The following is a 49943-nucleotide window of genomic DNA, read 5'->3' as shown; positions in this document are numbered from 1 at the left end:
CGCCGCCATCTGGCACAACCGCGCCACCGGCCAACCCGTCACCCGATCACTAACCGCCTACGACCACTGACCGAGTTACGCATTACTCGTCTAGCTGTTCTGTCCGGGGAGGTTGCGATCGTGATGACACATAAGCGGATGATCTTGCCGTAGGGAAGGGCCTCCGGGTTCGGTGTGGATTGCGACGTCTACACCGATCAAACGGAGGCCCTTCGTGACCCACGCTAACGCACCCCTGACCCCGACCGGCAGACTGCGCCTGGCCCGCTGTGTCGTGGACGATGGCTGGCCGTTGCGGCGAGCTGCGGAACGGTTCCAGGTCTCGGTCTCGACCGCTGCGCGGTGGGCCTGCCGTTACCGCGACCTCGGCGAAGCCGGCATGGCCGACCGGTCCAGCCGGCCCCGGACCAGCCCGAACCGCACCCCCTCCCGGACGGAGCGGCGGATCATCAAAGTCCGCGTCCTGCGCCGCTGGGGACCGGCCCGCATCGCCTGCCTGCTCGGGTTGAATCCCTCCACGGCGCATCGGGTCCTGACCCGCTACCGGATCGCCCAGCTGGCCCACCTCGACCAGGCCACCTCCCGCCCGGTCTGCCGCTACGAACACCCCGCACCCGGTGATCTGGTGCACGTCGACATCAAGAAGCTCGGCAATATCCCCGACGGCGGCGGTCACAAGGTCCATGGCCGCGCTGCCGGTGGCCGCCACAGTTCAGCCCACCGCGACCCCGCCCGGCCCCGCAAGGTCCACGGACGCCCGAACCTCGGTTACAGCTACCTGCACAACGCCGTCGACGACCACTCCCGCCTGGCCTACACCGAAATCCTGCCGGATGAAACCAAGGAGACCGCGGCCGCGTTCTGGGGCCGGGCACAAGCCTTCTTCACCAGCTGCGGGATCACCGTGACTCGGGTCTTGACCGACAACGGTTCTTGCTACCGGTCCCGCATCTGGCGCGACACGCTGCGCGACGCGCAGGTCACCCACAAACGGACCCGGCCCTACCGGCCCCAGACCAACGGCAAGGTCGAGCGGTTCAACCGCACCCTGCTCGACGAATGGGCCTACGACCAGCCCTACCGCACCGAAACCGAACGCCGCCAGGCCCTGCCAGGCTGGTTGCACACCTACAATCACCATCGCGGCCACACCGCACTCGCTGGCAAACCACCCGCCAGCCGCGTCCTCAACCTCACGGGGCAATACGGCTAGCCGAGCACCGAGCGCATGAAGTCCACCAGCCAGTGCTGGGCCGGGCTGCGGGCGTGCGTGTGTCGCGTGTAGACCGACACCTGGGCCGGCTCGACCTCCAGGGGCAGCTCGAACAGGCGGACGCGGTGCTCGGCCGCGAACATCTCCGCCACCAGCCGCGGGACCATCGCCACCAGCTCGCCGTCCTGGACCAGGTACGGCAGGGCCGCGAAGCGCGTCACCTCCAGGACCACCCTTTCCAGCAGGCCGCACGCCTCCAGCGCGCGGCGGGGGCCGTCGTGGCCGGTCGGGCCGAACACCGTCACGTGGCGCTCCGCCGCCAGCTCTTCGAACGAGACCGCCGATGCCAGCCGCGGGTGGTCCGCCGCCACCATTCCCAGGTAGCCCTCGGAAAACAGCGGGATGCGGGCCACGCGCTGCGAGCTGATCAGCGACGACGCGATGAACGCGTCGATCTCGCCGCGGCCGAGCTGGTCGGCCGCTCGGTCGACGTCCAGGGGCCGGACGGTCAACGTCACGCCGGGTGCCGCCGAAGGCAGCGCCGCCATCAGGCGCGGCAGCAGCGAGATCTCCCCCAGGTCCGACAGGCACAGCGTGAACGCCGCCCGGGCCGTCGCCGGCGAGAACGACCACGCGCCGCTCACCGCCGACTCGATCTCCGACAGCGCGCTGTGCAGCGGTTCGTACAGCGCGCGGGCCGTCGTCGTGGGCTCCAGGCCGCCGCCGGTGCGGCGGAACAGCTCGTCCGAAAACCGGCGCCGCAGCTTCTGCAGGCTGTAGCTGATCGTCGGCTGCGTGACGTGCAGGGACTCGGCCGTCGCCGTCACGCTGCGGGTCTCGTAGAGCAGCACGAACGTGCGCACCAGGTTCAGGTCGAAGTCCTGCATTATCGATCCCATCGATGAAGCCGCGAGCCAACATTTATTGGAACACAGGCGCGCAGCTCCATAGGGTCGGTCCGACTTCGAGGAGGACCCACCGATGCCCACCGCCCGCCGGCTCGCCCACGAGTTCCTGGACCGCCGTGGCCTGACCACCATCTTCGGGAACCCCGGCTCGAACGAGCTGCCGTTCCTCGCCGGGCTGCCCGAGCACTTCCGGTACGTCCTCGGCCTGCACGAAGGCGTCGTCGTCGGGATGGCCGACGGGTACGCCCAGGCGACCGGCCGCCCGGTGCTGGTCAACCTGCACGCCGCCGCCGGCTCCGGCAACGCCATGGGCGCGCTGACCAACGCCGTCCACTCGCGCACTCCCCTGGTGCTCACCGCCGGCCAGCAGGTCCGGACGGCGATCGGGCTGGAGGCGATGCTCGCCAACACCGACGCCACCCAGCTGATGCGTCCCCTGGTCGCCTGGGCCGGCGAGCCGAGCTGCGCCGCGGACGTCCCGCGGTCGCTCGCGCAGGCGGTGTTCGAGGCCGAATTGCACCGGCGCCCCACCTACCTTTCGGTGCCCTACGACGACTGGGCCGCCGAGCTGCCCGAGAACCCCGTGCTCGACCGGCAGGTCCGGGCCGGTCTCAACCCGGCCGCCGCCCAGCTCGACTATCTCGTCGCGAGCATCGCCGCCGCCCAGAACCCCGCCCTCGTCCTGGGCGGCGACATCGACGCCGGCGGCCTGTTCGACCGGGCCGTCGCCCTGGCCGAGCACCTGGACCTGCCGACGTGGGTGGCGCCCTCGCCGCACCGGCTGCCGTTCCCGAACCGGCACCGGCTCTTCCGCGGTGTGCTGCCGGCCGGCATCGCGCCGGTTTCGGCCGCGCTGACCGGGCACGACGTCGTCCTCGTGCTCGGCGCGCCGGTGTTCCGCTACCACCAGCACGTCCCCGGACGGTTCCTGCCCGCGGGCACCCGGCTGATCCAGGTGACCGACGACTTCGGCGCCGCGGCCCGCGCGCCGATGGGCGAAGCGCTGGTCGCCGACCCCGCGCCGGTGATCGAAGCGCTGCTGAAGAAGCTTCCCGCCAGAGGAACACAACGCGGCTACGAGGAAAACCCGGAGCCCAAAACCGGTGAGAACGCGCTGCACCCGGAGCAGGTGTTCGCCGCCCTGCGCGACACCCAGGACGACGGCACGCGCTACGTCGTCGAGTCGACGTCGACGAACTCGGCCTGGTGGCGGCAGATGGACCTGCGCCGCGAGGGCTCCTACTTCTTCCCGGCCGCCGGCGGGCTCGGCTTCGGCCTGCCCGCCGCGGTGGGCGTCGCGATGGGCAGCCCGGACCGCCCGGTCGTCGGCGTCATCGGCGACGGCTCGGCGAACTACGGCATCACGGCGTTGTGGTCCGCGGCGCACTACCGCGTCCCGGTCACCTTCGTGATCCTGCGCAACGGCGTCTACGGCGCGCTGCGGTGGTTCGGCGAGCTGCTCGGGACGCCGGACGTGCCCGGCACGGAGATCCCCGGGCTCGACTTCACGGCCATCGCCGCCGGGTACGGCGTCGAAGCCACCACGGTCACCGACGAAGACCACCTGCGCACCCAGCTCAAGACGATCCCGGACGGCCCGCGGCTGATCCAGGTCGACACCGAACCGACCTCCCCGGAGTGATCATGATCCTGTTCGAGCGAGAATTCACCCGTGGTTCCGGCGGGACGCACGCCGTCGTCGAGCCGGCCACCGGCGCAACGCTGGGCAACGTGGGCATCGCGACCCCCGCCGACGTCGCCGAAGCCGCCGCGGAAGCGGCGAAGGCGCAACGAGACTGGGCCCGGCGCAAGCCCGCCGAACGCGCCGCCGTGCTGCGCCGCGCCGGTGAGCTGTGGGAGGCGCACGCGGCCGAGGTCCAGGACTGGATCGTCCGCGAAGCCGGTTCGACGCGGCCCAAGGCCGGGATCGAGACGGAAATGGCAGCCGGGATCTGCTTCGAGGCCGCCGCCCTGCCCACGCACCCCCTCGGCGAGGTGCTGAGCACCGGCGAACCGCGCTGGTCACTCGCCCGGCGGACGCCGGCCGGCGTGGTTTCGGTGATCTCGCCGTTCAACTTCCCGCTCATCCTGGCGATCCGCTCGGTCGCACCCGCCCTCGCCCTCGGCAACGCCGTGCTGCTCAAGCCCGACCTGCGCACCGCGGTGTCCGGCGGCGTCAGCATCCTGCGCGTCTTCGAGGCGGCCGGGCTGCCCGACGGCCTGCTACACCTCCTGCCCGGGGACGCCGCCGTCGGCGCCGCGGTGGTCGCCGCGCCGGAGGTGTCGGTGGTGTCGTTCACCGGTTCCACCGTGGCCGGGCGGAAGGTCGGCGAAGCCGCCGCGCGCTCGCTCAAGCGCGTCCACCTGGAGCTGGGCGGCAACAACGCGCTCGTCGTGCTGCCGGGCGCCGACGTCACCAAGGCGGCCTCCGCCGGCGCGTTCGGGTCCTTCCTGCACCAGGGCCAGATCTGCATGACCACCGGCCGCCACCTGGTCCACGAGTCCCAGGTGGACGAATACGTCGCGGCGCTCGCCGAGAAGGCGCGGCGGCTGCCCGTGGGGAACCCGGCCGAGGGCGAGGTCGCGCTCGGCCCGATCATCGACGACCGCCAGCTCGCGCACGTCACCGACGTCGTCGACCGCAGCGTCGCGGCGGGCGCGCAGGTGCTGGCCGGTGGCAAGCCCGACGCGCCGTTCTACCCGCCGACCGTCCTCTTCGGACTCGACGACGCGAGCCCGGCCTGGCGCGAGGAGATCTTCGGCCCGGTCGCGCCGGTGCGCGCCTACCGCGACCTCGACGAGGCCGCCCGGCTGGTCAACGACTCCGAGTACGGCTTGTCGGTCGGCATCCTCGGCGACGTCGGCACCGCGATGAAGCTGGCCGACGAGGTCCGCTCGGGCAAGGTGCACATCAACGAGCAGACCGTCGGCGACGAGCCGACCGCCCCCTTCGGCGGGGTCGGCGACTCCGGCAACGGCTCCCGGTTCGGCGGGGCGAAGGCCAACATCGAGGCGTTCACCGAGACGCAGTGGCTGACCGTCCGCGCGGACATCGCGGGTTACCCCTTCTAGAAGGAGCACGGCAATGACGACGTCTCCCGCCCGTCCCGCGTGGACGGCGGTCCTCTGCTGGCTGACCGTCCTGCTCGAGGGCTACGACCTGGTCGCGCTCGGCGCCACCATCCCGACCCTGCTGAAGAGCGGCTACCTCGGCTTCACCGCGGCCGGCGCGACCCTGGTCGCGACGGTGTCGCTGATCGGCGTGGCCGTCGGCGCGGCCTGCCTCGGGCCGCTCACCGACCGGTTCGGCCGCCGTGTGCTGCTGATCGGCTCGGTGCTCCTGTTCTCGCTGTTCACCCTGCTGACGCCGCTCGCGCCGAACGTCGCGACGTTCGGCGTCTTCCGGTTCGCCGCGGGCCTCGGCCTCGGCGCGTGCATGCCGGTGGCGCTCACGGTGATGTCGGAGAACCTGCCCGCGCGGCGCCGCGCCAGCGCGAGCACGTTCACCATGACCGGCTACCACGTCGGCGCGGTGCTGACGTCGATCCTGGCGCTGTCCGCGAAGGAGGACTGGCACCTGCTGTTCTACGGCGGCGGCATCGTCGGCCTGCTCGCCGTGCCGCTCATGTGGTGGCGGCTGCCGGAATCCGCGGCCTACCTCGAGGCGCGCGAGACGGCGGAGCGCGTGAGCCTGCGGGACCTGCTCGGCCCCCGGTTCCGGCGGATCAGCATCGCCGTGTGGACCGGCTCGTTCATGGGCCTGCTGCTGGTCTACGGGCTCAACACCTGGCTGCCGCAGCTGATGCGCACCGCGGGCTACCCGATCTCGACGTCGATCACGCTGCTGCTGGTGCTCAACATCGGCGCGGTGCTCGGGCTGGTGCTGGCCGGCACGATCGCCGACCGGTTCGGCATCCGGCCGATCGCGCGGATCTGGTTCGGCGCGGGTGCCGTCCTGCTGGCGGCCCTGAGCCTGCGGATCGGGAACGCGTTCCTGCTCAACATGGTCGTCCTGCTGACCGGCGTGTTCGTGTTCTCCGCGCAGGTGCTGATCTACGGCTACGTCGCGCAGGCGTTCCCCGCGCAGGCCCGCGGCACCGCGCTCGGGCTGACGTCGGCGGTCGGGCGGCTGGGCTCGATCCTCGGCCCGTTCGTGACCGGCGCGCTGGTGACCGCGGGGGTCGCCTACCCGTGGGGGTTCTACTTCTTCGCCGTCGTCGCCGTGTTCGGCCTGGGCGCGGTGCTGCTCCTGCGCGGTGAGACGCGGACGGAGGCGCGGCCGGCGCCGGTGTCCGCCGGCTAGACCGTGTCTTCGGGCTTGCGGCGGCCCAGCGTCGGCTCAGGGTGCTCGGTGCGGCGGTCGGAGTCGCGCAGGACCTCGCGGGCCTGGCCTTCGGGGTCCGCGCTGTCGACCGCCTGCTCTTCGGGCAGCAGCTCGGCGCGGGTTTCCGTCCGATCGGGAATGTCGTCCATGCCCGGGTGGTACCCGTTCTCCCGCGATCTCAGACACGCAGCCAGCCGACGGCCAGGGAAAGCACCAGCCCGGCCACCATCAGCACCAGCACGCCGGTGAGGACGAGCCACAGCACCGGCATCGCCTTGGACGGCATCGGCTGCGGGTGCGACAGCCCCGACGTCTGGGCGGAGTCCGGCGGCGTGCTGCCCGGCGGCACGCCGCCCCCGGGTTCCAGGTCCGGCGTCCGGTAGGGGTCCGGGTCCGGGGGTGTGGCGGTCATGGTGCACCGTCCTTCCGTCGCTCCCGCGGCGGGTGCCCGGCCGTGAGCCGGGCAAACCCGGCGTCAGTCGCGCGAGCGGCGGTGGCCGGCGGCGTCGCGGCGGAGCTGGTCGGCGTGGGCCGAGATCTCGCCGAGTTCCTCGGCCAGCCCCGCGTGTTCGCCTCCCAGGTGGGGCCGGGCGGCGGCCAGCGGCGGCAGCAGCGTCGCCGGGTCGTCGTCGCCGAGGGCCGCGCCGATGCGGTCGGCGCTCTCCTGCGCGACCGGTCCGAGCCCGTCGAGCGCGCTGACCCGACCGGCGATCCGGCGCAGGATGGCGGAGTTGCGCCGCGCCCAGTCGGCGACGGCCCGGTCGCCCGCCCGCCGGTCGCGTTCGGCGTCGACCCGCGCCTCACCGGTGGTCTCGCCGGTGTTCGACGGCTGCAGCCGCAGGTAGCGCCGTTCCGCGGCCTGGCGGCTCGCGACGCCCAGCGCGGGCGCCAGCGCGACCCAGCTGGCGCCCGCCGCCCTGGCCGCCGTGATCAGCTCCGGTTCCCAGGTCGCGAGTTCGTCCCGAAGCAGGCGCAGGCCGGCCAGGGCGGTCAGGAGGTCTTCGCGGGCCGCCGTGCCGGACCGGGCGCCCGCGACGACCTCGTGGATTCGCCTGAGTGCGTCGGCGGGATCGGTTCCGTCCATCGTCATCCTTTCGACGACCTGGTTCCGGTCATCGTTTTGACGACATGTTAGGACAGTGGTACGTGGTGATGCCAGAGCTGTCGGCGCCGGTACCTGGTCAATACCGGCGGACGCCTGCCGCGGACCCCTGACTCAGGCCCGTTCGACGCGGAAGACCGCGATGCGCTCGGCGGCCGCCGCGACGGCGTCCGGGGTGGGTGCGTCCGCCAGGCCGGTTGTCACGAACCGCTTCCCCACGCTCGCCGGGCTCGATTCGACCAGCTTGCGCAACACCGGCCGGCGTTCCTCGACGGGCAGCTCGGCCAGCCGCGCGGCCGACGGGCGACGGCCGCGGGTGAGCGTCACCTCGCCCGCGGCCCGCACGTTCGCCACCCAGGCCGCCTTGGGGTATGCCTGCACGATGTAGCGCTCGCCGTCGATCGGGACGACCGCGATGGGGAACGTGCGCGGGATGCCGGTGCGCCGTCCCGGCACGGTGAGCAGCTGCATCGGGCCGAAGGTGACGCCGAGCCGCTGCAGCCCCACGACGATCTTGTTGCCGGCGTTGACCATCCGGCGGTAGCTCTGCGCTGTTGTCATGCCTGCGACAGTACACGATCTCGTACGGAACTCATACGATCTCGAACTCGTATTTACTTGCGCTCGGGTCCGGGCTCGGTTTCCGGCGGAAGCGGATCGGGCACGGGCACGCCGGGCTCCGGCCGGGGCAGGTCCGGCGCGGGCTGCCCCGGTTCCGGCACGGTGGGGTCGGGCTGAACGGGCTCCGGCTGGACGGGTTCAGGTACTACGGGAGGTGCGGTCGACATCGGTCTTCCCTCCACCACGCTGCGCCGTCCGCGAATCGGACGGCGATCACCTACCGGGCTACCCGGGACGGCGGCCGAGGAAAACCCGCTGAACCCAACCGACACTGCGAACCTGGCCGCGCTAGGCGCATCACCTGCTGCTACTCACGGTCCACGTCGCTTTAGGAGTTGATCAGCAGAGCGAGGAGCGGCAGCATGGTCGCCCACCGAGTATTACCCGAACCTTCCACCGAGGCAGCATGAACCGCTTCACGATCGCGCCGCCAGCAGGACGGCCGCCGATCCATCGGCACCGCTTGGCAGCGCCAGCCTCGACAAGAGCAACGTCCTCACGCACGCCTTCAGGCACATTGGACAATGTCGATGGATCCTGCAGTTCCACGCCACGCATCGAGGCTCCGGCTCGCCCCACGGCCTGGCATACCAGGTGCAGATCACCGAGTACGATCGCGGGCACGCCGCGGTCTCCATAGCGCGAACCCATAAGGAGAACGACAGACTCGATCATGACGGATCGGACAATCGTACATGGGTCTTCAGTGTTGCGGATTGTGGCATTCTTGATCATGGATGCCAACCCGTCATGCAACTGATCAGCATACGCAGATAAGCGTTGCGCGCAACTGCCCTCACAAGATCAAAGGGCCGAGGTTTCGGCGATTAAGCGTTTCGTGGCGTGTCGCGCACCGGCGTCGTCGTTCGCGGCAGCACTCCCAGTAAGATGCCGACAGGCATATGCATGGAGGACGGATGCTGCGGTACTCACAGCTACCTGAAGACGTTCGCGCCGCCCTGGCTTTCGGCCGGCCCTTGCGCGACGAGATCGAACTTGCACGCACCAACGGGCGCGGCGCAATCGTGGTACTCGGCTGCGGTGACTGCCACGCGCACTTGATGAGCGAAGGCGACAGAGGCACATGGCCCCTGACCGGACGCACCATATTCACTAATGCGGCGATCGACGGCGCGATAATCTTGGACCCGAGCCTCCAGTCCATTGTCCACAAGTACGCGACCTTGAAGCCGACGATTGCCATGAAGGCGACCGGTCCAGGCACCCGCCACGCCATGGGCTCCGGTTTCGCAGCTCAGACACAACATCCGGTGATCGTCGTCAGCGAGGAAACTCAACACGTCACGCTCTATCTCGGTGACGATCGGCTCTTGCTCCGAGGACAGGCGGAATTGAGGGCATCGGTCGACGCCGAAATGCAGCTCCTGCGGACGACATTGCAAACGCGCCCGCGGATCGGCGGCTCCAGACGCCGGATACCCGCCGATGAACAGGCTGCGGTCGAGGCCGCCATCCGGACGATCCAGGAGAACTTGGCCGAGCTGGGAACTTCAGGTGAAGCGCAGGGAGCGGAGTGCGCGACCATCGCGCGCCAATTGGGATTGGCAGCGATGCTTTCCGTTCCGGCGCCCGGAGTCGAGCGCGACACGGTGCTAGGACCCGTAGACCTCACAGTGCGGCTCCTCGGCGAGGTCTACGTCGACGACAAGCTGGTCACGGGGTTCGCCGCTGACGTCCTCATCATGCTGGCGCTCTCGGAAGAACGGCGCATCCCAAGCCACATATTACAGAGCGCATTGGCTGACGATGGACGAGCACTGGAAAAGGCTGTCGGCGCTCTCCGCGAACTCGGAGTCGACATCGCGGAGCAACGCGGCAACTACATCATGGAACTCGAGCCGATTCTGGACACCGATGAGTTCGTGATCGGTGTCCAGGAACTACCGGAATCACCTCGGCCCGCTCAGGTAGATCGGCTGCTGTCTTTGTGGCGAGGCGATCCGGCGACCCTGCACCCGAACACCACTGGGCATTGGCATGTCGTCAACACAGCTCGGACCGAGCTCCTGCGGCGCATCCGGATGATGACCGTGCACGAGCAGCGCGGACTTCCGGGCCTGAGGACGTTCATCACGCACTTCGCCCCCAACAAGATGCCGCCGTGGGTGTCCGGCATTGCATCCCTCAACGGCCGCCTGGGCAACCGGAAACGGGTGCTGATCGTGGAGGACCGGATGGCCGACACCTTTGTCGACGTGTTGGGGCGGCAGTATGACTGCGTCCCCTTGCGTTCGTTGCCGGATTGGCATCAGTTTTCCGGCGAGGACGAACTCGACTTCGATGCGGCTCTGGTCGATCTTCACCTCACCGCTGCGGGCAACGATGCACAGGGGGTGGAGATACTCGAGTTTCTGCGAGACAACGATGGCCCTCCGGCAATGCTGATCTCCAGTGCACCCGAGGCGGGAGACACCGACGCCCTCAAGGAGAAGTATGGGCTGAGCGGCATCTACTTCAAAGGTCCGCACGATTCGGTGCCCAACCTTGCGGCGTCGATGGACCGGGTGATCCGCGAGGGACGCTCAGCGCACAAGTAGGGCCACGACCAGCCGGCCGTTGCATCGCGTTTGCCGACGGGTGATTCGACTAGGGCCGGCTCCACTATTTCTCAGTCCCACCACGTGAGGGCATCGTTGTTCAAGCTGGGTGCCGCCCCTGTTTTTCGCCGGGCTCATCGAACAGCGGCAACTGGACCTGGAAATGTGCGCCGTTCATCGCGGATGACCGGCCCACCAGGTACAACCTGCCGCCGAACCGCCCGATATGCGCCCTGGTAAAGCCTATCCCCCTCCCCAATCCGTTGGGGCGTTCAGGAAGAACATCACCTGCGTCGATGCTCTTGGCGACCTTCTCGGCGACGCCGGGACCATCGTCTTCGACGTCAATGACGGCACAGTCGACCTGCGTACCGGCCATCGAAATCGATTGTTTGGTCAGAGTCAGCCCGATCGAAGCCACGGCGAAACCGGGTCCGGTCTGCGCCTGCATCGCATTGGTCAGGAGGTTCTCGATCGCCAAACGGACGAGGTACCGGCTCGCAAAAATCACCAGACGCTCCGCTGGCGCCTGGACCGTTACCGTGAGACTCGCCGGGTTCTCGGACTCGTACACCCGACGCAGTTCTTCCAGCAGGTCACGTACATCGACCTGTTCACTGACTAGCATCATCTCCGCGCGCGCGTGAACCAGATCGGCACACCGCTGCTCGATCTTTGCCGCACGTTCCGTGCCGATCGTGAGGGCCAAGCGCATGGCGTCGAGACAATCCGAGCCGACAGCCTGTTCCAATGCGGTCCGCAGTTCATGCAAGTCGGTCTTCATCGTGTGCAACGTGGACGACAACGTCTCATTGCGCATTTGCATGTTGACTTGCTCGAGAACCAACAGATGCCTGCGATGCAGTTCTTTCAGAGTTTCCTCGACATAGCCTTCCACCTCGTCGCCTAGCATGGCAGCCAGTCCAGGACCACAAAACCCGTACTGGTCGCCGTCGTGACGAAGGGTGCCCGCCAAGACGGCACGTCGCAGGGGAGAATCCAGGTCCGGCAACACGGCGGCGAAAGGCTCGGACTGACCGCCGGCAAAGATTCCCAGCCATTCGCGCACTTCGCCCTCGCCGAACCGGCGATCCGGTTCGTTGTCCTGCAACGCAAGGGCCGCGAGACTCACCGCGGCCACATCGGGTTCGGTCATCATGGCTTTAAACACGTGCCGCCGAAAGCTCTCGAGGGCCTCATGGGACCTTCGCCATTCGGTGATGTCGGCCATGGCCAACTGCTGCGGCCGTCTCCCGTCGATCGTCAGCAGACTCCCCAGAGCCGCACTGATCGCCGGTCGATAGCCGGCAGTGTCGTAACAGAGCGCATCCACGACGGCGCCCCGAGCCCGTACTCCGAGCAAGTCGAGCAACCACGCCATGTCATCGCGGAGTTCATGGGCGCTCGTCGGCCGGGCGCCGCCCTGGTCGGGGAACAGCATTTCCAGCGGAAGTTGTCGGCAAAGAGCCCGAATAAGGTTGATCCGGCGTTCCGATGTCGACATGATGCCGGAGTCCGAGCCTTTTGCCAGGAGACGAAACAGGACTTCCGGCTGCAACCTCACCACCCCCTCCGGTAATGAGCCGGCCACCTCCGATGGGCTCAGTTGGAGCCATACCGTTACATGCGAAGGATCATCGTTTTCCGGCGGAGTGCCACTCGACCCGACCAGGAGCGTCCACGAGGCCGGGATCCCGAGGCGGGTGAAGTGCGGGTCTTGCAAACCGTTGAGCGTTGTCCTGATTCCGTGAGCGGTCTTTACGGCGGTGTGACGTGTGCTCGCGAAGCCGAGCATTTCGTCCAACGTGTCGGCGAATGCCTGCACCGTGCTCAGGCTGAGTTCCCCGTGCAGTTTCGACAAAGCCTGAACGAGCTGTGAGCCCACTGGGTCATCTTGGGGATCCGGCCGCCATCGGCTCACGAATTCGGGCGGCGGATCTGCATCCGGATCCTGGTACCAGGCGATCGCGCCCGCCAGTCCCAAGTTCGGCCACGGCCAGCGTTCCTGACCGTGGGGGATCACGACAGGGCCACCGGGGGTGCCGTCGTCCGGCGGCCCGACCAGCATCATGCAGGCGGCGGGAAATTCTCTCGCCATTATGCAGGTACGTACCGCCTCGACCCACACGGCAGAACCGGTTTCGGCCAACGTCGACAACCGCTGCTCCAGCTGCCGGGCATACTCCCGTTCCGTGTTTTCGGTGCGATCTTCCCAGTCTGCCAAAGCCAGGTCGGACGCGGCACGGCGAGCGTGACACAAAGTTGCCAGCAGACTTCGCGGAACCGGGTCCCCTTCGCAGCGTTTGCTTCGTTCCAGAAGCTCGTTGTGTCGGCGATCCACATCGCGCAATGCAGCCTCCCGCGCTCTGCGGAGTACCTCGTCGAGCAGGTCGCCGAGTCTCTCGTCGGAAATCAGCGCATCAGCAGCCGCGAAATCGCCTTTGTCGATCAACTGGCGGGCCGCTTCCTCCGCGGTGGCAGGCGGCTTCGCGAGGTCAAGAGCCACCGCTTGCGCCAGTTGAAGGCCTGAGAAGTGCCGTGCAGGATCTGACAAAAGACCGAGCGCGGCAGCGTAACGCCACCGCCCGTCGGAAGTGGCCACGATGTCGCGGAGGAAGTCCGTCACTTCTGCCCCCACCGTGCGAGCGGCTTCAGTGCATCCAATGCCGCGATGATCAACTGCCGCTCCGGTTCACCGGTCGCGGCGGCCGCTCGGTCAAGCGCAGTCTGAAGCCCGGAGAGTATCGCGGCCAGTGGCTTGACGTCTTCGACCCACCCTGTCTCCTCGACATGCCGGCGAGCACCGGCCAGCTCGTCGACGCGCCGCGCCGCAGCGATGATCGCATCGAGCCGTTGCTCGTAGTTCCGCCGCCGTCTGCTGTGGACCGAACCGCCACGCGGCAACGCTTCGGCGCTGGCCTCGTCGATCAGATCGCTCGCGTTACGCCCAGCATGCTCCTCGAGCCATCCCCGCAGCCCATCGACATTCCGTCGTTCGGCCAGGGTCTGGATCTGCCCGAACGCGCCATCGACGTGGAACAATCTACCGTGCAAGCGTTGACCATTGGCGAAATCGAAAGAGGTCCGCGCGGCGTGTGTGTACCGATTCTGCAGCTGCAACCACATCTTCTGCACTTCCTGGTCGGCGAGCGCATGGTCGGTTGCCCGGATGATTTCATCGAGGGGAACCGGCGCCGAGAACCGTTGCCAATATTCCGTAGCAGCGTCGGCGAGCTCGTTCCAGGGCGCTCCGAGAGCCGGCAACAGTTCCAGGGCTTCCTGCAACATTGGTGCCGAACCATCTGTGATTTCGCCGTCGGCCGGTCCCAATATCAAATCGGTCGACGCGATGCAGAGGAGAGCGGCAGCCTCTCCGTGAGTGAGGTCGTCGGTGACGCTGTCGTAAACCGTCAGCGGGCTCCACCGCGTTCGGTGTGCTGCGGCGACAGTGCACAGCCACGACGTGGGTTGCCAAGCTTGGTCGGCTACTGCCCGGCGAAGTATGGCTGCTCCGGCGAACGCGCTCTGCCGCCACTGGTCCAAGGTCAGGTGTTTGAGCCACGGCTCGCGCTCGTCGTCGGTCACGCCGTCATGCCGCACCAGTGCCGCAGCGGCCGCCCGGAGCACTGCTTCGCCGGGGTGCAAAGCCTTCAGCTCATCGAGCAGATCCGCTGGGCAAACCGATGTGGCTACCGCCGCAAAAACGTGATCGACGAGCAGAGATCCGTCCGGCTCTGCAGCCAGCTGGTTGAGGAGGTCCAGTCCGCCTGAGGTCGGTAGCAGTTCCGGCGGCAAGGTTTCCACCGGTTCACGGACCGGCGACTGGCGTTCAGCCCGCCGGCGCTGCCCGTCGAACAGGTCCAGCACCTGCTCGGCCTGGTCCGCTCCGACGATCCGAACACCGAGCTCCGATCGGAACGGCTGCCGGACGCTGCGATCGGAGAGTGAGTTCAGGGCCAGCAGGTCGTAACTGGTGACGACAAGTTCGTGGTCGGTGGCGAGGACATTCGGTGCGGCGCTCATCCGTTCAACTCGCACTCGGGCGCCACGCTCGCGGGTCAGCTCGTGCAACGGTCCCGCCTGGTCGCCCTCACCGGACCGCTGGTACCGGAGCTCAACCCGTGCGCCTTGGTTCAGCTGCGACCTCAGTGCGTCCACGAACCGAGGAGTGACGACTTGCGCGGCGAGCTGACGGGATCCGATCATGATCCGGTCCTGGGAACCGCGGAGCATTCGCCAGAGGACAGCCGTGTGCTCCGCACCCTCAATGACCTCCGCCCAAGGCGCCGACCGCTGTGTCAGCATGCCTCGCAAGATGTGGACAATATTCGTCCACGCGTTCGCCCACGCAAGAACAGCGCTGTCGGCGACTTCACCGCCTTCCCGGTCGTGTGGTGGCAGCGGCATGGTGAGCTCATCCGAATCCGCCGGGCTCTGATCTGGCGGCCCGAACTCACTGCTTTGCACGAACACTGACTGGCTGAGGCGATATTCCGGCATTGTGCGAACCATTGCGCGCAGGAGCGCTTCAATCGGTTCGCAGCTGGGGGCGCCGGCCAGGGCGCCGAGATCGACTCCCAGTTGCAGATCGCCGATCGATCCGTCGAGCAGGGCTGCGCCCGTGACCAGCGCACGCCGGTTGTCGGCGATCACCAGTCTGGCGTTCGTCCTGCTGGGCAGCGGAGACCACACGAGCCGCGAATGTGTGGCCGTGCCGTCCGAACCACGGCGGAGGTCGGTCAGCGCATTCCTGACCCAGTCATCGAGCTCACGGTCACGCTGAGAGCCCCACACGATCGCGACCTGAACACCTTGATCAAGCGCCGCGCGCAGCGGCTCGATCAGCGGCTGCAAGCTGTTTCGCCGGATGCCGGGGCAGGCGAGGACGATCTGCTTGCGAGCATCCTTGATGATTTCGAGCATAGTTGCCCGATGCTCGGCCTCTCCGGCGACCAGCCGGGTGTGCACTTCGGATCGAATCCGGTGACGTAGCAGTTCGTGCACCACGCGAGCCTCGGCCGTGAGGTCGCCGTGAAATGCCGTCCGCGTCCCAGCGGGCTCGGTTCGTGCCTTGGCCACGCGTCGCTCCAACCGGTCCAAAAGCTCTTCAACCGGTCGAGGATCTTCGTACTGCGTGCTGCCCTGGCCTCGCAGGTGGCGGGCGAACTCCGAGTCCGGGAACTCTTCGACATAGCGTTTGATTCGCCGTGCCGCCGCATCCCTGCGGTCAGCGGGGAGGGCCGGACCCGGCGCGACCACGATTTGCAGGTCCTCGTTGTCGGGGTCGATGCTCACACGAACGTCAAGTGGTAGCCATCGCTGCTCGTGTCCGGCACTCAGGCGTGTCGGTACCCGGTAAGCGGACACAACGCGCCGGCGTCGGGTCCACATGCTCTCGTCGTCGGCGTACCCTTTCTTGCTTTCCTCTTCGTCCAGCGCCCTTGCGACGTCGGCGCCGGAGAGGTCGTCGGTCCAGCCGTCGTCGGAGCCGACCTGCACGATCAGCCGACCGTCACGGACTTTTCTGATCCCGTCTTTTGCGGGCAGTACGTAGCCGGTCAGTTTCTCGACCATGACGTGCCGTACCTCGTTTCCCCGCTCCGCTCCCTTCAGCTTGGAAAGATCGTCGTCCAGCACGGCTTTCCGCACGTCCAAGGAAGGACACATCGTCCCCGAGGTGAAATCCAGAGTGAGGTAAGACCTACGCCATAGATCCGAAACGATGTCAAGCGTCAGCCGTTCGCCAAGGCCGAGCAGCGCGTTCAGCTCACCGACCGTGTCGAATCCCTCAACGACGGCACGCAATACACCTTCTTCCATCGGCGACATGCCCTCGCCGATTGCATACTCGACGCGTACCGGAACGACGTCGCACGGAGTGAAGACGGTGACCGTGCCGTTCATCGATCGTGCACCTTACCTGCGGGCATCACGACGCCGAACCGCCGAATGGCCTCCCCCAACCTGGCCCAGACCTCCGAGCCGCTGTTTTCCAGATGGGGAAGGTGCCCGACAACGATGAGCAGATCCCTCGCCCGGGACAACAAGACGTTCAGCAGATGAGTCTGGGTGAGATGGCCGATGTTGCGCCAGGGCTTGCTCTGGTCGGCCCGCCGGGTATCCCGCACCATGGAGGCGATCACGACATCAGCCTGTTGGCCCTGGAAGGCGTGCAATGTCGATACGTAGGGCTTGACGTCCTCGTCTTCAGCCAAAAGCTTCACCTGTGCGCGGTAGGGCGACAGCACGGCGACAGGTCTTTTCTCGCTGCTACTCGGAAAGGTCGCCGGCCTGGGCCTGAGCTGCGCGAACAGCTCCCGCACCAGATCCGCCTCAGCCGGATTGCACCAGTACGGTTCATCGTTCCCGCCGCCCATTCCACTGGTGTCCAACCAGATCAGCGGGTGCTCACCCAGCCATTTCGGCGCGGTCGGCCAGGCCGGCGAGTCCGGGCGCCCCGTGGACAGCAGACCTGGAAGCAGCTCGCCTGCCGGCACGGGTTCGGTCGCCGGATAGAACACCCGGCTGACGACCTCAGCGATGGGCTTTCGCATTCGGTACTGGGTGGTGAGTTTGCGGGTCGCACTGCTCAGCCTCGAATCAGCCTCTTTCCGGTCCGATTCGAAGAGCGAGGCGAACAGGTCGAAGAACTTGCGGAACTCTTCGACGCGGCCCTCCTCGATGGCAATGTCCGGATTGTCACTTCTCGCGCACTCACGCAGGAAGTCCTCCACCTCGCGCCGGCGATGTGCCGGGAGCTGACGGTGGTCTCCGATCAACGTCCACCTGAGGCCGCGGACGAGAGGGATGGCGAGTTCTGTCGGCCAAGCCTTTGCCGCTTCCTCGACCACTACCCAGTCGTACAAGGACGATGCCCCCGATCGCGCCACCGCTTCCGGCGTCGCCGTGGCGCACGTGGCGAACACCAGGTTGGCGCTGCGACGAAGCCGATCCGCCAGCTCGGGCTCGCAGCCGGCGAGCAAGGACTTCCACTTCCCCAACAACCGGAGGGCCGCATCATCCCGTCGGTCGGACAACTCGATGTCCACCCTGCGTCGCAACTCGCCTGCCCGGCGCCGGGTCAGCTCGACTATGCGGAACGGCCGTAGTGCTTGACTGACTCTGTCGGCTCCCGCAGCGGAGGCGACCCTGAGCGGGATTATGTCCGATTCGCCCTTGACGCGACCGTTCGCATCGATCGCTTTCGTCACCTCCAGCACGCGTTGCGCGAGATTGTCGAGTGCAAAATTGGACTGCGCCGAGATAAGTACCCTTCCGGGCTCCTTGGCCAGGTATGCCGCGATCGCATGGGCGGCGACCGTCGTCTTACCGGTTCCCGGCGGCCCTTGCAGTGCAAAGAAGGGCTGGTTGACCAGCATATCGACGACTGCTTTGCCGCCATCGCCATCCAGTCCCTTCGCCGCCTTGGACCACGGCGCCCGTCGACCGGCGATCGTGCGCGGCTCGCGCATCTGCGCAATCAGAGCACGGTTGTCGAGTAACTCCTGCCGAGCAGCATCCTGGCGCATCAACACCCTATGGGTGCCCCTGTCGCTGCCCGGGCACAACCATCCGATTTCCGGCAGCTGATCCGCTCCTCCGCGTACGCGAAGCTTGAAGGCGTCCTGGTTGACCTCTTCCACGAAGAAAGCTCGCAGTCCCGCCGAACGACCGGGCTCGTTGTCGTTGTCGACATCGACCTCGATCTCCCGGTCATCCTCATCACCGCCGAGCTGTTCGAAGAAGACCACGAAGGGGGGGCGACGAGACTCGCTCTCCGCGTATAGGGTGCCGAGCGCCGACCGATAGCGGCGTGCCGAGTCGCGCTCCCGGTCGAACCGGACGACGGCGACCTCGCCGTTGGACGATTCCCGCACGTACGGGTATTGGCGTGCCCGGTACTCCACCCACTGGTACTCGACCAGCCAGTCGAGAGCCTGCTGGTAAGCGTCGTCATCCGTCGCTCCGGCGCTCGCCGAACGGGTTGCCCGCAGCAGGGGAATCCACGACGGCCGACCTTTCAGCCGGGCGGTGAATTCGGCCTTTGCCATGTCGACCGGTATCGCCTCCACGGCGGAGATCGAACGTTCTGAAGAGCCGCGGCTCAAGTTCTTCATGGCCGCCCGTCCTCGTTCGCTTTCGTACCCCACCACGTACTTGATCAGCAGGACTTCGTCGACATTGGTTCCCTGGCCTCCGTAGGCGGAATCCAGCCGATAGGGCCGGCAGTACCAGAGGGCCCGCTCGCCGACCAGGACGTGTTGCGCCTCCCGCTTGGCATTTGGATCGCCACCCAAGGGAACCACACGATCAGCTCCGTGCGGCGAGTGCACCAGCTTGGCCCGGTGAAGGTCGCGCTCGATAAGGTCGGTCAGCTGGATCCGCCCTTCGTTCGTCGCCGGATCCGCCGTGATCCAATTCCAGCGCAACACCGTGTCGCGGAATTCGGCCGCCTGAAATCCCACCAGGTAGGGCTGCTGCCCGGAGATGTTCGTCCACAGTTCGGTCATCGCCTGGTAGTGCTTGTTGACCCGCGCGATCACGCCGGCGGCAGACGGGCGTGCGCCCATCGACGGATCGGTCATGTCGTGCAGAAGGTCCGCCAGCTGAGCAGGCAGTTCGGTACCCACTCGCAGCGTCCGGCGCCGCTCTCGTTGTACCCCGTCGACCCAGTCACGCACTGCCACGCTGTCGGACACGGTGGACGGTGGTTCCGGGAGAGCACCCAAGAACCACTCCGACGCCAACATCCCCAGACTGAACACGTCGGAACGAGGATCCTCCCTGGCTGCGCCCTCAGCATCCGGGTAAAGCAGCGACAGGCGTTCCGGTGAAACGTAAACGAGCGCCTTCGGTCCTTGCTTGAGAAACAACGCCCTCGCCTGGGCACCACGGTCGGCGTCGATGGTCTGCGAACGCAGGAGGTCGGACACGAGCCTGCTCATCTCGAACCGCGACAGCTTCAGTTTCGGCAACTCGCCTGCAGCGGAGCTGTCCAGGTCGATGGTACCGGGCCAGATATTGCGGTGGACCACCCCGGTGCTGTGCAGGATGCTCAACGCGTCGGCGAGCATCAACAGCTGGTTCACTGCCTCCTCGGGGTTTGCACGCATGAACGGAATGACTTGTCCATCGTCGACAAGGCGATCGTTGTAGCCCTCGGTGATCACGTACGCAAACCCGGGGTGGCTCCCGGAGGGCTCCACGTAGCCACCGTCCACCACGGACGGCAGAGCGGGATGCCGGGTGGCGGCAGCCCTGAGCAGGATGCGCATTTCCTGGTCCCACAGGAGACCACCGAACTTCGAAACGTCCCAGTACGTCTGCAAGGTGACCGACTTGCTGGCCGAGTCCATCAGGTCGTACCTGAAGATCGTGTCCTGGATCAGCTCGGTACCGTCGACCGTCGCCCCGGCCACCCGGCCGGGCACTTCAAATGTGCCGTGTGTCCCCTCAGGCCCGCAGAACAGCTGCTCGACCAGGCGATCCATTTCCAGCTTTGACACAGGTGCGTACGCTCCAGAGCTGATCCGCGGCCAAGGCAACAGGTTGGAGATTCTGGCATCGTGTTCACCGCTTGGCAAAGCCTGCCATTCATCCAGCCCAACGACGCACAGTGACAGCAGTTGTACCAGGGAACCCCGCTCGGCCGCCAGCCAGGATGGCGTCGGCTAACGCTCGGCCGGCCTGGCCCGAGGAGGCACCATCGCGGTGCACCGACCTCGCTCGCACAGAACTTGACAATTTGACGACAGAACCCCGTCGCCGCCGGATGCACCGGCAGATCAAGGTAGAATGCCTGCGCGGGTCGCCTGGTTCGGCTGAAAACGCAGCATACTGTCGGGGGTAGCGGGTCTCGGTGCGGTTACACTTCTTGGCTGGTTTCGATGATTCGCCGGTTTCAGCACGTCAGCCCCATGACGCGCCTGCTGATTGCGGGACCACGGACGTGCATCGCCCCCGAGCGTGGTCGGGCAAACCCCAGGGGCAAGGTCACTCATGTGGAACTGGCCGACCGACAGGTAATCTCGTTGCAAGGCCCACGTTGCTGCGCGAACGCTCCATCGGACGCGTTGCGATCGCCGAGATGCAGTTCTCGACTCGTCGTGCGGAGGTTCGATGACCGGATACCGTGAGCCTTCTCGCGAGGCCCGCGCCGTGCTGGCCTTCGGACTGCCTTTGCGTGACGGCCTGGAGCTCGTGCGCGAACGCGGCCGCGGCGGGACCTTTGTCTTCGGCTGGGACGAGGATTGTGAAGCCCGGTCCGTACATGGTCAAGACGTCGATCAAGACGTTACCGCCGAGTCGATCTTCCGGGCCACCGAAGGAGACAATGCAACGGTCCTCGACGACGCTCCTTGCCGCAGGATCATCCGCCGGCATGTGATCCTCGTTCCGCAAGGGACAGCTGGTACCGCCGGCCTTGGCACGAGGCATTACTCCGCCGAATTGTTCGCCCAGGAGACTGGCCGGACCGTCGTGGTCGTGAGCGAAGAACGCCGAACGATCACCCTGTTCTCCGGCGACGGCCGCTACGAGCTGCGCCGGAAAACCGAACTCCAAACCGAGATCGACAACCTGCGTTCAGTGCTTCACCTGACCCTCGACCTCCTGAAGAGGGGGAACGTCGTCGCCCAGTCCATGCGGGCCGAAGCCAAAGCCAAGCTGGCCCGCCTGGACGGTCACCTCGTCGAGCTAGGATCGCTCGGCCGGGACATCCGCGATGAGTACCAGATGATCGCCACACTGCTGGACAGTTCGCTCTCGGGCCGGACGGGCGCCGGCGGCGGAACCTGGAACGAAATGTCCGGCAATGCCTCGAACGTCATACAAGCTCGTAGTATCCAGAACGTGAACATGCTGCCGCCGGCCAAAGATATGCCGGTACCTCGGCAGCTGCCGACACACATAGCGTTCTTCACCGACCGCGTGGACGAGGTCTCGGACGTCGTCCGATTGCTGACCACCGACGAGCCGTCTGCGAAACTCTGTCTCGTCACGGGCGGTGCGGGTATCGGTAAGTCGGCATTCGCCGTTCGGTGTGGGCACTTGCTCGACGGCCGGTTCCCCGACGGTGTCTTGTACGCGGACCTTCGTGGGTTTCACCCCGCGAGTCCACCGGCGGATCCGGCGGAGGTGCTGAGCGGCTTCTTGCGCGATCTCGGCTTGGGGGCGAATTCGATTCCCTCCGACCTGGACGGCATGATGCGGCTCTACCGCTCAAGGCTCCACGGCAATCGCTTGCTCGTCGTTTTGGACAATGCCCGCGACTCGGCTCAGGTGCGTCCGCTTCTGCCGGGAGTAACGACCTGTGCAGCCTTGGTGACGAGTCGCACGACCATGAGCGGTCTGGTTGCCCTGGAGGGAGCTACGCGGATCAGGATACCTGTTCTCCCGCCTGAAGACGCGCGTGAGTTGCTGGCGCGGATCACTCAGTCGGCGGCGGAACCCGAACTCTCGGATCTGGCGGAGCTGTGCGGTCGCCACCCGCTCGCGATACGCATCGTGGGCGCACAGGTGGCTGGTTGCTCGCCCGAAGACATCAAAGACCTCGTCCATGACCTTGAACAGGCCGGTCTCGACGCTTTTGATCTCCCTGATGACGGACCGACATCGGTCCGCACAGTTCTGTCGTCGTCCTACGAAGCCCTGTCTGCTGAAGAACAGGCGGCGTTCAGATTGCTCGGTTCATATCCCGGGATGACAGTTGCGGCGGGCGCGGCAGCTGCTCTGGTTGGTGGCCGGATGCGTCTTCGCGCGTTGGCCGATGCCAACTTGATCGAAGAGGTCGGGCGTAATCGCTACCAGATGCACAGCCTGACACGGACATACGCCGCTGAGATCACACGGCAGGCGGGACAAAACGACGGGCGTCGCGCTGCGGTGCGGCAAGCCCTGGACTGGTCTTGGCGAGAGGCCGAAATGTGCGGACGTGCGCTCGACCGCTGGCACCCTCGTTCGGAGCTCGTCCAAGAGGAACTGGAACAGACCGATAAGGAACGTGCGACTCGCTGGTTCAACGATGAGCTGGCCAACATCGCAGCGGTCACACAGTTCGCCCTCGACGAGGGGGCCGACCGTGAAGCATGGCGGCTGGCCCTCGCCTTCTCACCGTACTTCTTCAGCCGCAAGCCCTGGTCGACCTGGATCGTCGTCCAGGAATTGGGGCTGGCCGCCGCCCGGGCGACGGGCGAACGCGACGGTGAATCGTGGCTTTGCGACAGCTTGGCCGTGGCTCATCGCGAACAGAACCGATACGACGAGGCGCTGCACTACCTTTCTCTCGCTTCGGCGGGCTTCACCGCAACCGCAAATCTTCGCGGTTCGGCACAAACCAGCATCCACCTCGCGCAAACATACCGTGAATTGGGAGACCTGCAGCGGGCTGGACAGGCCGCCGAAGATGCCTTGCAGCTCTTCCGCCAGGTCGGGTCAAGACATGGTGAAGCACGCGCAAGCAATTTGCTGGGTGGAATCGAACTGGCACGAGGTGCGGTGACCGAGGCGTTGGCTCATACCCGGCTGGCCAAGGAGATTTTCGAGACTCTACAAGATGAACATGCCTACTCGTGGGCGCTGAACAACTTGGGCGCTGTGCTGGTGGAAGCGGGAGACCACGGCGAAGCCATCACCGCATACCACACCGCGATGGCCATTCGCGAACACATCGACCAGTACGGGTTTGCAGTCACCTGCCAGGGCCTCGGAGATGCTCATCGCGCGACGGGCGACGTGGTGGCCGCGCGCCGATATTGGCGAAAAGCGTGGGAAGTATTCGATCTCTTAGGAGATTCTCGCGCGAGCGTCCTGCGATCCAGACTCGACCCCTGATCGGCCCACGGCGGCCGACGCGCACCCCGCGCGGCAGCGGGATTGAAGTCTGAGAGGGACCCTTCGCGAGGCCAGGAGCCGGTCAGCTAGACCGCGGGTGGTGGGCGTGGGCGCCCGACGGGAGGTCGCGTTCGACGTGGTCCGCGTGGTGCAGGGCCTGGGCCAGTAGGCCGCGTACATGGTTGTCGGCTGCCGAGTAGTAGACGAACGTGCCTTCGCGGCGGCCCTTCACCAGGCCCGCCAGGCGGAGCTTCGCCAGGTGCTGGCTCACCGCCGTCGGGGCTGCGCCGGCCAGTTCGGCCAGGCAGGCCACCGAGGACTCGCCCTGCAGGAGGGCCCACAGCACCTTGATGCGGGTCGGGTCGGCCAGGAGCCGGAACGACTCCGCCGCCAGGTGGACCTGCTCTTCGGTGGGCATGTCGAAGTCCGGCAGCGACGTGTGCATGGTCGAACCTTACTACTTGCGTATCTGCGTGTATGCGCAGATAGACTCACCCCATGACCGGACACGGACACGGGCACCGCCGTGGGCGGTGGCGCCCGCACAGCCACGACAGCGCCGAGCGCGTCGACCACGCCCTCGAAACCAGCCGGCGGGGCATGCGGGCGCTCGGGTGGTCCTTCGCCGCGCTGTCGGTCACCGCCGTCGCGCAGCTGGTGCTCGTGGTCGTCACCGGCTCGGTGGCGCTGCTGGGCGACACCGTCCACAACTTCGCCGACGCGTTGACCGCCGTGCCGCTCGGCATCGCGTTCCTGCTCGGGCGCCGCGCGGCGACGCAGCGCTACACCTACGGTCTCGGCCGTGCCGAGGACCTCGCCGGTGTGGTGGTCGTGCTGGCCGTGGCGGCTTCGGCGGCGGTCACCGGGTACGAATCCGTGCGGCGGCTGCTCGATCCGCAGCCGGTCGGGCACCCGTGGGTGGTGGCCGTCGCCGGCGTGATCGGGTTCGCCGGCAACGAACTCGTGGCGCGGTACCGGATCGGGATCGGCCGTGAGATCGGTTCGGCCGCCCTGGTCGCCGACGGCGTGCACGCGCGCACGGACGGCTTCACGTCGCTGGCCGTCGTCGCCGGCGCGGCCGGAGTCGCGTTCGGCTTCCCGGCCGCCGACCCGATCGTCGGGCTCGGGATCACGGTCGCGATCCTGTTCGTCCTGCGCGACACGGCGAAGGAGGTGTTCCGGCGGCTGCTGGACGCCGTCGACCCGGCGTCGGTCGAACTGGCCGAACGGACGGCCCGCGGCGTCGACGGCGTGCTCGGTGCGCGGGAACTGCGGATGCGCTGGATCGGCCACCACCTGCGGGCCGAGCTGGCGGTGACGGTGGCGGCGGAGCTGACCGTCGAGGCCGCCCACGCGCTGGCGCACGAGGTGGAACACCGGCTGGTGCACACGATCCCGCGGCTGACCGCGGTGGTGGTCCACACCGAACCGGCCGGCGCGCACGGAACCGCCGCCCACCAGCACTGATCGGTTTTTGTCGGTGCCCTTCGCTAACGTGCCGTCCGTGATCGACTACGACGCGGAGATCGAGCGGATCCTGGCCGGACCGCCGGGCCGGCTCGCGTTCCGGGCGCTGTGCGGGCTGCTCGGCCGCGCCGGTGCTCCCGCCCACCTGGCCGAGCTGTGCGAACGGCAGCTCGTGACGTGGCCCGACGACGTGCGGGAGGCGCCGTGGTCGTGGCTCGCCGCCCTGCACGCGGGCTATTCGCGGCCGGGCTGGCGGCTCGCGCGGTCGATCAAGCTGCGCCACCACCACAACGGCACGGCGGACCCGCCGTTCCCGGATCCCCGGACGACGCCGGAAGTCCGCGGCATCAGCCACCTCGACCTCGGGTGGTTCGCCTCGGACGAACTGGTAGCCGTCGTCGATGCGTTGCCGCAGTGGGAAAACCTGCGCTCGCTGCGCCTCAGTCTCGTGACCGAATCGGACGCCGGGGCGATCCGGGACCTCGCCGCGGCGCCCGGCCTCGCGCGGCTGGACTCGCTGGACCTCGTCGACGTCAGCGAAGACATGTGGCACTTCGGGAAACCGCCGTTCCGCCCACCCGCGGACCGGCCGCTCCCGCTGCGCCACGCCGGGTTGCGCGCCCCCGATCTGGTGCACCTGCTGCGGTCGGCGATCGTCCCGCACCTGCGCTCGGCCGACGTCCTCGTGTGCAGTGCCGACGAGGCGCGCGAGCTCGCCGCCTGCCCGGAGCTCGCCCGGCTCGAGCGGCTGGCGATCGGGTTCCGCTGCGGCCGCGACGGCCGGCAGCCGCTGTGGGAACCGTTCTTCGGCAACGTCATCGCGGAGGACGACGAAGCCGGCGAGATCTTCTTCGGCGACGCGGACCTCTCCGGCCTGAAATCCCTGAAGGTGCAGGGAATCCCGATGGGCATGGGCCGCGAAGGCCTTGGCGCGCGCGGTTTGGCGGCCGCCGCCGGGGTCCTGCCGCAGCTGACCGACCTGACGCTCACCCGGCTGCCCCTCGGCGACACCCCGCTGATCCGCGTCCTGGAAGCGCTCGACCGCGACCGCGTCGAACGGCTGACGCTCACCGACGTCGTGGCCACCGACCGGACGGCCGCCGCGTTCGTCGGCACCTTCCCGCGCCTGGCGCACCTCGACCTGAGCCTGAACTCCTTCACGGGCACCGGCGCCCGGCACCTGGCCACCGGGGTCCGGCTCCCCGCGCTGACGCAGCTCGACCTGTCCGGCAGCAGCAGCTCGCCGTACTACTCGCGGGCCGCCGTCCAGCCGGTCGGGGACGACGGCGCCCGGGCGTGGGCCGGCTCCCCCAACGCCGGCCACCTGACCCGGCTGAACCTGGCGGCCACCGGGCTCGGGGCCGAGGGCCTCCTCGCCCTGCTGCGCTCGGAGCACCTCCCGCGCCTCGCCGAGCTGGACCTGTCCGGCAACCTGCTGGCCGGCTGGCCCGCCGACGTCCCGATGTGGCCCTCCCTGCACACCCTGGAGGTCGCCGATTGCGGTCTCGGCGACGAGGCCGTCCAGGCGCTGACCGCGTCCGGGCCGATGCCCGCCCTGACCCGGATTTCGCTGGCGTACAACAACTTCGGCGCGGCGGGGGCGAAAGCCCTCGCGTCCTGGAGCGCACTGCCCCGGCTGTGGGAGCTGAACCTGCACGACCACGTGATCGGCGACGACGGCCTGGCGGAGCTCGCCGCGTCCCGTGCGGCGCAGCTGCTCGTCGAGCTGGACCTGGAGCAGGACTGCTGGAACGACGCCCGGCGCCCGCTCGCCGTCCCGCTGCCGGCCGACGTCACCGATCCGGCGGCGTTCCCGAACCTCGACGCGCTCTGGCTCGGCGTCGTCGACGAGTACCACGGCAGCCGGTCCTCCAGCGGCTTCCCGCCGCACGTCCGGGAAGAACTCGCGGCGGCGGCCACGACCCGTCCCGAACTGGCCGCCTTCCTCACCCACCTCGACCTGGACGAGCAGGAGATCAGCGCGGACGTCCACCACGACTTCCGGCCCAAGGCCGCCGAAAGGCACGCCGAGACCGTCGCCGGGGCCCGCGAATTCGCCCGCCGCCTGCGGGAGGATGACGCCTGATGATCACCCGACGGGCTGATCAGCCGACCGGCTCCTTCGCCGGTGCCGGCTTCGGGCTCAGCACGCCGGCGAACACCGCCGCGAGGACGCACAGCACGACCGGCACCGCGAAGGTGACGTTCAGCGGCATCCACCGCGTCAGCCCGCCGATCAGGGCCGGACCGGCCAGCAGCCCGACGTACCCGAGGCCGACCACCCGGGCCATCAGCGCGCCCGACGCCCGCGTGTCCAGGTTGCCCGCCGCGGTGAACAGCTGCGGGACGCCGCCCGAGAGGCCGAGGCCGAACAGCGCCCAGCCCACCAGGGAGACCGGCACCCACGGCGCCGCCGCGGCCGTCGTCAGGCCCACGGCCGCCAGCGTCGCGCCGTAGCGGACGATCGCCGCCGGGCCCGCCCAGGCCGCGACGCGGTCGGTCAGGAACCGGCCGGTCGTCATCGCCACCGCGAACGCGCCGTACGCCAGCGCCGCCGTTGACGCCGACGTGCCCAGCCCCTTTTCCATGTGCAGCGCGGCCCAGTCGTTCGCCACGCCCTCCGACAGCATCAGCGCGAGCGCCAGCAGGCCCAGCAGCCAGACCACCCGGCCCGGGGTCCGGCGCGCCACCACCGGCTCGGCGGTCTCGGAAGACGCGGCGGGTGCGTCCGCCGGCTCCATCAGGAACCGCGCCGCCACCACGGAAAGCAGCACACACACCAGGCCGGTGCCGGTGAGCGTGACTCCGGTGGGGACGCCCGCGCCGAGGGTTGCCGCGCCGATGACCGCGGCGATCGCGCCGCCGATCGACCACATCGCGTGGAAGGCCGCCATGATCGGGCGCGGGTAGGCCCGTTCCACGACGACCGCGTGGGAGTTCATCCCGACGTCGATGGCGCCGTTGCCGAAACCGAAGAAGATCAGCGACAGGCCGAGTGTCCACCACGAGTTCGCGAATCCGGGCGCGCACACCGCGCAGCCCATCAGGATGCCGGCGGCCGGCACCAGCCGCCGGTGCCCGAGCCGGTCGACGAGCGGGCCGGCCACCTGCATGCCGGCGAACGCGGCGCCGCCGAGCACCAGCAGCAGCGCGCCCAGCGTGCTGTGCGAGATGCCCGTGGCGCGCTCGACGTTCGGGATGTGCACCACCCACATGCCCATCGCGAAGCCGTTGAGGCCGAAGAACATGAAGGTCGCGAACCGGGCGGCACGCGGGCGGGGCGGGGCGGTCATCGGCTCTCCCAAGGAACGGCAACGTGCACGAGAACGCCGCGCTCGGCCAGCGCGGCACGCTGGTCCGCGGGCGCGCCCGGGTCGGTGATCACGACGTCGGCGCGGTCGGCCGGGCAGACGTGCGCGAGCGCGGCCCGGCCCCACTTGGCGCCGTCGGCGAGCACGATCGCCCGGGCCGAGACGTCGAGGGCGGCCTGCTTGACCTCGGCGTCGCCCAGGTCGAAGGCGGTGAGCCCGGCGTCGAGCCCGAATGCGCACGGGCTCAGCACGGCGACGTCGAACCGCAGGGCCCGCAGCGACGCCAGCGTCAGCGGTCCGACCAGCGCCTGCTCCCCCGGCCGCGGTTCGCCGCCGGGCAGCAGCAGCCGGACGCCGGGGGCTTCGGCCAGTTCCCGGACCGCGTGCAGGGACAGCGGCATCACGGTGACCGGGCGCCCGCGCAGCAGCCGCGCCAGCTCCAGCGCGGTGGTGCCGCTGTCGAGGACGATCGTTTCGCCGTCGCGGACCAGCTCGGCCGCCGCCGCGGCGATGGCCCGCTTCGCCGCGATCGCGGCCGTCGCCCGCGCCGCGAACGGCGGTTCGATCCCCGACGGCGACGCCGGGACCGCGCCGCCGTGCACCCGCCGCAGCACCCCGCGGGACGCCAGCTGGTCGAGGTCCCGGCGGACCGTCATCTCCGACGCGCCGGTCGCTTCGGCCAGCTCGGCCACCCCGACCTGGTCGGCGTCGCGCAGCCGCTCGACGATCACCCGTTGCCGTTCCGCGCTCTTCACGCCGCGATGTTCGCAAGCCGCCGACGTTCGCACAACCGGTTTGTTCGTCCGCTCACGTCGAATGTGCGAACTCCCGCTGCGGCATGATGGTGCCGTGCACGCCGCCGAGACCACCGCGACCCCGTGACCGGGGGCTACCTGAAGGGCCGGATCCGCCGCGAAGACATCATCACGGCGGCGGCCGCGGCGTACGGCGAACTCGGCTACCACGGCTCGTCGCTGCGGGAGATCGCCAAGCGCGTCGGCATCTCCCACGCCGGGCTCCTCTACTACTTCCCCACCAAGGAGGCCCTGCTCGCCGCGGTGCTCGAACGCCGGGACGCCGAGGACTCCGAGCGCGAGCAGCTCACCGTGCCGCCCGGGCTCGAAGTCCTCCGCCACTTCGTCGCGCTCGCCGAGCACAACGTCCGCCACCCCGGGATCGTCGACCTCTACTCCCGGCTCGCCGCCGAAGCGGTCGCCCCGGACCACCCGGCGCACGACTACTTCGTGCGCCACTACCGGGCCGCCCGCGCCGGCGTCCACGAGTCGTTCGACGCCCTCGCCGCCCGCGGCGAACTGCGCGCGGGCGTCGAGCCCGGGCTGGCGGCGCTGACGTTCATCGCCCTGATGGACGGCCTGCAGGTGCAGTGGCTGACCGTCCCCGGCGATGTCGACCTGGTCGGCTCGCTGCGCTTCTACCTGCAGAACCTGCTCACCGTCCCGCTCTAGAGGGTCTTCGCGTACGGGTCCCAGCCCACGGGCAGCGGCGGCGGGACGTCGATCGTGCTCGAGACCTCCACGCTCTGCCCGCGGGTGATCGACTCGTCGATGGCCAGCATCGCGTCGAGCACGTGGTAGGCCAGCTCGCCGGACGCCCGCTCCGGCACGCCGGCCCGGATGGCCCGCGCCAGCTCCAGCGCGCCGGTGCCGCGGGAGGCCGCGTGGCCCTGCGGCGCCAGCTCTTCCGGCTCCTCGTGCCCGAGCAGGTGCAGCCGGGTCGGCTCGTCGAACCGGTTGGGATCGGGCAGCACGGCGGTGCCGAGCGTGCCGGTCAGCTCGACCAGCCCGGCCCGCTTGAGCGCCGAGTCGAAGCTCAGCACCAGCTGCGCGGAAGCGCTTTCGAACTCCACGAGCGCGGTGACCGTCGTCGTCACCGACACCGGGAACTCGGTGCCCGCCCGCGGCCCGGACCCGATGACGCGGGTGTCGCGCGCGCGGCCGCCGGCCGCGGTGACCCGGCGGACCGGGCCGAGCAGGTGCACCAGCGCCGTCAGGTAGTACGGGCCCATGTCGAGCAGCGGGCCGCCGCCGGCCTGGAAGTAGAACTCCGGCGCGGGGTGCCACACCTCCGGGCCCGGCACCTGGAACAGCGCCAGCGCGGTCAGGGGCCGGCCGATCCGGCCCGCGTCGACGGCCCGCCGCGCGGTCTGCAGCGCGGCGCCGAGCACGGTGTCGGGGGCGCTGGCCACGCGGAGGTGCTTCTCCCGGGCGCGATCGAGCAGCTTGCGGCCGGTCTGCCGGTCCAGCGCGAGCGGCTTCTCCGCCCACACGTGCTTGCCCGCCTCCAGCGCGGCGAGCCCGATCTCGACGTGCGCGACCGGCACGGTCAGGTTGACGACGAGCTCGACGCCGTCGTCGTCGAGCAGCTCGGCCACGGTGCCCGAACGGGGGACGCCGTGCTCGGCCGCGCGCGCCGCCGCCCGGCCGGTGTCGAGGTCGGCGACCCACCGCACGTCGACGTCCGGGAAGGCGGTGAGGTTTTCGAGGTAGGTCCCGCTGATGACGCCGGCGCCGACGATGCCGACGCCGACCGGCCCGCCGGTCACCGGACGGCGCCGGTCAGGAAGGCGTGGCTGTCGGCGAGAGCCGCGAAGAGGTCGCCGTCGAAGGCGTCGAACTCCACCACCCGCAGCGCGTCCGGCGCGGCGGCGAGCACGTCCGCGACCGGCACCCGGCCCTGGCCGGCCGGCACCTGGCCGGTGGCGTCGGTGGCGAGCCCGCCGTCCTTGACGTGGATGGCGCGCACCCGGTCGCCGAGCCGCCGCAGCAGGGCGGGGGCGTCCTCGCCGCCCGCGGTGGCCCAGTAGGTGTCGACCTCCAGGGCGACGGCCGGGTCGAGCTGGTCGGCGAACACCTCGAAGGCGCTGCGCCCGTCGATCCGGGACTGCAGCTCCCACCAGTGGTTGTGGTAGCCGACGCGGACGCCGTGCTCGGCCGCGAGCTTGGCGGCGGCGTTGAGCCCCTCCGCCGTGGCCGTGATGTCGGCCGGGTCCTGCCACTGTTCGGCCGGCACCCAGGGGTCGATCACCAGGCCGATGCCGAGTTCGGCCGCCGCGGCGAACACGGCCGGCTGGTCGGCGCCGAGCAGGCTCGCGTGCGCGGTCGGGGCGGTCAGGCCGTTCGCGGGCAGGCCGTCCCGCAGGGCGTCGACGTTTTCGACGACGCCGTACGGCTCGACCTGCGTGAAGCCGATTTCGGCGAGCCGCCGCAGGGTGCCGGCGGGGTCGGCCGCGAAGGCGTCGCGGACGGAATACAGCTGTACGGAAGGCAGGCTCATCCCCAGCTCCTCCAGTTCCCGGTGGCGGCCGTCCGCCACGGCTGCTCAATTTCTACCACCTGGTCAAAATTGTCACCAGGGGTTCGCCCACCGCGTCCACCGGACGGCGGCGTGCCGCGACTCACGGCCGCCGGGGTTTTGGCAAGCCCCCGATGGGGCAGTAACGCCAAGAGGCAGGGGGGCCAGGCCGATCCGGGAGGTGCCGGTAGTGGACAGGACAGGGGACGAAGTGGACACGGGACACCCGGCGTCCCGTCGCGACCTGACGGACCTGTCCGAGGCCGCGCGCGACCTCGACCGGCGGATCGACCAGCACCTCGAGCGGCTGCGCCGCGAACGCGCCCAGCGCGCCGCCGACATCCCCACCCAGCGGCTTCGCCGGCTGGGATAGCCCTCGGGTTCACCGCGGGAACGCGACCTACTACGCTGGGTGGCCCCACGCCGATGTCCCTGCGAGGTCGCCATGTCCGAGACGCCGTCCGCGCTCTCCCCGAGCCAGACGCCGGTGGGGGTCGACCCCGTCCGGCCGAGCATCGCGCGGATCTACGACGGCTTCCTCGGCGGCAACAACTTCTACGAGGTCGACCGCGTGGTGATGGACAAGATCCGCACCGCGGTCCCGGAAGCGGTGGACATCGCCCGCGGCAACCGCGGGTTCCACAACCGCGCGCTGCGGATGCTGGCCGGCCAGACCAGGATCCGCCAGTACGTCGACTGCGGGTCCGGGCTGCCCACGGCCGAGAACACCCACCAGATCGTGCAGCGCATCGACAAGGACAACACGGTCGTCTACGTCGACAACGACCCGGTGGTCCTCGCCCACGGCCGGGCGCTGCTGGTCGAAAACGACTTCACGCACATGGTCGAGGCCGACATCTTCGACCCGCCGCAGGTGCTGGGCCACGAGGAAGTGCTGCGGCACGTCGACTTCACCGAGCCGCTCGCCCTGTTGCAGGTCGGCACCATGCACCACTGCGAAGGCGACACCGTCTTCGACATCATGCGCACCTACATCGACGCGCTGCCGTCGGGCTCGTACGTGGTGCTGTCGCACTTCTTCGACCCCGAGGTGCCGGAGCTGACCGCGATCGCCAAGCGCATCGAGCAGATCCTGGTCCAGGGCCCGCTCGGGGCCGGCCGCTTCCGCACCCGCACGGAGATCGAGGCGCTGATGGACGGCCTCGAACTGGTCCAGCCGAACGCCACCTCGGATCCGGGCATGGCGGTGTGCGACGAATGGTGGCCGGACGGTCCGCGGCTCACCCCGCTGAGCGATTCGGCGCGCTGCGTCGCCGGGGTCGTCGGCTACAAGCCGTAGCGCCTCACCCTTCCGGCTCCGCGGTTGCGTCCTCTGTGGACGGTTCGCCGTCGCGTACCCACTTCAGCTTGACCTCGAACTGGCCCTGCAGACCGGTGCGCGCGATCACGGCCCCGGCCTGGGCGTCGAGCTTGACGCCGAACTTGAGCTCGACCTCGTCCGGGCCCAGGCCGCGGAACTGCGCCAGCGCGGCGGCCGCGGCCACCCGGACCTCGCCGAGCGCGTGCTCGAAGGTCGTGGTCGCCTTGCGCAGCACCCCCGAGGGCACCGAGGCGTGTTCCAGGCCCGGTTCGCCCTCGACCTCGACGACCACCGAACCACCGCCGTCGAGCGGGAAACGCACGAACTCCTGCACCGGATCTCCTTCTCTCCCACGGTTTCAGCACGGCAGGTCGAGCCACTGCTTGCGGTCGATGCCGCGGCGCACCTGTTCCAGCTCGCCGAGCAGGGTGTCCAGCCGGTCGGGGTGGGCCAGGTACTCCAGCACCGCCTGGTAGAACGCGCTCGTCATCGCCGAGGGCATCAGGTCCGACGCGTCGAAGCACAGGTCGGTGCCCTTGGCCAGGGTCGTCGCGATCCGCCGGCTCACGTCGCTGCGGTAGACGTCCTGGCCGACGAGCCCCTGGTGCACCGAGAACGTCGTCCCGCCGGACGGCCAGATCCGCTGCCCCCGCTCCCCGGCCAGGTACCCCATGAGCCGGCGCGCGGCCGGCGTGTCGTGGAACATCCCGGCGAGGTCGGCCGATACCTCGGACCGCGCGGGTTTTCCGGTGCCCGGGAACGGGAAGAACCGGAAGTCGCGGTCGGGCACGGGCGGCCCGGCCGGGCGCCGGACCGCCTGGTACCCGCCGATCGCGAACGAGCCGAGGTGCTCCAGCAGGCAGCCGGGCGGCCGGGCGAAAAGGGCCCGGCCGGCGTCCGCGAACGACGTCAGCAGCGCGGCCGTGCTGCCTCCGCGGACCGCACCGGGCGCCAGGACCAGCGTCCCCCAGCTCTGCCACGCGTCGCGCACGACCTGGTCGGTCCAAGCCACTTCGCCCGCCGCCCACTTCCCGTACTTGTCCGGCGCCTGGTGCAGCAGGATGTCCTCGAGCCAGTCGGTGCCCGGGAACCCGGAGTTCGGCGGCGCCCCCATCCCGAGGCACCACGGCCCCTGCCCGGTGGCGGAAAGCCGCCGGGACGTCGCCACGAGCGCGTCCCAGGTGGCCGGCGGTTCGTCCCGGAAGCTGTCCGGGTCGTACCAGATGATGCTCTTCAGATCGGCCTTCACCACGACCGTGTAAGCCGTGTTCCCGCCGAGCTGCTGCAGCTTCCGCCACTGCGGGCTGTAGGCCGCGGTCGCGTCCGCGTCGAGGACGCCGTCGAGGGGTTTGAGCTGCCCGGAACGCGCGTAGCCCGCCAGCTCGGCCGGGTTGGACAGCACCGCCACGTCGGGCGGGGTGCCCTGCTGCAGGTCGCCGCGCAGCACCTGGTTCTGCGCGCGGGTGCCCTGGTAGCTCGTGATGATCCCGGTCTCCTTCGTGAACCCGTCGAGCACCCGCAGGAACGCCGTCTGCTCGTCGCCGGTCCACGACCCCAGCACGGTCACCGACTCCGCGCCGGCCCCGGCGGAACACCCGGACAGCAGGAGGACGACGGCCAGTGTCAGGATCGCGCAGCGTTTCGTCACGGCTCTCCCCTCGCGCGGAACCGGTATTCGTCGAGCCGGGGTTGCAGGCCGACGGCCGAGAGCACGCCGATTCCGGCGGCCAGCACCGGGATCCCGTACCCGAGCACCCCGTTCCACCCCGGTTCGGTGAATCCCGGGCCCAGCAGCGCCGCTTCGTCGACGGCCCCCGGCGGCGCGGGCGGGACGGCGGGTGGGACGGGCGTCCCCGCGGCGAACGCGGTCACCGTGTCGCCGCATGCGGCCACCCCTTCGATGCCGCACTGGGCGGTCAGCACCTGGGCGAGGGTCCACCGGGCCCGGCCGGCGGCGGCCGTGGTGGCCGCGGACCGCGCGTCGACGGTCTGCTCCAGCGCGGCACCGCCGTCCCGGGCGTCGGACTGGATGCCCAGCAGCAGCGCCGTTCCCGCGCCCAGCAGCACGCACGCCAAAGTGGCGGCCAGCAGCGCGGTGTTCACCGCGCGCCGGAACCGCCTGGCGAGGAACCGCTGGGACCAAAGGAGGGCGGCGAGCAGCAGGACCAGCGGTACCGCCCAGAGCACGGTGATCGCGGGACCCAGCCAGTTCGCCCCGAGCTGCTCGTCGAGGGCGGCGCGCTGGGCGGCCTCGAGCGCGTCGAGCCGGGCGAGGATCCCGTTCTGCGGCGCGGTCAGCAGGTCCGACGCGGACTGCAGGTTGCTCGCCGCGAGCGCGCCGCCCGCGTCCTGCCGGAAGTGGGCGTCGGCCTGTCCGACGAAGCCGTTGTACGACGGCAGCAGCCCTTCGATCAGCCGCAGCGTCTGGCTGCCCGCCTCGCCGGCCGCGTTGTGCTCGGCGACCTGGGCGAGCTGCTGGCTCGCCCGGGCGATCTCGTCCTCGTACTGCTCGCTGGGGCCGGTCAGGCGCGCCTGCTTGGCCTGGAACGCCGTCACCGCCGCCCCGTGCGCGGCGACGATCGCCTCCTTGGCCAGCGACACCTCGAGCACCGCGGGTGCGGTGCGGTCCCGCACCTCGGCGATGCTGGCCCGGACCCCGAGGAAGGTCGCCAGCGCGGTCGCCAGCACCAGCGCGCTGCCGGCCACCAGGCCGAGCCGCAGCCACCAGAGCGTCTGCCGGGTGGTGCTGGTCGCCGTCACGACGGCGCTCCGGCCTCGACCGGTCTGCCGCAGTGCCCGCACTGCTTCGCCGACGGCCGCACCTTGTGTCCACAGTGGACACACTGGCGGGGTGCACCGTCCACTTCGGCCGGGACGGCAACCGCGGCGGGTTCGTCCACACCGCTGTAGGTGGAGATGGTCGACCCGAGCACCAGGGAGAACCCGTCGCGTGGGCGCACCCGTTCCTTGACCACCACCCCGCCGTCGTCGCGCACGTCGACCAGCCGGCCCAGGCGCTTGAGGATCTCTTCGTTGCCCAGCTCGGTCGCCAGCCGGACGGCGGTCCCCCATTCGCGCGCCGCTTCCGCGCGGTCGTCGCGCTCGAACGCGTCCCAGCCCGCGCGGACCGCGCGCCCGAGCTCGGCCTGCCCGGTGACCCGGGCGACGTGGTCGTCGGGCACGCTGGACAGGGCCAGGTCGTCGGTCAGGTAGCCCACCACGGCCTGCGGCGGGCCCGCCGGGCCTTCGGCGCCTTCGAACAGGGCGACGGTGCCGAGCAGCATGTCCTCGTACCGGGTCAGCTCCCCCGCCTCGACGCCGAGGCAGAGGTGGTACTCGCGCAGTTCCTCGCCCCACGCCCCGGTCGGCAGTTCGAGCACGCCGCCTTCGCCGCGGCATTGCGCGGTGAGATCGACCTCGGTGGGGAAGACCTGCTTCACGAACCGCAGCCGGCTGTAGGGCATGGTGGTCACCCGCAGCCGGAGGTCGGCCACCGTGCGGCCCATCGCCCGCTCGACCAGGCGCCGGAAGTCCCCGGCGAGCTGGGCGTCCTCCAGGACGGCGTCCGCGGTGCCCCGCAGCACGGACGCGATGCGCTGCAGGTCGCGCGGGTCCCAGTCGTCGCCGATGCCCCGGGCGTCACAGGCGAACTCGCCCTGGCAGCGGCCGAGCGCGGCCTCCAGCGCGCCCGCGCGGTCGGACTGGTTGCGGCCGTCGGTGAGCAGCACGGCGTGCCGGATGTCGGCCGGCGTCTTCGCGAACAGGTCCCGGGCCAGGTCCAGCCAGGTGCTCATCGCGGTACCGCCGCCGGCGATCAGCCCGGAGACGGCGTCCTTCGCCTCCTGGCGGGTCCGCTCGCCGGCCACCGCCAGGGGCGGCGCGGCCGGGTACACCAGCCGGGCGCGCCCGGTGCACTCGAGCACGCCGAACAGCACGCCGTCGCGCAGGGAGCCGATGGCCGCCCGGCAGGCGTGCCGGGCGGCCTCGATCTTCGTCGGCGGCCAGTCCATCGAGCTGGAGCAGTCCACCAGCAGCAGCTCGGCGGTCGGCGGCGGCTCGGGCGCGGCGGCACCCGCCTCCCCCACCCGCACCGTGAGGACGACGTCCATCCGGCCGTCGGCGGGCGCCAGGTACTTGTTCTGGCTCAGCTGGAGGGTGAGCGACGGGCGGTCCCGGTCGGGCATCCGATCACCTTCTCGTCTTCGGCCGGACGGCGTTCGCGAGGTCGACCAGCACGCCGTGCTCGTTGCGGTCCCGCGCCCGTTCGGCGAGCCGGCGCAGGGACTGTTCCAGGAGCAACCGCAGGCCGCGCCCGGTGACGCGCGCGCCGAGGAGGGCGCCGCCGTCCCAGCCCTCGTGGCCGCCGAGCCCGGCCAGCGCGGCCCCGCGGACGAGCGCTTCCAGCCGGTCCTCGGCCTCCGGGTCGAGGTAGAGGTCGGGCAGCCGCCGGGCCGCGTCGGCGAGGTCGTCGCGGCCCGGCGGCCCCGACGCCAGGCGGCCCGCCCGGATCCGCACGGCGGCGATCCGGGCGGCGTCGTAGTGGCGCGAGATCGGCGGGACGACGTCCAGCACGGCGACCGCGGCGTCACGGCCCTGGCTGCGCAGAGCGCAGCGGGCCAGCCCGAACGCGGCGCTGACCTGGGCGTGATCGCGGTGCCACACTGAGCGGTAGCAGCGCTCGGCCTGCGCGATCTGCCCGCGCAGTTCGGCGCAGAACCCGAGCGCCAGCCTGGGGGCGATCTCACCGGGCCAGCTCCCGTGCACGTCGTCGAACTTGGCCGCGGCGTCCGGGGCGTTGCCCCGCGCCAGGGCCAGCAGGCCGCGGTGCCAGGCCGCCCGCCAGTCGCGGGTGGCCTCGGTGCCCAGCAGCTGTTCGGCCGTGGACAGGGCCACGGCGGCTTCGCCGGGTCGGTGCAGGGCGATCTGCGCCCGGGTCAGGGCGAAGGCGATCTCGACCGAGTGCTCGCCGAACAGCGCGAGCTTGTCCAGCCAGCGACGCGGCTCGGGGGCGCCCGCGGCGGCGATGAACCCGGCCGCCGGGTCGTCGGGGGCGACCCGCGGGATCGGCAGCCGTCCGGCGCCGTCGGCGGCGCCGGGCAGCCCGAGGTCCAGCTCGTCGGCGGCGTGGTCGCCGGTGACCCAGTGGTCGAGGCCGGGCACCGCGCCGAGGCCGTCGTCGAGCAGTTCCGCGGTGTCCTCGAACAGCGCCGACGGCACCGGCCGCGGCTGTTCGTCGCGCAGGGACAGGATTTCCCGGCGCACGCCCTCGAGCTGCTCCGCCATTTCGGCTGCGGAGGCGAAGCGCCGTTCGAACGGCGCGACCGCCCGGGCGAGGACGCGGTTCAGCGAGTCCAGGCCACCGGCGACGCGTTCGGGCCGGGGTTCTTCGGCCGCGGCTTCAAGCAGGGCCTGCAACGTCTTGCCCACGCCGTGCAGGTCCGAACGCACGGTGAGGCCGTGCCGGGCGACCTCGTGCGACGGCGCCTGGAAGGACTTGGTCCCGACCCGCGGGCCGGGCGGGGCGTCGATCGGGCGGGCCGCGCCGAGGTCGATCACCTTGACGCGCTTGTCGCCGTGGATCACGTTCGCCGGGCTCATGTCGCAGTAGAGCAGACCCTCGCCGTGCAGGTAGTCCAGGGCGGCGAGGATCGCCTGGCCGTAGACGACCACGTGCTCGACCCGCGGTGGCGGGCCCTGCTGCAGCAGGTCCCGCAGGGACCGGCCGCCGACGTACTCCATCACCAGGTAGGTGTCCGGCTCGTCGCCGTGCTCGACGAAGCCGGTGATCCGCACGATGTTCGGGTGGTCGAGCCGGACGAGCACGTCCCGCTCGGCCCGCGCCTGCGCGCGCCGCACCTCGTCGCCGCTGTTGATCACGCCCTTGAGCACGACGTGCTGGCCGCCGAGCTGGGTGTCGGCGGCCAGGTAGATCCAGCCGAACCCGCCGTGGTCGATGCACCCGATGACGTCGTAGCGGTCGCCGATCCGCTCCCCGCGCGTCAGCTTGGGGAGGAAGGAGAACGGCTCGCCGCAGTTTTCGCAGAACCCTTCGGCGAACGCCGGCTCGCCGGCGTAGGCCCGGCCGACCGGCGCACCGCAGCGGCCGCAGAACTGGTTCTGCTCGGGGTAGGCGGGCTTGGAGAGGACGAGCTTTTCCGGGTCCGGGACCTCGATCGACGGCAGCAGCTGGAAATCCGCGTCGCCGCCCCGGAATTCGGCGCTGCGGCGGGTGCTCTCCAGGGCCGGCCCGGACGCGCCCGGGTCGGCGGCCGGCGATCCGGCCGGGACCCTGCGGTGGCCGCAGACCTCGCAGAACCCGATCGGCCCGACCGGTTTCCCGTGGCACCACACCGTTTCCGCCGTCACGCGCCCTCCAGCCGGCGGCGGACCGCACGCACGTACCGCTCCACCAGCGCGGCCGCGGCTTCCGGCTCGTCCGGCCGCGTGGTCAGGGCGGCCATGGCCGGGCGGTACAGCTCCGCCAGTTCTTCGTCCTCCATCAGGCCCGCGCTGGTGGCCTTCGCGTTGTAGCCGCGCAGCCGTCCGTGCAGTTCGTCGTGCCGGGCGGCCCGCGCGCCGAGGTCGGCGCACAGCAGGCCGAGGTCCCGCCACGCGGTTTCGGCGTCGGATTCGGTCGCCGCCAAAGCGCGCCGCACCCGGCCCGCTTCGATCCGGTCGCCCGCCGAGCGCAGGACGCCCAGCCGCAGGCGCAGGTCCGGCGACCGCGCGGGCACCGCCGTGCGGGAACCCAGCCGGGCGGCCAGTTCCCGCGCGCGCTCCTCCTCGTACTCGACCATTTCGACCAGCAGCGCCAGCCGCTCCAAGCCCTGGGTGTTCCGCTCACTCTCCCAGCGGTGAGCCAGGCGCAGGCCCGGCGAGTCCGGCGCACCGAACTGGGCGAGCACGGTACTTCCCTTGTCCACCAACGGTTTTACCGTCCCGGTGAGCACCTCTTCCGGGGCGCGGGCGGCGTCGATGCCGGTCACCGCGACGGCGACGGCCTCCGGGTTGGTCGCCAGCACGGTGGTCACCTCCTCGGTGCTGATGCCGGCGCTGACGTCCTCGGCCACCTTCTCGGCGGTCCGGCCGGTCGCGTCCACGACCGCGGCGAGCCGCTCGCCGGGCCCCCAGCGGGCTCCCCGGCGTTCCCGCCGCACCTGCGCCAGGAGGTACTGGGCGATGTCCGCGCCGAGCTTGCCGATGAGCACGATCAGCCGGCCGGCCGCCGGCCGCGGGGGCGGGCCGACCCACCGGACCACCTCGGGCACGTACCGGGTGATCACCTCGACCGGGATCATGAAGGCGGTCCCGACCCGTTCGTCGGTGTATTCGGTGACCACCATGCCGAGCACCGAACCGGTTGCCTTGTCGATCACGCCCGCACCGCTGAACCCGCCGCGGATCCGCTCACCCGGCAGTTTCGAGTCGAGCTGGACCCACTCCCCCGCGGCCCCGGCCGGCCCGGCCAGCTCGGCGTCGTTCACCCAGACGCCGTGGTCGTGCGGGCGCGGGAAACCGTAGGTGTGGACCACCCGGTCGCGCACGGCACCGAGGCGGACCAGCGGGGCGCCGGGCACCTGGGGGAAGGGTTCGGCCAGGTCGAGCAACGCGATGTCACCGCGCCGGTCCGCCGACGGCGGCTCCCAGCAGCCGGGCCGCACCTCGGCGCGCGTTTCCGGCATGTCGGCCACGCCGACGAACCGCACCCGCAGGTGCTGTCCCGAAAGCGTTTCCTGCTCCAGCGCCTGCACGACGTGCGCGCAGGTCAGCACGGTGCTTTCGCCCAGCAGCATCCCGGCGCCCAGTATCCGGCCCGACGAACTCAGCAGGCATACCCGCCACGGTTCCGAATCCCCCGCGCGCCCCGCGGAAAAACCGTTGTCCTCCCTCACCGGGTGTGACTGTACGGCGGGGCACCGGCCCTCCGGGGCGGGTTCGCCCGCTTACCCCGGCAGATCACCCGATCGGCCGCGCAGCGGTGGGAAACTCACGAAACCGGGCCGTCCCCGGGGAATCCCGCGCCGCTCAGGCGATCGTGCGCAGGCGGCGCAGCGCGAAGAACACCAGCGCGGCCGCCAGGAGCACGAAGATCCCGGTCTCGATGCCCTGGAAGAGCCAGAACCGGTCTCCCGGCTGGTACAGCAGCCAGTTGGACGCGCCCGGCCCCACGTCCCCGGGGCCGGCCCCGCAGCCGGTGGGCGGGCACGGGCCGATCTGCGCGTCCGGCAGCACGAGCTGCCCCGCCGAGTCGCGGACCCCCTGCTGCATCACCCAGTCCCCCGACGCGAAGTTCGGCGTCTGCGCGCCCGACGGGGAGAACGAGAGGGTCTGCGCCGGCAGGTACCGCGGCCGGGCCAGCACCTCGACCGCGACCCGGACCGCCGCGAACCCGGCCAGCGAGACGGCCATGGCGGGCAGCACTTTCCGCCAGTACGTCCCGGCGAAGACGCCCAGGGCCAGCGCGAACAGCGTGTACGCGACCGGCACGATCCCCTGGACGTCGAACGTGAAGTAGGCCAGCCGGCCGGTGGTCGCGCCGGCCAGCGGCCGGAACCACCAGGACACGCCGAGGGCGTACCCGGCGGCCAGCACCGCGGTGATCGCGCCGACCAGGCCGAACTTCGCCAGCGCCCACTGCCGGCGGCTGACCCCCTGTGTCCACACGAGACGGTGGGTGCCCTGCTCGAACTCGCGGGCGACCAGCGGTGCGCCGAAGAACACGCCGACCAGCACGGGCAGCACCACGAACAGCACGGCGACGAACACCAGGCCGCTGAACTGGTCCTGGAACTGGTGGCCGAGGCTCTCGCAGCGGGCCGTCGCCTCGGTCTGCGTGATCAGCGACGCGGTGCCGAGCGCGGCCCGGCAGGCGGCCAGGCCGAGGCTGTCGTACTTCGCGTGCATCGCCAGGCCCGTCGGGACCATGATCGCCGCGAGCACGGCCAGCGCACCGAGGGTGAACAGCGCCTGCTTGCGGTGCTGGCGCCAGGTCAGCCAGATCATGCCGGCACCTCCCACGCGGCCGCCGCAACGCGCGTCTCGGCTTCGGCGAGGTAGGCCAGCACCACGTCCTCCAAGGTCACCTGATGCTCCGTCCACAGTGGATCGATCGGGCCGTCGCCGCGGCGGACCAGCAGCGTCGACTGGCGTTCGGTGTGGCTCGCGCGGACGACCGCCGCGACGCCGGCGATGGATTCGCTGTCGGCCCGCGGGCCGACGAGGGTGCGGTGGGTGTCGAGGAGCTCGTCGACCGCGCCGGTGAGCTGCACCCGGGACTGCTGCAGGACGACGAGGTGGTCGCAGGCGCGCTCGAGGTCGGCCAGCAGGTGCGACGACAGCAGCACGGTCGTCTCGCTCTCGGCGACCGCGCCCATCAGCGTCTGCATGAACTCGCGGCGCGCCAGCGGGTCCAGGCTGGCGATCGGCTCGTCGAGGAGCAGCAGCCGCGGGCGCTTGGCCAGCGCCAGGGCCAGGGCGACCTGGGCGCGCTGCCCGCCGGAGAGCTTCCCCACCGCCTTGTCCGGCGGGATGCCGAGCGCGGCCAGCCGTTCGCGGGCCAGCGCGGCGTCCCACCGGCGGCGGTTGAGCTTGCCGCCCATGGTGACCAGCTCGGCCGCGGTGAAGTCCCGGTACAGCGGGGTGTCCTGCGCGACGAACCCGACGTCGGCGAGCACGGCCCGCGGGTCGCGGCCGAACACGCGCACCTCCCCCGCGTCCGGCCGCAGCAGCCCGACGAGCAGGTGCAGCAATGTCGTCTTGCCCGCGCCGTTCGGGCCCACCAGGGCCGCGATCCGGCCGGCGGGCAGCTCGAGCGCGCAGTCCTGCACCGCCCAGCTGCGCCCGTACCGCTTCCCCAGCCCCCGGGTCTGCACCGCCAGTTCCATCCGACTCCCCTAAGCCAGGTCCTGCGGCGCCCGCGCGCCGCGCATCGTGGTCTCGATCAACGCGGCGACGTCCTCGTCGGACATCCCCGCGGCTTCGGCGCGCCCGAGCCAGGCCACCAGTTCGTCGCGCAGTTCCGCCTGGTTCGCCAGCGACGGGCCGGCCAGGCTGCCGGTGACGAACGTGCCCACCCCGGGCCGGCCTTCGGCGAGCCCCTCCAGGACCAGCTCGCGGTAGGCCTTGAGCACCGTGTTCGGGTTGATCGCCAGCGCCTGGGCCACCTCGCGCACCTTCGGCAGCTGGTCGCCGGGCCGCAGCAGGCCGACGCGCAGCGCCTGTTTCACCTGCACGACGAGCTGCATGTACGTGGCGACCTTGGAGCGGCCGTCCAGGACGAACTCGATCACCCGGCACCTTCCTATTGTCCTACGACATTAAGACAACACCCGCGGGCGAGCCGCTGTCAAGGACCCGCCCGGCGGCATAGGCTGCCGGGACGCACACACCGGGAGGCAGGCATGTCGTTGTTGGACGGGCTGAGCAGGGCGATCGCGGGCGGCGCGATCGAGATCGTCGACCTGACCGCTCCGCTGAGTTCGAGCACGCCGATCCTGCAGCTGCCGGAGCCGTTCGCCAACACCATCCCGTTCCGGCTGGAGGAAATCAGCCGCTACGACGAGCGCGGCCCGCGCTGGTACTGGAACGACATCCACACCGGCGAGCACACCGGCACCCACCTGGACGTCCCGGTGCACTGGGTGTCCGGAAAGGACGGTCACGACGTTTCGCAGGTGCCGCTGAAGACGCTGGTGGCGCCCGCGGTCGTGCTCGACTTCTCGGCGCGGGCGGCCGCGGACCCGGACTTCCTCCTGTCGGTCGACGACGTCCACGCCTGGACGGCCGAGCACGGCCCGCTGCCGGACGGCGGCTGGCTGCTCTACCGCACCGGCTGGGACGCGCGCAGCGCCGACCAGGCGGAATTCCTCAACGCCGACGAAGCCGGCTCGCACACGCCGGGCGTCTCCCCCGAATGCGCCCGCTGGCTCGCCGAGGAAGCACCGATCACCGGGCTCGGCGTCGAGACGGTCGGCACCGACGCGGGCCAGGCGCCGGGGCTCGAGCCGATGTTCCCGTGCCACGAACTCCTGCTCGGCGCGGGCAAGCACGGCCTGACGCAGCTGCAGAACCTGGCTTCGCTGCCGCCGACGGGCGTGCTGCTGGTGGTCTCGCCGCTGCCGATCGTGGGCGGGTCGGGCAGCCCCGCCCGCGTGCTGGCCCTGGTGGAGCGGTGAACGTAGCCGAACTGGTCGGCCGGACCCTGGCGGAGCTGGGCGTGGGCCTGGCGTTCGGCGTGGTGGGCAGCGGCAACTTCGAGGTGACGAACGCGCTGCGCGCGGGCGGCGTCCGGTTCGTCGCGGCCCGCCACGAGGGCGGCGCGGCGACCATGGCCGACGCCTACGGCCGGATGAGCGGCCGCGTGCCGGTGGTGTCGCTGCACCAGGGCTGCGGGCTGACCAACGCGGTCACCGGGATCACCGAGGCGGCGAAGAGCCGGACGCCGATGCTGGTGCTCGCGGCCGACTCGGCGGGGGCGTCGGTGCGGTCGAACTTCCGCATCGACCAGGACGGCCTGGCCACCGCGGTCGGCGCGGTCCCGGAGCGGGTGCACTCGGCCGCGAGCGCGGTGGCGGACACCGTGCGCGCGTTCCGGACGGCGGTGCAGCAGCGCCGGACGGTCGTGCTGAACCTCCCCCTCGACGTCCAGGCCGAGCCGGCGCCGGAGTCCTCTCTCTTCCCGTTGTCCTTGCCGGATGTTCCGGGACCGGCTCCGACCCGCCCGGACGCGGCTTCGGTGGCAGCGCTCGCGGAGCTCCTCTCGGCTTCCTCACGGCCGGTGTTCATCGCGGGCCGGGGCGCCCGCGCGAGCGGCGAAGCGCTGCGGGAGCTGGCTTCGCGGTGCGGCGCGCTGCTGGCGACGTCCGCCGTCGCGCACGGCCTGTTCCACGACGACCCGTTCGCCCTGGGCATCTCGGGCGGGTTCGCCTCCCCGGTGGCGGCCGAGCTGATCGTGGGCGCGGACCTGGTGGTGGGCTGGGGCTGCGCGCTGAACATGTGGACGACCCGCCACGGCAAGCTGCTGAGCCCGCACGCGAAGCTGGTGCAGGTCGACGTCGAGCAGGCGGCGCTGGGTGCGCACCGCCCGATCGACCTGGGTGTCGTCGGCGATGCCGGCTGCACGGCGTCGGACGTGCTCCCGGCGGTTCGCGCGCAGGCCGGCTACCGCACGGACGACGTCGCGGCCCGGATCGCGACCGGCCGCTGGAACGACGTGGCGCACGACGACCTGTCCGGATCGGACCGGATCGACCCGCGGACGCTGAGCCGGCGCCTGGACGAGCTGCTGCCGGCCGACCGGATCGTCTCGATCGACTCGGGCAACTTCATGGGCTACCCGAGCGCGTACCTGTCGGTGCCGGACGAGCGGGGATTCTGTTTCACGCAGGCGTTCCAGAGCATCGGCCTGGGCCTGGCCACGGCGATCGGAGCGGCGCTGGCCCGCCCGGACCGCCTCCCGGTCCTGGGCACCGGCGACGGCGGGTTCCAGATGGCACTGTCCGAACTGGACACGGCGGTCCGCCTGCACCTGCCCCTGGTGGTGATCGTGTACAACGACGCGGCGTACGGCGCGGAGGTCCACCACTTCGGCGAGGCGGACATGACAACGGTCCGTTTCCCGGACACGGACCTGGCGGCGCTCGCCCGCGGCTTCGGCTGCACGGGCGTCACAGTGCGCGGCGTTTCCGACCTCTCACCGGTTCAGGACTGGCTGGCGGGACCGCGAACGGAACCGCTGGTGATCGACGCGAAGATCGCGGACGACGGCGGCTCGTGGTGGCTGGCGGAGGCGTTCCGCCACTGACCGGGCCTTGACAGCGGCCGGTCCGGGCCTGGATGCTGCCCTCGCTGTCTTACTGTCTTAAGACAATGGGGAAACAATCCGATGCGAATCTTCCTGGCCGTCCTCGCGGCCCTCACAATGTGCACGACCCCAGCGGCCGGCCAACCCCACGCCCGTCCCGACCCGGCGGGCGCCTTGCTGGCGGCGTTCGACAACCACCCGATCGTGGCAAAGTCCAGCCCGGACGTCGGCACGTTCGTGTTCGACCTCGTCCGCGACCCCCGTTTCCCGGGCCGGGTGAACGACATCGTGGTGGAGTGCGGCAACTCCCGCCTCCAGCCACTGCTGGACACGTACACCGCGGGCGGCGACGTCCCGGAGATCAGCCACGTCTGGCGGGACACGACCCAGCCGAGCTGCGGGTTTTCGACGTTCTACGAGCAGCTGTTCGCCTTGGTCCGCCAGGTGAACACGACACTGCCGGCGGCACGGAAGATCCGGGTCCTGGCGGCCGACCCCCCGATCGACTGGAGCGCGGTGCACACGCCGGCGGACCTGGAGCCGTTCCTGGACCGGGACGCCTCGATCGTGTCGGTGGTGAAGACACAGGTGCTGCAGAGGGGACGCAAGGCGTTGATGCTGTTCGGTTTGGGCCACCTGACCCACAACGGCGGCAGCGGAGCGGTGGCCCAGTTGGAACGCGAGTACCCATTGGCGGCGTACGTCATCGCGGACCACATGGGGTTCACTTCGGACAATGCGCGGCTGGAGCAGCAGCTGGGTTCGTGGCCGGCGTTGGTGCCTCTTCAGGGATCTTGGCTCGGCGCGTTGGAGACGAGGTATTTTCCGGTGAACCGCGAGTACCCACCGGGGACGCGGGGTTATCCGGGGGTGGACGGGTACTTGTACGAGGGTCCTGCGGATTTGCTGCTGCGAGAGCCGTTGTCGGCTCGGGCGGTGTTGGACACGGGGTATCTGACAGAGCTGCGCCGACGGGCGACGGCGATCGAGGCGCCGCCGGATTCGATCGAGTGGCCGGAGACGTTCTTTGCTCGGGAGCGGGCTTCGGGGGTTCTGCTGCGGGGGTAGGGGCGGCTTGGGCCGGGGTTCTCTGAGCAGGAGAGGACTTCGGAGGTTCTGCTGCGGAGGTAAGGGCGGCTTGGGCCGGGGTTCTCTGAGCGGGAGAACCCCCGGTCCTTCTGTCGCGGCGAGTTGAGGCGGCGAGCCCTTTGTGCCGGAGCGGGCCTTTGCTGCGGGTGTTCCCACGCGGCAGCGGGCTTCTGGAGATCCTGCTGCGGGCGCGGGTTTGGGCCCGCAGCCGTCCAGCTGCGGGCCTTCGCCGTGTTCACGCCGCGAAAGGCAGCGGCTCGTGCAGGTTGTTACGCCGAGGTTTTCGGCGCCTGTCCAAGAACAGCGGCGGTAGAAACTCCGGGAGACCGTCGGCGGCGATACGGACCTCCCAGCCCGAACGATGAAGCAACCGATGATGATGGGCGCACATCAACACCAGATTGCCGAGGTTGGTAGGCCCACCCTCGGCCCAGTGGCGGATGTGATGCCCCTGGCAATGCCGCGGCGGGCGATGACAACCGGGGAACGCGCAGCCGCGGTCCCGCAGGAACAGGGCGCGGCGGAGACCGGCGGAGATCAGGCGGCGGAGGCGACCGAGGTTCAGCGGTTCGCTCTTCTCACCCAGGACCGCCGGGATGACCATCGCGTCGCACGCGTGGACCCGCGCTTCAGCGGCCGTGATCCGGCCTGTGTCGCCCAGCGTGGCCGCCCCAATGCCGGTTTTGAGGTCGGCGAGGGACACCGCGACCATCACGTGAGCGCGTTCCCCCGCCTGCACGGGCAGGTCCGGGGAGTTCAGGGCCAGGTCGACCGCGTCGGAGAACGCGTCGCCGTAGCGTTCCCGCGGCGACCGCAGATCCGGGCCCTCCTCGGTGGTGCGGCGCTGAGCCAACGCGTCGAGCAGGGCGCTGGCCCGGGTGCCGGTCTCGTCGTCGAACCGGCCGTGCACCTCCCACACCCCCGTTCGCTTCCGCCGCAGGGAGAGTTCCCGGGTGGGGGTGGCAGGGTCGGCGGTGTCGGGTTCCGGGCCGTCGGGGTTCAAGTGGGCCACGATCCGCGCACCCAGGGCAGCGACCTGCCCGTGACCGGCCTCGGCAGCGAACCTCAGCAGATCCGCCTCGGCGCCAGCACGGTGCTCGGGTGGGATGTCGGTCAGGGACCCGACGATCACATCGATCATCGAGTTGCTCAACCGCCCGGAGCGAGCGGCCACGCCGGTGGCGGGAGCCAGGGCGGGGATCGGGGTGCCGTCCAGGGCACGACCAGGGTTAAGGGCACGGGCGCGGGTCACCACCCGCTCCGCTGCCGCCTTCGGAATGTCGGCCAGATGCTCCAGCAAACGCGCGGCGGAACGGTAGCCGAAGAGTTCCATCACCCCACGGTGCTCGATCTCCACCAGCAGAGCCCCCAGGGAGGCTTCCGCAGTCCGGATGGTCGCGAGCAGCTCACCGACACGGTCGGCCAGCGCCACCGCCTCAGCTTCCTGCATCACGTTTCGAGCCATGCCACCAGAATACCGCCCACCCGAACACCTGTTCATCACACGAACGGGTGCAACCCGCTGAGCCCGGCAAAAGCAACCACAGGGAGCGCCGACTTCCCACGCCACGACGAAGCCGTATCAGTAACCCAAAGGAAAGCCAGAACTAACGCGACCACGACTCCAGAGCGATCAACGTCTTGGTCCCCGTGACCTGATGATGCCGCCGGATCTCATCGATCGTCTTCTGCAGATGGGCCATGTCGCGCACCCTCAGCCACACCAACGCATCCGGGTCACCCGCAATCGTGAACACCGCCTGGGCCTCCGGCATCCGCGTCGTCGTCCGGAGGATCTCCGCCACCTTCGTGTTGCCCACGAACCTCAGCTCCGTGAACGCCTCGATCCCCCACCCCAGCTTCGCGTGATCGACCTGGACCGTGAACCCCGTGATCACCCCGCTCTCCCGCAGCCGGTCGATGCGCCGCTTGACCGCCGCCGTCGACAGGGTTACGCGGTCGGCTATGTCGGACAGCGTCCTGCGGGCGTCCTCGCGCAGGAGGCCGAGGATCTCGTGGTCGGTTGCGTCGAGCAGCTCTTCGGGCATGCACGCGAGGTTACACGCAAAAATCGATACCCGAAGCACGAAAAACGCACCGAACTTTGCGCGAGAGACACCAAAACAACCATGCCTGTTGCGTGCCTGTGGTCCACATCGCACCCTCCCCCGAAGCAACGGAGCAACGGAGCAACAACAAGGCGAAGGGAGCCCCGCCGTGGAGACGTTCACGCTGGAGGACCGCTATCTGCGGGAGGCGGGAACCGTGCACCTGACCGGGGTGCAGGCCCTCGTCCGGCTGCTGTTCGACCGCGTCCGCCACGACCGCTCGCTCGGCGGGGACCCCGCCGTCTTCGTCTCCGGCTACGAGGGCTCGCCGCTGGCCGGTTACGACCTCGAACTCGGGCGCCGTGCCACGTTGCTCGACAAGCACGGCGTCGTGCACCGGCCCGGGCTCAACGAAGAGCTCGCCGCGACCTCCGTCATGGGCAGCCAGCTCGCCGCCGCCGCCGGGGGGCGCACCGGCGTCACCGGTTTCTGGTACGGCAAGGCGCCCGGTCTCGACCGGGCCTCCGACGCCCTCCGGCACGCCAACCTGGCCGGCACCGATCCGCTCGGGGGCGCCGTCGCCCTGGTCGGCGACGATCCCAACGCCAAGTCCTCCACCGTCCCGTGCGCCTCCGAACTCGCGCTGGCCGACCTCGCGATCCCGGTGCTCTTCCCCGCCGACGCCCAGGACGTGCTCGACCTCGGGATGCACGCCGTCGAGCTGTCGCGGGCCAGCGGGCTGTGGACGTCGCTGAAGATCGTCGCCAACGTCGCCGACGCCTCCGGCACCGCCACGGTGAGTCCACAGTGGAGCAAACCGGAAATCGGCGGAGGATACCGCCACCGGCCGACGTCACGGCTGCTCGGCGCGAGCCTCGCCGAGCTGGAACGCAGCCTGTTCACCGTCCGGCTCCCGCTGGCCTTGGAGTACCTGCGCGCCAGCGGAATCAACCGGATCACCGCGCGCGGCCCGGCCGACCGGATCGGCATCGTCGCCGCCGGGAAGTCCTATCTGGACCTCCGGCAGGCCATGCGC

39 protein-coding genes (1 of these 39 cut by a window edge) are annotated in these 49943 nt (G+C 70.1%); 15 read left to right on the top strand and 24 right to left on the bottom strand.

What is annotated here, in order from left to right:
- The first annotated feature begins 214 nt into the window (after positions 1 to 214).
- Positions 215 to 1213 carry an IS481 family transposase gene (locus ABZW17_RS19735; protein WP_354815667.1) on the top strand — a complete coding sequence of 333 codons (999 nt, stop codon included), beginning with the start codon at positions 215 to 217 and terminating at the stop codon, positions 1211 to 1213.
- Here the strand turns inward: ABZW17_RS19735 and ABZW17_RS19730 are convergent.
- Positions 1210 to 2100: a LysR family transcriptional regulator gene (locus ABZW17_RS19730; protein ID WP_354815664.1), complete on the bottom strand. Its 891-nt coding sequence runs from the start codon at positions 2098 to 2100 to the stop codon at positions 1210 to 1212. The two genes, ABZW17_RS19735 and ABZW17_RS19730, sit on opposite strands and share 4 nt — an antisense overlap.
- Before the next feature lie 94 nt (positions 2101 to 2194).
- On the opposite strand from ABZW17_RS19730, the gene mdlC reads away from it, so the two are divergent.
- From mdlC to ABZW17_RS19715, 3 genes are read left to right on the top strand one after another with little or no spacing between them, the layout of a single operon-like run.
- Positions 2195 to 3763: a benzoylformate decarboxylase gene (gene mdlC, locus ABZW17_RS19725; RefSeq protein WP_354815661.1), complete on the top strand. Its 1569-nt coding sequence runs from the start codon at positions 2195 to 2197 to the stop codon at positions 3761 to 3763.
- Between the two features lie 2 nt (positions 3764 to 3765).
- Entirely contained in the window at positions 3766 to 5193 is a 1428-nt protein-coding gene (locus ABZW17_RS19720; RefSeq protein WP_354815658.1) for a benzaldehyde dehydrogenase, read from the top strand.
- A gap of 13 nt (positions 5194 to 5206) precedes the next feature.
- Positions 5207 to 6424, top strand: a complete 1218-nt coding sequence (locus tag ABZW17_RS19715; RefSeq protein ID WP_354815655.1) for an aromatic acid/H+ symport family MFS transporter — start codon at positions 5207 to 5209, stop codon at positions 6422 to 6424.
- Here ABZW17_RS19715 and ABZW17_RS19710 read toward each other — a convergent pair.
- From ABZW17_RS19710 to ABZW17_RS19695, 4 genes are all read right to left on the bottom strand, one after another.
- The gene (locus ABZW17_RS19710; protein WP_354815652.1) at positions 6421 to 6594 is read right to left on the bottom strand and encodes a hypothetical protein; all 174 of its coding nucleotides are present in this window, start codon (positions 6592 to 6594) and stop codon (positions 6421 to 6423) included. The genes ABZW17_RS19715 and ABZW17_RS19710 overlap by 4 nt on opposite strands.
- A gap of 29 nt (positions 6595 to 6623) precedes the next feature.
- Positions 6624 to 6857 (bottom strand): DUF6480 family protein, encoded by a 234-nt coding sequence (locus tag ABZW17_RS19705; protein WP_354815649.1) that lies wholly within the window; start codon positions 6855 to 6857, stop codon positions 6624 to 6626.
- Between the two features lie 63 nt (positions 6858 to 6920).
- Entirely contained in the window at positions 6921 to 7529 is a 609-nt protein-coding gene (locus ABZW17_RS19700; RefSeq protein ID WP_354815646.1) for an HSP18 transcriptional regulator, read from the bottom strand.
- Positions 7530 to 7661: 132 nt separating this feature from the next.
- On the bottom strand, positions 7662 to 8108 hold the full coding sequence (locus tag ABZW17_RS19695; RefSeq protein ID WP_354815643.1) for a nitroreductase family deazaflavin-dependent oxidoreductase: 447 nt from the start codon (positions 8106 to 8108) through the stop codon (positions 7662 to 7664).
- Between the two features lie 977 nt (positions 8109 to 9085).
- On the opposite strand from ABZW17_RS19695, the gene ABZW17_RS19690 reads away from it, so the two are divergent.
- Positions 9086 to 10726: a diadenylate cyclase gene (locus ABZW17_RS19690; protein WP_354815640.1), complete on the top strand. Its 1641-nt coding sequence runs from the start codon at positions 9086 to 9088 to the stop codon at positions 10724 to 10726.
- A gap of 100 nt (positions 10727 to 10826) precedes the next feature.
- On the opposite strand, the gene ABZW17_RS19685 is transcribed toward ABZW17_RS19690, so the two are convergent.
- The 3 genes from ABZW17_RS19685 to ABZW17_RS19675 are packed head-to-tail and all read right to left on the bottom strand — an operon-like array spanning position 10827 to position 20232.
- Entirely contained in the window at positions 10827 to 13352 is a 2526-nt protein-coding gene (locus ABZW17_RS19685) for a HAMP domain-containing sensor histidine kinase (RefSeq protein ID WP_354815637.1), read from the bottom strand.
- Positions 13349 to 16630 carry a hypothetical protein gene (locus ABZW17_RS19680; protein ID WP_354815634.1) on the bottom strand — a complete coding sequence of 1094 codons (3282 nt, stop codon included), beginning with the start codon at positions 16628 to 16630 and terminating at the stop codon, positions 13349 to 13351. The genes ABZW17_RS19685 and ABZW17_RS19680 overlap by 4 nt, the downstream gene beginning before the upstream one ends.
- Entirely contained in the window at positions 16627 to 20232 is a 3606-nt protein-coding gene (locus tag ABZW17_RS19675) for an AAA domain-containing protein (RefSeq protein ID WP_354815631.1), read from the bottom strand. The genes ABZW17_RS19680 and ABZW17_RS19675 overlap by 4 nt, the downstream gene beginning before the upstream one ends.
- A gap of 613 nt (positions 20233 to 20845) precedes the next feature.
- On the opposite strand from ABZW17_RS19675, the gene ABZW17_RS19670 reads away from it, so the two are divergent.
- The gene (locus ABZW17_RS19670; protein WP_354815629.1) at positions 20846 to 23557 is read left to right on the top strand and encodes a tetratricopeptide repeat protein; all 2712 of its coding nucleotides are present in this window, start codon (positions 20846 to 20848) and stop codon (positions 23555 to 23557) included.
- An 82-nt stretch (positions 23558 to 23639) separates the two neighbouring features.
- Here the strand turns inward: ABZW17_RS19670 and ABZW17_RS19665 are convergent, their stop codons facing one another.
- Positions 23640 to 24002 carry a metalloregulator ArsR/SmtB family transcription factor gene (locus tag ABZW17_RS19665; protein ID WP_354815627.1) on the bottom strand — a complete coding sequence of 121 codons (363 nt, stop codon included), beginning with the start codon at positions 24000 to 24002 and terminating at the stop codon, positions 23640 to 23642.
- 53 nt (positions 24003 to 24055) lie between these two features.
- On the opposite strand from ABZW17_RS19665, the gene ABZW17_RS19660 reads away from it, so the two are divergent.
- Together ABZW17_RS19660 and ABZW17_RS19655 are read left to right on the top strand one after the other, a co-directional pair.
- A complete protein-coding gene (locus tag ABZW17_RS19660) occupies positions 24056 to 25024 on the top strand; it encodes a cation diffusion facilitator family transporter (RefSeq protein ID WP_354815624.1) in 969 nt (322 codons plus the stop codon).
- Between the two features lie 37 nt (positions 25025 to 25061).
- On the top strand, positions 25062 to 27110 hold the full coding sequence (locus ABZW17_RS19655; protein WP_354815621.1) for a hypothetical protein: 2049 nt from the start codon (positions 25062 to 25064) through the stop codon (positions 27108 to 27110).
- A gap of 19 nt (positions 27111 to 27129) precedes the next feature.
- Here the strand turns inward: ABZW17_RS19655 and ABZW17_RS19650 are convergent, their stop codons facing one another.
- Together ABZW17_RS19650 and ABZW17_RS19645 are read right to left on the bottom strand one after the other, a co-directional pair.
- On the bottom strand, positions 27130 to 28317 hold the full coding sequence (locus ABZW17_RS19650; protein ID WP_354815618.1) for an MFS transporter: 1188 nt from the start codon (positions 28315 to 28317) through the stop codon (positions 27130 to 27132).
- Positions 28314 to 29090 carry a DeoR/GlpR family DNA-binding transcription regulator gene (locus ABZW17_RS19645; protein ID WP_354815615.1) on the bottom strand — a complete coding sequence of 259 codons (777 nt, stop codon included), beginning with the start codon at positions 29088 to 29090 and terminating at the stop codon, positions 28314 to 28316. The genes ABZW17_RS19650 and ABZW17_RS19645 overlap by 4 nt, the downstream gene beginning before the upstream one ends.
- A gap of 123 nt (positions 29091 to 29213) precedes the next feature.
- On the opposite strand from ABZW17_RS19645, the gene ABZW17_RS19640 reads away from it, so the two are divergent.
- Positions 29214 to 29801, top strand: a complete 588-nt coding sequence (locus tag ABZW17_RS19640; RefSeq protein WP_354815612.1) for a TetR/AcrR family transcriptional regulator — start codon at positions 29214 to 29216, stop codon at positions 29799 to 29801.
- On the opposite strand, the gene ABZW17_RS19635 is transcribed toward ABZW17_RS19640, so the two are convergent.
- Positions 29798 to 30898 (bottom strand): Gfo/Idh/MocA family oxidoreductase, encoded by a 1101-nt coding sequence (locus ABZW17_RS19635; protein ID WP_354815608.1) that lies wholly within the window; start codon positions 30896 to 30898, stop codon positions 29798 to 29800. The genes ABZW17_RS19640 and ABZW17_RS19635 overlap by 4 nt on opposite strands.
- Positions 30895 to 31629, bottom strand: coding sequence for a TIM barrel protein (locus tag ABZW17_RS19630; protein WP_354815605.1), 735 nt, complete (start codon positions 31627 to 31629; stop codon positions 30895 to 30897). The genes ABZW17_RS19635 and ABZW17_RS19630 overlap by 4 nt, the downstream gene beginning before the upstream one ends.
- A gap of 208 nt (positions 31630 to 31837) precedes the next feature.
- Here ABZW17_RS19630 and ABZW17_RS19625 point away from each other — a divergent pair, with 208 nt between their 5' ends.
- Positions 31838 to 32020: a hypothetical protein gene (locus ABZW17_RS19625; protein WP_354815602.1), complete on the top strand. Its 183-nt coding sequence runs from the start codon at positions 31838 to 31840 to the stop codon at positions 32018 to 32020.
- Between the two features lie 72 nt (positions 32021 to 32092).
- On the top strand, positions 32093 to 32947 hold the full coding sequence (locus tag ABZW17_RS19620) for an SAM-dependent methyltransferase (protein ID WP_354815599.1): 855 nt from the start codon (positions 32093 to 32095) through the stop codon (positions 32945 to 32947).
- 4 nt (positions 32948 to 32951) lie between these two features.
- Here the strand turns inward: ABZW17_RS19620 and ABZW17_RS19615 are convergent, their stop codons facing one another.
- The 9 genes from ABZW17_RS19615 to ABZW17_RS19575 all read right to left on the bottom strand — a co-directional run bounded on the left by ABZW17_RS19615 (position 32952) and on the right by ABZW17_RS19575 (position 43257).
- Entirely contained in the window at positions 32952 to 33302 is a 351-nt protein-coding gene (locus tag ABZW17_RS19615) for a CU044_2847 family protein (RefSeq protein WP_354815596.1), read from the bottom strand.
- Between the two features lie 24 nt (positions 33303 to 33326).
- On the bottom strand, positions 33327 to 34616 hold the full coding sequence (locus ABZW17_RS19610; RefSeq protein WP_354815593.1) for an ABC transporter substrate-binding protein: 1290 nt from the start codon (positions 34614 to 34616) through the stop codon (positions 33327 to 33329).
- Positions 34613 to 35728 (bottom strand): hypothetical protein, encoded by a 1116-nt coding sequence (locus ABZW17_RS19605; protein ID WP_354815590.1) that lies wholly within the window; start codon positions 35726 to 35728, stop codon positions 34613 to 34615. The genes ABZW17_RS19610 and ABZW17_RS19605 overlap by 4 nt, the downstream gene beginning before the upstream one ends.
- Positions 35725 to 37152 (bottom strand): VWA domain-containing protein, encoded by a 1428-nt coding sequence (locus tag ABZW17_RS19600; RefSeq protein WP_354815587.1) that lies wholly within the window; start codon positions 37150 to 37152, stop codon positions 35725 to 35727. The genes ABZW17_RS19605 and ABZW17_RS19600 overlap by 4 nt, the downstream gene beginning before the upstream one ends.
- Positions 37153 to 37156: 4 nt before the next feature.
- Complete coding sequence (locus tag ABZW17_RS19595) at positions 37157 to 39334, bottom strand: tetratricopeptide repeat protein (protein WP_354815584.1); 2178 nt, start codon at positions 39332 to 39334, stop codon at positions 37157 to 37159.
- Positions 39331 to 40860 (bottom strand): serine protease, encoded by a 1530-nt coding sequence (locus ABZW17_RS19590; RefSeq protein ID WP_354815581.1) that lies wholly within the window; start codon positions 40858 to 40860, stop codon positions 39331 to 39333. The genes ABZW17_RS19595 and ABZW17_RS19590 overlap by 4 nt, the downstream gene beginning before the upstream one ends.
- Positions 40861 to 40993: 133 nt before the next feature.
- Positions 40994 to 41971, bottom strand: coding sequence for an ABC transporter permease (locus ABZW17_RS19585; protein ID WP_354815578.1), 978 nt, complete (start codon positions 41969 to 41971; stop codon positions 40994 to 40996).
- The gene (locus tag ABZW17_RS19580; RefSeq protein ID WP_354815575.1) at positions 41968 to 42852 is read right to left on the bottom strand and encodes an ABC transporter ATP-binding protein; all 885 of its coding nucleotides are present in this window, start codon (positions 42850 to 42852) and stop codon (positions 41968 to 41970) included. Before ABZW17_RS19580 ends, ABZW17_RS19585 begins: the two co-directional genes overlap by 4 nt.
- 9 nt (positions 42853 to 42861) lie before the next feature.
- A complete protein-coding gene (locus tag ABZW17_RS19575; RefSeq protein ID WP_354815572.1) occupies positions 42862 to 43257 on the bottom strand; it encodes a GntR family transcriptional regulator in 396 nt (131 codons plus the stop codon).
- Positions 43258 to 43368: 111 nt separating this feature from the next.
- Here ABZW17_RS19575 and ABZW17_RS19570 point away from each other — a divergent pair, with 111 nt between their 5' ends.
- From ABZW17_RS19570 to ABZW17_RS19560, 3 genes are all read left to right on the top strand, one after another.
- Positions 43369 to 44142, top strand: a complete 774-nt coding sequence (locus ABZW17_RS19570; protein ID WP_354815569.1) for a cyclase family protein — start codon at positions 43369 to 43371, stop codon at positions 44140 to 44142.
- Positions 44139 to 45770 carry a thiamine pyrophosphate-binding protein gene (locus ABZW17_RS19565; protein WP_354815566.1) on the top strand — a complete coding sequence of 544 codons (1632 nt, stop codon included), beginning with the start codon at positions 44139 to 44141 and terminating at the stop codon, positions 45768 to 45770. The genes ABZW17_RS19570 and ABZW17_RS19565 overlap by 4 nt, the downstream gene beginning before the upstream one ends.
- A gap of 81 nt (positions 45771 to 45851) precedes the next feature.
- Entirely contained in the window at positions 45852 to 46838 is a 987-nt protein-coding gene (locus ABZW17_RS19560; protein ID WP_354815563.1) for a hypothetical protein, read from the top strand.
- A 256-nt stretch (positions 46839 to 47094) separates the two neighbouring features.
- On the opposite strand, the gene ABZW17_RS19555 is transcribed toward ABZW17_RS19560, so the two are convergent.
- Both ABZW17_RS19555 and ABZW17_RS19550 read right to left on the bottom strand, forming a co-directional pair.
- The gene (locus tag ABZW17_RS19555) at positions 47095 to 48324 is read right to left on the bottom strand and encodes a DUF222 domain-containing protein (RefSeq protein ID WP_354815560.1); all 1230 of its coding nucleotides are present in this window, start codon (positions 48322 to 48324) and stop codon (positions 47095 to 47097) included.
- 142 nt (positions 48325 to 48466) lie between these two features.
- Positions 48467 to 48907, bottom strand: coding sequence for an Lrp/AsnC family transcriptional regulator (locus ABZW17_RS19550; RefSeq protein WP_354815557.1), 441 nt, complete (start codon positions 48905 to 48907; stop codon positions 48467 to 48469).
- A 169-nt stretch (positions 48908 to 49076) separates the two neighbouring features.
- On the opposite strand from ABZW17_RS19550, the gene ABZW17_RS19545 reads away from it, so the two are divergent.
- Positions 49077 to 49943, top strand: partial view of an indolepyruvate ferredoxin oxidoreductase family protein gene (locus ABZW17_RS19545; RefSeq protein ID WP_354815554.1) — the 5' portion only. Its footprint extends 2487 nt past the window's final position; the window shows 867 of its 3354 coding nt (coding positions 1–867); its start codon is at positions 49077 to 49079; its stop codon lies beyond the right edge, outside the window.

This window comes from Amycolatopsis sp. NPDC004625 (assembly GCF_040609695.1).
Lineage (GTDB): Bacteria > Actinomycetota > Actinomycetes > Mycobacteriales > Pseudonocardiaceae > Amycolatopsis.
Note: the sequence above shows the minus strand (reverse complement) of the source record. Positions and strands in the feature narration are given on the sequence as shown.

Coding starts and splice junctions, on each gene's coding strand:
- ABZW17_RS19710 (WP_354815652.1), bottom strand. CDS start 6,594: ATGGACGACATTCCCGATCGGACGGAAACCCGCGCCGAGCTGCTGCCC.
- ABZW17_RS19555 (WP_354815560.1), bottom strand. CDS start 48,324: ATGGCTCGAAACGTGATGCAGGAAGCTGAGGCGGTGGCGCTGGCCGAC.
- ABZW17_RS19705 (WP_354815649.1), bottom strand. CDS start 6,857: ATGACCGCCACACCCCCGGACCCGGACCCCTACCGGACGCCGGACCTG.
- mdlC (WP_354815661.1), top strand. CDS start 2,195: ATGCCCACCGCCCGCCGGCTCGCCCACGAGTTCCTGGACCGCCGTGGC.
- ABZW17_RS19680 (WP_354815634.1), bottom strand. CDS start 16,630: ATGAACGGCACGGTCACCGTCTTCACTCCGTGCGACGTCGTTCCGGTA.
- ABZW17_RS19665 (WP_354815627.1), bottom strand. CDS start 24,002: ATGCACACGTCGCTGCCGGACTTCGACATGCCCACCGAAGAGCAGGTC.
- ABZW17_RS19670 (WP_354815629.1), top strand. CDS start 20,846: ATGACCGGATACCGTGAGCCTTCTCGCGAGGCCCGCGCCGTGCTGGCC.
- ABZW17_RS19630 (WP_354815605.1), bottom strand. CDS start 31,629: ATGAGCCTGCCTTCCGTACAGCTGTATTCCGTCCGCGACGCCTTCGCG.
- ABZW17_RS19695 (WP_354815643.1), bottom strand. CDS start 8,108: ATGACAACAGCGCAGAGCTACCGCCGGATGGTCAACGCCGGCAACAAG.
- ABZW17_RS19620 (WP_354815599.1), top strand. CDS start 32,093: ATGTCCGAGACGCCGTCCGCGCTCTCCCCGAGCCAGACGCCGGTGGGG.
- ABZW17_RS19570 (WP_354815569.1), top strand. CDS start 43,369: ATGTCGTTGTTGGACGGGCTGAGCAGGGCGATCGCGGGCGGCGCGATC.
- ABZW17_RS19730 (WP_354815664.1), bottom strand. CDS start 2,100: ATGCAGGACTTCGACCTGAACCTGGTGCGCACGTTCGTGCTGCTCTAC.
- ABZW17_RS19600 (WP_354815587.1), bottom strand. CDS start 37,152: ATGCCCGACCGGGACCGCCCGTCGCTCACCCTCCAGCTGAGCCAGAAC.
- ABZW17_RS19700 (WP_354815646.1), bottom strand. CDS start 7,529: ATGGACGGAACCGATCCCGCCGACGCACTCAGGCGAATCCACGAGGTC.
- ABZW17_RS19560 (WP_354815563.1), top strand. CDS start 45,852: ATGCGAATCTTCCTGGCCGTCCTCGCGGCCCTCACAATGTGCACGACC.
- ABZW17_RS19550 (WP_354815557.1), bottom strand. CDS start 48,907: ATGCCCGAAGAGCTGCTCGACGCAACCGACCACGAGATCCTCGGCCTC.
- ABZW17_RS19720 (WP_354815658.1), top strand. CDS start 3,766: ATGATCCTGTTCGAGCGAGAATTCACCCGTGGTTCCGGCGGGACGCAC.
- ABZW17_RS19650 (WP_354815618.1), bottom strand. CDS start 28,317: ATGACCGCCCCGCCCCGCCCGCGTGCCGCCCGGTTCGCGACCTTCATG.
- ABZW17_RS19715 (WP_354815655.1), top strand. CDS start 5,207: ATGACGACGTCTCCCGCCCGTCCCGCGTGGACGGCGGTCCTCTGCTGG.
- ABZW17_RS19580 (WP_354815575.1), bottom strand. CDS start 42,852: ATGGAACTGGCGGTGCAGACCCGGGGGCTGGGGAAGCGGTACGGGCGC.
- ABZW17_RS19690 (WP_354815640.1), top strand. CDS start 9,086: ATGCTGCGGTACTCACAGCTACCTGAAGACGTTCGCGCCGCCCTGGCT.
- ABZW17_RS19585 (WP_354815578.1), bottom strand. CDS start 41,971: ATGATCTGGCTGACCTGGCGCCAGCACCGCAAGCAGGCGCTGTTCACC.
- ABZW17_RS19660 (WP_354815624.1), top strand. CDS start 24,056: ATGACCGGACACGGACACGGGCACCGCCGTGGGCGGTGGCGCCCGCAC.